Source organism: Sphingobium sp. MP9-4 (assembly GCF_005281675.1).
Classification (GTDB): Bacteria; Pseudomonadota; Alphaproteobacteria; order Sphingomonadales; family Sphingomonadaceae; genus Sphingobium; species Sphingobium yanoikuyae.
In genome coordinates, this window is the sequence record NZ_LUFI01000041.1 from 1 (window position 1) to 53,065 (window position 53,065).

Sequence of the window (53,065 nt, forward strand, 5' to 3'; positions counted from 1 at the left end):
CGCTCGCGCCGGGATGTGACATAGGCGTCGGTCGGGGACAGCATTGGGGCTTGAGGGCGCAGGATTGGCAGTCATGCTGACTGGCGCGGTAGCGCATGAAACCATCCTTATCGACGCCGGGCCGTGGGCTGACATAGTCCCTGCGATGCTGGACGAGGTGCTTGCCGCCGGGACAGACATAGAGATCGTTCCGGTGGTCATAGCGGAACGCGGTGTGCTGGAAGCTGCCGGTCCTGCGGCTTGCATGGTCGAAGACGGGGATATGCGGCTCAATGCCGCGCTCATGGACGAGCCAGGCAAGATTAGCCGCATCGCCATAGCCGGTATCGGCAGCTAACCGTTGGGGCCAGATGCCGGAGCGCTCCAGTGTCCTGTCGATCATCGTTCACTGCGCTGCCACCTCAGCCTGACGGATGGCGGTGCTGACCTCCACATCGACGATCACGGCATTAGCCAGATCGATGAGGTAGTTGGTGCTGTAGGCGAAGAAAGCCTGCCCACCATGGGCACCCGTCCAGCGTGCTGCCGGATCAGCCGGCCACAGATATTTGGGCGTGACGGGCGACGCCGCTCCGAAGGCCACCTCGTCGAGCACCTCCAGATACTCCCGAACAGCATGATTGACGATATCCGGCGAGAGCCCCTCTGCGCCGGGAACGCCGCACTGGCGATTGGCGTCGGCCTTGATCAGACTGGCGTCCACGGCAAAGCCTTCGCCACCGACCAGTCCTTCCTGGATGCAACGCGAGACGGTCATCTCGAACAGCTGCCGTAACAGATCACTGTCCCGGAAGCGGCCGTGCCGGTTCTTCGAGAATGTTGAGTGATCGGGCACGGATCCGTCGAGACCGAGGCGGCAGAACCAGCAAGAGGCCAGATTGAGATGCACTTCCTCGCACGGCCGCCGCTCAGGCCGGATTCCCAGACAATAGCCGATCAGTAGCATCCGGATCATCAGTTCAGGATCAATCGAGGGCCGGCCCGTCTCGCTATAGAATGACCGCAGCTTCTCCCAGATCCCGTCCAGATCAACGAAACGATCCACCGCCCGCAACAAGTGGCTCTGGGGAACATGATCTTCCAGGCTGAAGCTGTAAAACAGCGCCTCCTGCATCACCGTCCAATCACCCATCATCAGCCTGTCTCCTAACAACAAAGCCAGTGAATCAGGGCCGCGCCATCACTGCAAGGCTGGGTTTTCAACAATATCGGTCGTTGGATGTCATCGCAAAACCGCCGGCTATGCGAAGGGGGGCTGTCCTATTTGGCGCAAGCCTGATCTATTCGAACCATGGAAAGTCGTCTCGATTTTGGCTGTACTGCTGACATTGTCGCTTTGGTGTCGCTTCGAGGTCGCCTGACTGCCGCGTCATGGGCGCGTAGCACGCGCAAATGGCCCGAAATGCCCTAACGGCACTGTGAACTTCGGACGAAAATAAACTGTCGCGTCGATTGCTGCGCTGACCGCCGGATGTTTGCGCTGTCCTACAAGCCGTCATCCAGCCTAAACTCAATCTGCTCCTTGATCTGTTGAGCCCCTCTCGCGCCTCATGGCCGCATCAGGCTGTCGGCTTTTTCTCGAAGCCGTTCAGCGCCTCGACCGGCGCGTTTGCCGCCTCGATCCGCGCGACCTTTGCTGCGGGCGGGCCATCCTGTGCCAGCGTGACGAAGTGATCGACCATGTCCGCCTCGCCCTGCACCAGCGCCTCGACACTGCCATCCATCCGGTTGCGAACCCAACCTGTGAGGCCCAGGCTGCGGGCGGTCTCGACCGTCCAGTTGCGATAGAAGACGCCCTGCACCTGGCCGAGGATCATCAGGTGGCGGGCGATGACCAGCATCAGCGGATCCGCTTGATCCAGGTCTGACCGCCTTCGCGCACTTCGGTGGTGAAATTGGGGATGGCGGCGATCAGATCGGACAGGCGCTTGAAGCCATAATTGCGCACATCGAAGCTGGAGCGGTTGCCGACCCGCTGGCCGACCGGCCCCAGCGCGACGAAACCGCGCTCGTCCCGCTTCGCCTCGTCATAGGCATCAATCAGCAGGCGCACGACTTCCGGGTCCACAGCCGCGCCGGTGCCCGCCGGTGCAGGCGTCGCCGCCGTCGGGGGCGAGGCCGGCGTTGCGGCGGGCTTTGCAGCCGCGCTGCTCTTGGCCGGCGTCTTCTTCTTGGGTGCTGCCGCCGGTTTGGCCACCGGCACCTCGACCGGGCGCAGAGCCGCGACGTCGATGAAGCGGGTGCAGGCGCGGCGGAAGCCTTCGGGCGCATTGGCGTTGCCGAAGCCATAGACCGGAATGCCGTCCTGGCGCAGGCGCGTCACCAAGGGGGTGAAGTCGCTGTCACTCGACATCAGGCCGAAGCCGTCGACGCGCCCGCTGGACGGCAGGTCCATCGCGTCGATCGTCATCTTCATGTCGGTGGCATTCTTGCCCTTGGTCAGGTCGAACTGCTGCTGCGGCTCGATCGCCTGCGCGACGGAGAGCGCCGCCCAGGTCTTGAGCGTCGCCTTGTTCCAATTGCCATAGGCACGGCGGATATTGACCGTGCCCAGCTCCGCCAGCACGGTCATCACCGCATCAAAATGGGCCGCCGACGCATTGTCCGCGTCGATCAGCAGGGCGATATTGCCGCGCCCTTCCTGCCGCATGGGCATGATGCGCCTCCCGTCAGGCTGCGGCGAAAACGCCGGTCTGTTCGTCCAAGATATGAAGCTGGCCATCGGAAATGGCGAAGAAGCTGCCGACCAGCTTCAGTTCGCCGCTTTTTTCCTTGGCCCGCACGCAGGGGAAGCTGCGCAAATTGGTAAGGCTGACCTTCACGCCTTCCTGCTCCATGGCGCGCTCAACCTCACGGTCGCGCTGGTCGCCATAGCGGTCCACCACCACGTCGCGGGCATCATCAAGCAGTTGTATCCAGTTATGGATGAAGCCGCCTTCACCCGGAGGCGCATCCTTGAGGTCATGGCTGAGCGCCGCCTTGCAGCCGCCGCACTTGCCATGGCCCATAACGACGATCTCGCCGACCTTGAGCACCTGAACGGCGAATTCCAGCGCAGCCGACACGCCGTGCCAGCCCGGATTGGTTTCGAACGGCGGCACCAGCGCGGCGACATTGCGGACGACGAAGATTTCGCCGGGGCTGGTGTCGAAGATCTGGGCCGGGTCGACTCGGCTGTCGGAACAGGCGATCACCATCACGCGGGGGCTCTGCCCTTCGTTGAGTTCGTCCCATCGTTCGCGCTGCTGGGACCAGCCGGTGTCACGGAAGCGGCGATAGCCTTCGAGCATGTCTGCAAAGTCGGTCATGATGATTGATGTGCCGCACAAAGAGAGGGCTGGCAAGTATGGTCCTGCATCGCTATCTGGGGCCGATGAACGACATTGCCCCGATCCCCGTCCCCGGTCAGCCCGCCACGACCGAGCGTGCCCGCAAGCCTGACTGGATCCGCGTCAAGGCGCCGACCAGCCCCGCTTATCACGAGACGCGCAAGCTGATGCGGGAAAAGGGTTTGAACACGGTCTGCGAGGAAGCGGCCTGCCCGAATATCGGCGAATGCTGGACCAAGAAGCACGCCACGGTGATGATCCTGGGCGATGTCTGCACCCGCGCCTGCGCCTTCTGCAACGTCAAGACCGGCATGCCGCGCAAGGTGGACGTCAACGAGCCGCAGAACCTGGCCGATGCCGCCGCCGAGATGGGGCTGGAACATATCGTCATCACCTCGGTCGATCGCGACGACCTGCCCGATGGCGGCGCCAGCCAGTTCGTCAAGGTGATCGAGGCACTGCGTCGCACGACGCCGGGCACCACGATCGAGATCCTGACTCCCGACTTCCGCAACAAGCATGAGCGCGCGGTCGCGATGATCGTCGAGGCGCGCCCGGACGTCTATAACCATAATCTGGAAACCGTGCCCCGGCTCTACCCGACCATCCGTCCTGGTGCGCGTTACTACGCGTCGCTGCGCCTGCTGGAGAGCGTCAAGAAGCTCGATCCGTCGATCTTCACCAAGTCGGGCATCATGCTGGGTCTGGGCGAGGAACGTCTGGAGGTTCATCAGGTGATGGACGACATGCGCTCGGCGGACATCGACTTCCTGACCATGGGCCAATATCTGCAGCCCACGCCCAAACATGCCAAGGTGATGGAATTCGTCACCCCGGCCGCGTTCAATGCCTATGCGGCGATCGCGCGGGCCAAGGGCTTCCTGCAGGTGGCGTCGAGCCCGCTGACCCGATCGAGCTATCATGCCGGCAAGGACTTCGCTGAGATGCGCGCCGCGCGCGAGGCAAAGCTGGCCAAGGCGGCCGCCGCAAAGGCCTGACCGGCGAATGCCCAAGCATAACGAGACCCGCCAACTGCCCTATAGTCCGGAACAGATGTTCGACCTAGTGTCGAACGTCTCGGCCTATCCGCAATTCCTGCCCTGGGTCAGCGCGATCCGTATCCGCTCTGACAGCGAGAGCGAGATGGTCGCGGACATGATCGTCGGCTTCAAGGGGATCAGCGAGAGCTTCACCTCGCGCGTCCACAAACATCGCCCGGACCATGTCCGCGTCGATTATCTCAACGGCCCGCTCAAGCATCTCCACAATGAATGGCGCTTCCGCGACGACGGGCAGGGCGGCGTGCTGGTGGATTTCGAGGTCGAGTTCGAATTCAAGAACCGGATATTCGAGATGCTCGCCGGTCAGTTTTTCGACAAGGCGCTGCGCAAGATGATCGGCGCGTTCGAAACGCGCGCGGCAGCGCTTTACGGCGCTGGCGAGTCGGGTAGCAGCAGTTCGAGCGCACACAACGCCGCCTGAAGGCGGACGCCGCCGCGGCCATTATCCTCGAAATGATGCATGTCGGCCACGACCTTGTCGGGGCTGCCGCCCCGTTCTGCGCGCGCGAACACGACGGTGCCGACCGGCTTCTGCTCGCTGCCGCCGCCCGGCCCGGCGATGCCGGTGATGGCGACCGCGACATGCGCGTGGCTTTTCTTGAGCGCGCCCTGCGCCATCGCCCAGGCGGTGGCGATGGAGACTGCGCCGAACGTGTCCAGTACATCGTGGGAAACTTTCAGAAGTTCCGCCTTCATGTCATTGGAATAAGTAATGAAACCTGCCTCGAAGACGTCGGAGGAGCCGGCGATTTCGGTAAGCGCTGCAGATACCAGGCCGCCGGTGCAGCTTTCGGCGACTGCGACGGTGCGGCCGGCGCGGCGGTTGGCGATGATGACCTTTTCGGCGAGGTCGACGAGTTGGGCGGGCAGGATGGTGTTGGGCATGGTCGGCTCAGAATAGCGTGGGGAGGGAGAGGGTGGCAACCGCCTGCGCGGCGATGCCCTCGCGCCGGCCGGCGAAACCCAGCCGCTCGGTGGTGGTGGCTTTCACGCTGATCCGGTCGAGCGGAACCGCCAATATCTCGGCGATCCGGGCGCGCATGGCGTCGCGATGCGGCCCGATCTTGGGCGCCTCGCAGATGATGGTGAGGTCGACATGGTCGATCCGGCCGTCCCGTTTCAGGACCAGATCGCGGGCATGGGCGAGAAAGCGATCCGACGAGGCGCCGCGCCATTGTGGATCGGACGGCGGGAAATGGCTGCCGATATCACCATCGGCGAGCGCGCCGAGGATCGCATCGACGATAGCATGGAGGGCGACATCGGCATCGCTGTGGCCGGCGAGGCCCCGGTCATGCGGGACCAGTACGCCGCCGAGCCACAATTCTTCGTTGGGCGCGAGGCGATGGACGTCATAGCCCATGCCGACGCGGGTGGTGCGGGCGTCCACGATGCGTGCTTCGGCGCGAGCGAAGTCTTCGGGATAGGTCAATTTCTCAAGCCTTTCATCGCCCTGCACCAAAATGACGTCATGGCCCCAGGCGCGCAATATCTGGGCATCGTCGGTTGCTTCCCTAGTTTCGTCCCAGTCGCGGTGGGCGGCCAGGATGGTCTCGAAGCGGAAGGCCTGCGGCGTCTGCACGCGATGCAGGTCGGCGCGATCGACGCCGTCGCCCATCTGCGCGCCCTCGCTGCGTACCAGCGTATCGGCGACGGGCAGGGCGGGGATGGCGCCTTCGGCATCTTCCAGCGCGGCCAGCAGCCGGTCGACGACCGATGCGGGCAGGAACGGGCGGGCGGCGTCATGGATCAGCACGACATCTGCGCCGCCGGCCGCTGCGATCGCCTCCAGCCCGGCCCGGACCGAGCCGCGTCGACTATCCGCGCCGGTGACGACATGGGCGATGCGATCGCCGAGCATGGCCTGGGCGCGGTCTTCCTCGCCTGCGCCCAGGACAATGTGGATGGCCGACACGCGGCCATGCGCCGTCAGCGCGTCATGGGCATGGGCCAGCACGGCCTTGCCGCCAATCTGCCGATATTGTTTGGGAATGTCGCCACCGGCCCGGCTTCCCTGCCCGGCGGCGACGATCAGCGCGACGATCCTGCTGTTCGATGTCATGCAGCGGCGCATAGACGCTCTGCCCCATGCTCGCCAACTACTAAAGCGCTACACATGGTCCGGGGCCCGCCTTGTCGTCGCGGCCATTTTCGGCTAAGGGCTGCCTGTTTTTTAGGCAGTGATAGAAGATGACGCGCAGGCTTTCCCCCATTTCCGTTGGACCGGTGACGGTCGACATGCCGGTCATATTGGCGCCGATGACCGGTGTCACCGACATGCCCTTCCGCACTCTGGTTCGCCGTTTCGGGTCGGGCCTCAACGTCACCGAGATGATCGCGAGCGCGGCGATGATTCGCGAAACGCGCCAGTCGCTGCAGAAGGCCGCCTGGCATCCGCTGGAAGAACCGGTGTCGATGCAGCTGGCCGGTTGTTCGCCGACGGAAATGGCCGAAGCCGCCAAGCTGAACGCTGATCGCGGTGCGGCGATCATCGACATCAACATGGGCTGCCCGGTGAAGAAGGTCGTTAACGGCGATGCGGGCAGCGCGCTGATGCGCGACCTGCCGCTGGCGGCGGCGCTCATCAAGGCGACGGTCGAGGCGGTCGATGTGCCAGTGACGGTCAAGATGCGCATGGGCTGGGATCATTCGAGCCTCAACGCGCCCGAGCTGGCGCATATCGCCGAAGATCTGGGCGCGAAGCTGATCACGGTTCATGGTCGCACCCGCTGCCAGATGTACAAGGGCAGCGCCGACTGGGGCTTCGTGCGCTCGGTCAAGGAGGCGGTCAAGCTGCCGGTGATCGTCAATGGCGACATCTGCTCGATCGAGGACGCGGAAACCGCGCTCGACCAGAGCGGCGCCGACGGCGTGATGATCGGCCGTGGCGCCTATGGCAAGCCGTGGCTGCTGGGCCAGGTGATGCACTGGTTCGCCACCGGCGAGCGTCGTGCCGACCCGAGCCTTGCCGAGCAATATGATCTGATTACAGAGCATTATCGGATGATGCTCGACCATTATGACAATATGACTGGCGTCAACATGGCACGCAAGCATATCGGCTGGTACACCAAGGGCCTGACCGGATCGGCGGAGTTCCGCAACACGGTCAATCAGGAGGCCGACGCGCAGCGGGTGCTGGATATGCTGGCCGCCTTCTACGAGCCGCTGATTGCGGCGGATGAACCGGCGGTGGCACTTCAGGCTGCATGACCATGCCATTGCCGTCCCTCCCGCCGCTCCAGATGCAGCAGGATGGACCATCCCTGTCGGAACTGATGACGGCGCTACCGGTCGCGACCTTGGTGGTGCGGCCGGATAACGGCATCGCCGATGCCAATGTGCGAGCGGAAACCCTGCTCAACATGGCGCGGTCGGCAATCATCGGTAGCGATGTTGCACGCACTGTGCGGATCGCCGAGGCTGGCGCGCGGTTCGATATCTGGCACAGCAACAAGCCGATCGCTGCCTATGATATCAAGGTCCATGCCGGGCGCACCGCCGAGATGGAGGTCGATCTGATGATTTCCCCCATCGTCGATCATGAGGGTTGGCGGGTCGTGTCGATCCATGCGCAGGGGCAGGCCCGCAAGATCGGCCATCGCGGCACGGCGGGCGGCGCGCGATCGGCGGTCGGCGCGGCGGCAATTTTGGCGCATGAGATCAAGAACCCGCTGTCGGGCATTCGCGGTGCTGCGCAGTTGTTGGAAACGAGCAATGGCGGCAGCGATGCGGCGCTGACCCAACTCATCTGCAACGAGGTCGACCGGATCGCCGCGCTGATCGACCGGATGCAGGATTTCACGACCGACCGCACGCTGGAATGCGGCCCCGGCAACATCTATCCGCTGATCGATCGCGCATCGCATATTGCGGCGGCTGGTTTTGCCAAGAATGTAAAAATTATAAAGCGTTATGATCCATCCCTACCATTCGCGATCATCAATGACGATGCGCTGGTGCAGGTGATGATCAACCTGCTGAAGAATGCGGCGGAAGCGCTGGAGCATGTCGAGCAGCCCTGCATTCGCGTGGAGACGGCTTTCCGGCATGGCATGTCGGTGCTGGTCGGCGATCGCAAGGGCAGCGCCGTGCTGCCGATCGAGATCGTGGTGATCGACAATGGACCGGGCGTGCCCGAACATATTCTGGACCACCTCTTCAACCCGTTCATCACGGGCAAGCGGGACGGGCAGGGGCTCGGCCTAGCACTGGTCGACAAGTTGGTTAGGGACATGAGCGGTTTCGTGCAATATTCCCGCGATCAGGAAGCCGGGGAGTCGACCTTCCGCATCCTGCTGCCGATGGGCATGGGCTGATGGCCGCGACGGGCACGGTTCTGGTCGTCGATGATGATCCCGCCATCTGCGTGGTGGTAGGGGAAGCTCTGCGGCGCCAGGGGCACAAGGTGAAGATCGCCGGATCGATCCGCGAGCGCACGGCGTTGATGGAGAGTTTTTCGCCCGACATTCTGATCACCGACGTCATGCTGCCGGATGGCGATGGGCTGGATGGCGTGGCAGAGATTATCGAGCGCAAGCCCGACCTGAATGTTATCATTCTTTCTGCACAGAACACCCTGAACACTGCGATCCGGGCGACGGAGAAGGGGGCGTTCGAATATCTTCCAAAGCCGTTCGATCTCAATGAGTTGACGCGCGCTGTTGCGGACGCCTTGGGGCATCGATCGGGCGGGGCGGACGCGAGCGAGCAAGGATTGCCGCATGATGGCCTGCCGCTGGTGGGGCGATCGCCTGCGATGCAGGAAGTCTATCGCACCATTGCCCGCGTTCTTTCCAATGATCTCAGCATATTGGTGCTGGGCGAGTCGGGGACGGGCAAGGAGCTGGTGGCCGAAGCCATCCATAGCCTGGGCCAGCGACGCACCCGGCCCTTCGTCGCGATCAACATGGCGGCCATTCCGCGCGAGCTGATCGAAGCCGAACTGTTCGGCTACGAAAAGGGCGCCTTTACCGGCGCGCAGGCACGGACCGCCGGCAAGTTCGAGCAGGCGCAGGGCGGCACCCTGTTCCTGGATGAAATCGGCGACATGCCGATGGAGGCGCAGACAAGGCTGCTCCGCGTGCTCCAGTCGGGCGAGGTGACCACGGTCGGCGGGTCGAAGCCGGTCCGCGTCGATGTCCGCATCATCGCCGCCACCAACAAGGATCTGCCGCGGCTGATCGAGGAAAACCGGTTCCGTCAGGACCTCTATTATCGGCTCAATGTCGTGCCGGTGTCGCTGCCGCCTTTGCGCGAACGGCGCGAGGACGTGATCTTGCTGGCGCGCCATTTCCTGGATCGGGCAGCGCAGGACGGCTTGCCGCGCAAGGCGCTGGCCGAGGATGCCGCGCAGTTGCTGATGGCCTATCATTGGCCCGGCAATGTGCGCGAGTTGCAGAATATCATGCAGCGGCTTGCCGTGCTGAGCCGCGAGAATGTGATCGCGGCCGACATGCTGCGCCACGCGCTGCCGCTGGATGCCGTGCCGGCCGACCATGCCGCACCCGCAGGGCAGCTTGCGCAGGCCGTGCGGGAATGGACCAAGCGGCAACTGGGCATCGGGCTGGGGCAGGCCAATCCCCAGTTGCATGACAATCTGCTGGCGGTGATCGAGCCGATCCTGCTGCAGGAAACGCTGGCCAGCGTCGATGGCAACCAGATCCGCGCCGCCGGCCTGCTCGGCATCAATCGCAACACGCTGCGCAAGAAGCTGACCGATTATGGCCTCGACCCGCTGCAACTGCGGCTGAGCGACTAGCGAGGGCGAGACGAAGCGCCCAATCGCATCGACCAGCGACATGGTTTTATGTAAAAACTGTGTTTGATCGGGCACGGCATTGTTGTAACGAAGCCACTATGACTGGTGCGGTGACAATCCCCCGACGGGGGCAGGCTTGGGCAAGGCTGATCCGGCCTTACCTGCGCAACGGTCGCCTGGCCGCCGCGATCGAAGCGGTCACGCTCATCCTTTTCCTGGGCACCGCTGGGCTGACCTATCGCCTGCTGTCCGGGCAGGACCAGTCCTACACCCTGTTGACCCCGCCGATCGTGGCGCTGTTGCTGGTCGCCAATCTGGTGCCGGCGATCGCGCTGCTGATGCTGCTGGGGCGTCGTGTGGCCAAGCGTCGGGCCGCAAAATCGGCGATCGGCAGCGATGGTCAGCTCCACGTCCGCCTGGTGGCGATCTTCTCCGTCGTGGCCAGCGTGCCGATGCTGCTGGTGGTGATCTTTGCGTCGCTGCTGTTCCAATATGGCGTGCAATTCTGGTTTTCGGACAGCGCGCGCGGCATGCTCCAGAATGCCAGCGATCTGGCGCGCGGCTATTATGAGCAGAATTTGCGCGAGGTCCGCGACGAGACGCTGACCATGGCGAGCGATCTGCGCGACTATCTGGGCCAATCGAGCGTTTCCAGTCCCCGCTTTGCCGAGGGCTATATCTATCAAGTGGTGACGCGAAAGCTGAACCGGTCGGCGATCATCGAGATCGGCAAGGACGGCGTGGCGCGGACCGCTGCGACGGTCGATCCCGAGAGCCGGCCGGCGTCCGAAATGTTGTCGGCCGATGTGGTCAAGCGCCTGGCGTCCGGCGAGGATGTGGTGGTGGCCGCCAAGCCGAACCAGATCGAAGCGGTGACGCTGCTTTACCCCAATTCCAAAATCTACCTCTATGCCACGCGCAATGCCGGCAGTTCGTCCTTCTCCAATGTGGAGCGGGCGCAGAAGGTGTTGGGTGATTATGATCTGTTCGCGGCGCAATCCCGCGCGTTGCAATTACGGTTCAACCTGCTGTTGTTCGTGGGATCGCTGTTGCTGGTCGGCATCGCCGTCTACATCGCGCTGGCGGTGGCGGACTGGATGGTGCGGCCGGTCAACGAACTGGTGACAGCGGCCCGCAAGATCACGGCGGGCGACCTGTCCGCGCGCGTGACCAGCCCGGCCAGCCGGGATGAAATCGGTACGCTCGCCTCCGCCTTCAACCGCATGACGCAGCGGTTGGAAGCGCAGACCGGCGCGCTGGTCGCGGCCAACAGCCAGCTTGATGAGCGGCGCGCCTTTATCGAGGCGATCCTGTCGGGCGTAAGTGCCGGCGTGCTTTCGGTCGATCGCGGCGGCGTGATCCAGTTGCTGAACAGCTCGGCCGCCGCGATCCTGGTGCGTGAAGGCGATGATCCGGTCGGACGGCCGCTGGCCGAGATTTCGGCTGAACTGGCCGAACTGGTTGCGTCGCAGGAGGATGCCGGGATTGTCCAGGTGCGCGCCCAAGGCGACCTCCGCACGCTGGCGGTCAAGGTGTCGGAAGATGTGTCCGGCCATATCCTGACCTTCGACGACATCACCCAGCAATTGTCGGATCAGCGGCGTGCAGCCTGGTCGGATGTGGCGCGGCGCATCGCGCATGAGATCAAGAACCCGCTGACCCCGATCCAGCTGGCAGCCGAACGCCTGCAGCGCCGCTATGGCGAGGAGGTGACGAGCGACAAGCCGACCTTCGCCCGGCTGACCGGCACGATTGTGCGGCAGGTGGGTGATTTGCGCCGCATCGTCGACGAATTCTCCTCCTTTGCGCGCATGCCCAAGCCGGTGTTCCGGCGCGAGGCGCTGGGCGACATCGCCCGCCACGCGCTGTTCCTGCACGAGGTGGCTCATCCCGATATTCGCTTCGCCTTCGACGCGGATGCCGGGGAGATGGAGATGGTGTGCGATCGCCGCCAGCTTGGCCAGGCGCTGACCAATATCGTCAAAAATGCGGTCGAGGCGATCGAGCCGAAGCCGGCGCCCGAGGATGGCGGGGTGCGCGGCCATGTGCGCATGCGCCTGCATGAGGCTGATGGCGCGCTGGTAATCGAAGTGCGCGACGATGGCATCGGCCTGCCGCCCGAACGTGAACGCATCCTGGAGCCCTATATGACCACGCGGTCGAAGGGGACGGGTTTGGGCTTGGCCATCGTCAAGAAGATTGTCGAAGAACATATGGGCGAAATCCGCTTCGATGACGCGGAAGGCGGGGGCGCGCGGGTGACGCTGCGCTTCCCTGTCGCAGCCCTGGAGAAACTGGAAGAGGGGCAGGTGGTTGCCTTGCCCAAAGGAAAAGTGACGGCCAATGGCGCTTGATATTCTGATAGTCGACGACGAAGAGGACATTCGCGATCTGGTTGCGGGTGTGCTGGAAGATGAGGGTTTTACCACCCGCACCGCCGCCAATAGCGACAGCGCGATCGAAGCGCTGGACAGCCGGCGCCCCTCGCTGGTGCTGCTCGATGTCTGGCTGCAGGGCTCGAAGCTCGACGGGCTGGAACTGCTAGAGGAGATCAAGCGGCGTGACGCGACCGTCCCGGTGCTGATGATCTCCGGTCATGGCAATATCGACACGGCGGTGGCGGCGATCCGCAAGGGCGCGGCCGATTTCATCGAGAAGCCGTTCGAGGCGGACCGGCTGCTCCATCTGGTGGCGCGCGCCACCGAGACCGAGCGGCTGCGGCGCGAGAACCAGACGCTGCGCGCGCGCTTTGGCCAGGATGATGAGCTGACCGGCACGTCGGCATCGATCAACGGCGTGCGGGCGACGATCAAGAAGGTTGCAGGCACCGGCAGCCGGGTGCTGATTTCCGGCCCGGCCGGCGTCGGCAAGGAAGTTGCCGCCCGCATGCTGCACAGCTGGAGCGGGCGGGCCGATGCGCCCTTCATCATCGTCGCCGCGGCGCGGATGGACCCGGACCGGGTCGAGGAAGAGCTGTTCGGCGTCGAGGATCCCAGCGGCTTGGTGCGTCCCGGTTATCTGGAACAGGCGCATGGCGGCACGCTCTATCTGGACGAGATCGCCGACATGCCGGTCACCACCCAGGGCAAGATATTGCGGGTGCTGACCGACCAGAGCTTCACCCGCGTCGGCGGGCAGCGGCAGGTGAAGGTCGACGTGCGCGTCATTTCCTCGACCGCGCGCAACCTGACGGCGGAGATCGAGGAGCGGCGCTTCCGCGAGGATCTCTTCTATCGGCTCAATGTCGTGCCCTTGCAGATCCCGTCGCTGTCCGAGCGGCGCGACGATATTCCGCCGCTGGTCGAGCATTATCTGGCGCGCTTCGCCGCCGATCGCCGGGTCAATCCGCCCGAGATCGCCAGCGATGCCATGGCGGCGCTGCAGGCCAATGAATGGCCGGGCAATGTCCGCCAACTGCGCAACGTGATCGAACGGACGATGATCCTGGCGCCGGGGGACCGGATCGGGCGGATTGAACTGGACATGTTGCCGGCCGAGCTGACGAGCGGCGGCGGCGGGGATGGCATCGGCCAGTCGGCGATCATGGGCGCGCCGCTGCGCGAGGCGCGTGAAAGTTTCGAACGGGAATATCTGCGCATCCAGATCCGCCGCTTTTCCGGCAATATCTCGCGCACCGCGACCTTCATCGGCATGGAGCGGTCTGCGCTGCACCGCAAACTGAAATTGCTGGGCATTACCGACGGAAAGGACGGCTGACGCTAGGGAAATTCCCGATGGCGATGTCAGGCATGGACGCCCCTTCGCAATTGCGGTAGGATTGCCTCGCCCTCGACAAGCGGGGGCAGGCAAGACACCTCCGCCCAGAGGTGCGAGAGCGGGTAACGTCCCGCCAATAAAGGACTGGCAAAAACCATGGCCGACAAAGTGAACAACCTTCAGGATATTTTCCTCAACAGCCTGCGCAAATCGAAGACCCCGGTGACCATGTTCCTGGTCAAGGGCGTTAAGCTGCAGGGCATCATCACCTGGTTCGACAATTTTTCCGTGCTGCTGCGCCGGGATGGTCAGTCGCAGCTGGTCTACAAGCATGCCATTTCGACGGTCATGCCGGCCCAGACGATGGACCTGACCGATCTGCGCAAGGCCAGTGACGGCAATGGCAAGCCGCGCCTGCTGCAGGAAATCTTCCTGAGCGCCGTGCGCAAGTCGGGCAGCCCGGTGACCATGTTCCTGGTCAACGGCGTGATGCTCCAGGGCGAGATCGCCGCCTTCGACCTGTTCTGCATGCTGCTCGAACGCGACGGCATGGTGCAGTTGGTCTACAAGCACGCCATTTCGACCGTGCAACCGCTCCATTCGCTCGACCTGTCGGGCGAGAACGAGCAGGACGACTGATCGTCCACGCCGCATCCGGTCTTCCCGCCGATCCGCGCGGGTAGACCGGAGCGCGGCCAGATGCTCTAAGCTGACATGGCCATATTCAATCGCGACTCCGAGGACGAAGTGGCGCGCGGTGCGCGTGCCGTCGTCGTGCATGCCGAAACCCATGGCGGCGACCGCCGCGACAGCGACGCCCGGCTGGAGGAAGCCCGTGGCCTGGCCCTGGCGATCGGCATCGATGTGCGTGCCGCCCAGAGCTTCCGCGTCCGCGACCGCAAGCCCGCCACGCTATTCGGTAGCGGCCAGGTCGACCAGATCGCCACGCTGGTGAACCAGGAAGAGGCCGAACTGGTCATCGTCGACAATGCGCTGACCCCGGTGCAGCAGAGCAATCTGGAAAAGGGAACCGGCGCCAAGGTGATCGACCGGACCGGGCTGATCCTGGAAATTTTCGGCGAGCGCGCCGCCACCAATGAAGGGCGGCTGCAGGTCGAACTCGCCCATCTCGACTATCAGGCGGGCCGGCTGGTGCGCAGCTGGACCCATCTTGAGCGCCAGCGCGGCGGTTTCGGCTTCCTCGGCGGTCCGGGCGAAACCCAGATCGAGGCGGACCGGCGCATGATCCGCGACCGCATGGCCAAGATCCGGCGCGAACTGGATCAGGTCACCAAGACGCGCGGCCTGCATCGCGCCCGGCGCCAGCGCGCGCCCTGGCCGGTGATCGCGTTGGTCGGCTATACCAATGCCGGCAAGTCGACCCTGTTCAATCGCCTGACCGGCGCCGAGGTGATGGCCGAGGATCTGCTGTTCGCCACGCTCGACCCGACGATGCGGCAGATCGTGCTACCGGGGCTGGACAAGGCGATCCTGTCCGACACGGTCGGCTTCGTCTCCGACCTGCCGACCCAGTTGATCGCGGCCTTTCGTGCGACGCTGGAGGAAGTGCTGTCGGCCGACATCATCGTCCATGTCCGCGACATCGCTCATCCCGATACCGAAGCGCAGCGCGACGACGTGCTGGACGTGCTGAGTGAACTGGGCGTGGCCGGCGAAGGGGCGCTGGAGCGCGGCGATGGCGAGGGCGATCCGCCGCCGATCATCGAGGCGTGGAACAAGCTGGACCTGCTCGACGCGGAGAGCGCCGCGCAGGCGCGCGAGATTGCGGCCCGGCATGATGATGTCGTCATCATCTCGGCCTTGACCGGCGAGGGTGTCGAGGGGCTGCAGCGGGCGATCAGCAGCCGGCTGACGCGCGGTGCGCGGGTTCACAGCCTGCGCCTGCCGATCGCCGATGGGGCCGCCCTCGCCTGGCTGCACGAGCATGGCGAGGTACTGGCAACGCGCCCGAGCGAGGCGGAGATGCAGGTGGATGTCCGCCTGTCCGACTCCGGCCTCGCCCGTTTCCTCAAGCGCGACCGTTAGAGCAAATTCCGATCCGACTGCGTCAGATCGGTTGCTCTAAGTTTTTGGTTTAACGCGTTTTCCGAGTCATCAGGTGATTCCACCTGATTAGAAAACGCTCTAATCGGGCAGTCGCGTCACGAAATCCTGTACGACGCGGGCCGAATTGGCCGAGGCGAGCGCCATGAAGACGCTCATCTGGTTCTGTTCGGCGTCGCCGCCGGCGAGATCCGAGAGGCTGCGGAAGGCGAGGAAGGGCACGCGATTGGCATAGGCGACCTGCGCCACGGCCGCGCTTTCCATGTCCAGCACCTGCGCCTGGAAGGTGGCGAACAGATATTGGCGATAGGCGGCATTGTCCATGAAGGCGGGGCCGCTGATACCGCGCCCGCCGACATGCAGGCTGGGCTGGTGCGGCAGGCATTTGGCAGTGGCGGCATCGGCGCAACGGGCCAGGCTTTCCGAGGATGACAGGGCGCGGGCGATGGCGAGCAAAGCGGGATCGGCCGGGAAGGCGCGGTGCCAGCTCTTGGCTTCGGCCTCATTGCCGACCTCGACATCGCGCGGGAAGATCATGCCATAATTGGGCAGGTCGTTGCCCGGCGTGCGGAAGATCGGCGCAAAGCCGCCCGGCGCCTCGCGCGCGATCGTGCTTTCCATGAACTGGCCCCAGTCGGCCGCGACCACGACATCGCCGATATGCAGCGACGGATCGATGCCGCCGGCAATGCCGGAAAAGAGGATGCGCTTCACCGCGAAGCGATCGACCAGCCACTGGGTGGTCATCGCGGCATTGACCATGCTGACGCCGCTCTCGACCAGCAGCACCGGCTTGCCGGCCATCTGGCCAAGCGTCACCGGTACGCCGTTGACGCGCACCGTGCGGGGCCGCTCGATCCGATCGACGAGCGCGGCATGTTCGGGCGGGAAGGCGGTCATGATCGCCGTGCGTGGTTGCTCGTCCAGTTTCTGGGCGAGGGCAGGGCTGGCGGTCAGCAGGCCGACCAGGGCGAGGAGATATTTCATGCGGCGGCAACCCAGGCAAAGCGGATGACGATCAGGATAGCGAGCAGGAAGAGCAGCCAGTCGGCGCGGCTCATCTTGCCGCGCAGCAGCTTCAGGATGGCATGGGCGACAATGCCGAAGGCGATGCCGTTGGCGATCGAGAAGGTGAGGGGGATGAGCGCGAGGGTGAGGAAGGCGGGGACGGCCTCGAACGGTTCTTCCCAGCTGACTTCCACCAGTGGCGCCATCATCAGGCTGCCGACCAGGATCAGCGCAGGCGCCGTCGCATAGAGCGGCACCAGGCCGGCATAGGGCGCGGCGAAGATGGTGACCAGGAACAGCAGGCCGGTGACGATGGCGGTGAGGCCCGTGCGCCCGCCCGCCGCAACGCCGGCTGCGCTTTCGACATAGGATGTGACGGTGCTGGTGCCCGCCGTCGCACCGACCATTGTCGCGGCCGCGTCGGCGATCAGGATGCGGTTGAGATTGGGCACGCTGCCGTCCGGGCGAGCGAGGCCGGCGCGCTTGGTCACCGCCATCAGCGTTCCGAGATTGTCGAACAGGTCGACGAACAGGAAAACGAAGATAATCTCCAGCACGCCGATGCCATGGCTGCCGGCGAAGACCGCACCAAGATCGAGATGGAAGGCGGTGCTGCCCAGCGCCGAGACATCATAGGGCGTCGGCGTGAAATGCAGCGCGCCAACCAGCCAGCCGAGCAGGGTGGTGGCAACGATGCCGATCAGGATCGCGCCGCGCACCTGGCGGATCGACAGGCCGGCGATCAGCGTCAGGCCGAACAGGGTGAGCAGAACCGGGGCCGAGCGGAGGTCGCCAAGCGCGACCGAGGTGGCGCTGTTGGAGACGACGATGCCGGCATTGCGCAGGCCGATGAAGGCAATGAAAAGGCCGATGCCGCTGGCAACCGCCGCCAGAAGATGCGGCGGGATGGCAGCCAGGATCATCTGGCGGATGCCCGCCAGCGTCAGCGCCAGGAAAGCGACGCCCGAGAGAAAGACGCAGCCGAGCGCGACCGGCCAGGGGATACCAAGGCCCAGCACCACCGAATAGGTGAAATAGGCGTTGAGGCCCATGCCCGGTGCCAGTGCCAGCGGCACGTTCGCGACCATCCCCATCAGAATGCTGGCGAAGGCGGCGGCGAAACAGGTCGCAGCGGCCACGCCGACCAGCGGCATGCCGGCCTCGCCCAGGATCGCCGGGTTGACCAGCACGATATAGGCCATGGTGAGGAAGGTGGTGATGCCGGCGACGATTTCCGTGCGCACATTGCTGCCGCGCGCGGCTATCTGGAACCGGCTGTCCAGCCAGGACGAGAGGGGAGCGGTCATCGCGCGCAACCGGGCAGGGAAAGGGAAGGGGCCATGGCCGGCCCGGACAGCGAAGTTGACACCAGATACCCCCTATGCGCGATGGTCGCGATTGCGCGCCCTATGCCGCTGTGCAAGCGCCGCGTCAAAGGTAACGATGCATCACAAATGTGTCGACCAGACCCAGCGTTGGATGGGCAAAGGCATCGGGCACGCGGCCGACAATGGCAAAGCCCATTGCCTGCCACAGCGCGACTGCGCGGCTGTTGGAGGAAACCACGAAATTATATTGCATCGCGCTGAAACCGAGATCGCGGGCCAGATCGAAGGAGGCCGCACACATTCGCCGGGCAACGCCGCGTCCGGTTGCGTGAGCAGCGGTCACATAGCCGGCATTGGCGACATGACTGCCGCCGCCCGGCTGATTGGCGCGGACGTAGAAGATGCCGAGCAGATTGCCATCCTCCTCGATGACGCGGACGGTGCGGTCCGGCGACAGCCACAAGGCAAGGGCGCCTTCGCGGCTGATGGCGCGATCGACCGCCAGGGTTTCGCCAGCGCGCAGCACGGGTTCCAGGATATCCCAGATCGCGTCATGATCCGCCGGTGTGACCGGCCTGATTATTCCGCCTGTTTCGCCTGCTGCCATAGCGCTTCCTTCTCGTCGAGCGACAGGCCCACGAACGCGTCGCCGGCGATTGCCTCCATCTGACGAAAACGACGATCGAACTTGGCATTTCCGCCACGCAAGGCGACTTCGGGGTCGATCTTGAGATGGCGTGCGAGGTTCACGACGGCAAAGAGCAGGTCGCCGACTTCTTCCTCCCGATGGGCATGGCTGGTCGCGCTGGCAACCTCGTCCAGTTCCTCATGGATCTTCGCTATCGCGCCCTGGGTGTCGGGCCAGTCGAAGCCGGTGCGGGCGGCCCGCTTCTGCAGCTTTTCGGCGCGCAGCAGCGCCGGAAGCGCCTGTGCCACGCCGGCCATGGCGCTCGGGTCGGGGATCTTATCGGCACGTTCGGCCGCCTTGATGCTTTCCCACTGGGCATGGCCATCCTCGCGCCGGGCGCCTTCGCCAAAGACATGGGGGTGTCGCCGGATCATCTTGGCGGCGATGCTGTCGATGACGTCCTGCAGGCGGAAATGGCCGGCCTGTTCGGCGATGCGGCTGTGGAACACGACCTGCAGCAGCAGATCGCCCAGTTCATCGCGCAGGTCGGCCATGTCATTGCGCTCGATCGCATCGGCCACTTCATAGGCTTCCTCGATCGTGTAGGGGGCGATGCTCGCGAAATCCTGCTCTATGTCCCAAGGGCAGCCCGTTTCCGGATCGCGCAGCCGCGCCATGACATCGGCGATCGGCATGATATCGGCGGGACTGGCTTTGGACATGGGAACCTTCGCATTGGCTGCTGATGGGCCTGCGGATAGGCGTTTGCCGGATACAAGGCCACCCCCGATGTCGAACGGAGCGCCGATAGGCGGAGATGGTGCCCATGGCGATGCGCGTTGGAGCCTGTGGGAGGATTATTCCGCTGCGACGGCATCCTCGTCCTTGACCGGATTGTTCGTCCGGACCTGCACGACCCGACCCCGGTCGAGATGAACGATGACGTCGGCAAGTGTGACAAGCGATGCCGTATGGGCTATGGCCAATATAGTGATATGGCCCCGCAAACCGGCAATCGCGGTTTCGATCTTGGTCTGTGCGTCCATGTCGAGCGCGCTGGTCGCCTCGTCCAGGATCAGCAGCCTGGGATGGCGCAGCAGCGCGCGCGCGAGGGCGATGCGCTGCCTTTCCCCGCCGGACAGACGGCTGCCACGATCGCCGACCACGGTATCGAGCCCCTGGGGCAGGGCACCGACGAACTGCCGGGCATTGGCGGCGTCGAGGGCGTTCCACAACTCCTCATCGCTCGCATCCGCCTTGCCGATGCGCAAATTGGTTGCGATGCTGTCATGCAACAGGAAGACATCCTGGGGCATATAGGCGATCTGGGACCGCCATTGCCGATCATCCTGGGGAAGGTTGACACCGTCGACCAGAATTTGGCCCTCGCTGGGATCGAGCAGCCCCATCAGCATGTCCGCTATGGTGCTCTTGCCTGCACCCGAAGGCCCGACCAGGGCAATGATCTTGCCGGCGGGCAATTCCAGATCGAGGTTCGCGATCGTCGGCGTGTCCGCGCCGTGATGGGTGATGGATACGCGATCGAAGCGGACATGCCGGGTCAGGAGCGGTACTTGAACGCGCTCCGGCCCGGCGGTGCGGTTCTGCTCCGCCGTGAAGATGCGCAGCAGCCTGGCGACATTCTCATAGCCTGGCAGGCAGAGGAGCAGTTGCTGGAGCGTGCTTTGCAGGGCGTTGAAGCGCGGCGCGAGGCGCATGAACAACAGCAGCATCGTCATCAGCTGCGGCAGGGGCAGCGCGATGACGGCATAGGCCACATAGACGAACAGGGCTGCGGCCGCACCGCTTGCCAACTGGAACAGAGCGGTACTGTTGGATGTCAGCCGGGCGAACTCGACAGTGCCGACGCGCAGCGTTTCCAGCAACCGATCCAAGCGTTGAAGATAATAGGGTTCGCTGTTGAAAGCCTTGGCGATCTTCATGCCGGTGATGAATTCGAACGCGACATATTGCCGTTCCTGCAGGGAATTCGACATGGATTGCGCATGGCGGGCGATCTTCCGGCGCACCGGGTACAGGCCGAACAGGGTCGCTGCGCCAACGGTCATGGCGAACAAGGTCATCTGCCAGGATATCAGCGTGGACAGCAGGCCATAGAGCGTCAGCCAGATGATATTCTGGCCAAATGACATGAGGCTGAAGACTGCGACCTGGATGCGATCGACATCGTTGCTGAGCGCATGGTTGAGATCCGACCCGCGCATGTTCGCGACCAGCGACCAGCGACCATAGCCGATGGCCGTGAACAGGCGCATGCGGATGTCGTCTACCGCCTGCTGCATCGTGCGGGTCATGAGGAGGAGGCGGCGGCGCGACACCAAGGCCTGAAACACCATGAGGCACAGCATTGCCGTCAGCAACCAGCCGAGCGATATGCTGCCAATCCAGGGCAGTTGAATGCTGCTCTGGGCCGCACCATGGTTGGTGCCGATCAGTTTCAGCAACGGGATCATCGCCAGCAGGGAGCAGCTTTCCAGAATGCTGCCGATCAGGATCAGCAACAGGATGACGGACGCCTGTCGGCCATATCCCCCGAGGGAAAAGCGCGCGAAATCGCTGATCTGACGGAACTGGCTCACCTATGGTCCTCGCAGTCGGCGCGGACGAGTTCGACCGTCTCTTCCAGTCGATTGAGGGCATGCGGGACGTGCAGCGTTGCCACCTGGACGCAACGGGCCAGGGCAGCGCAGCCCTGCATGTGACGGGCCTCGTCGGCGGGCGAGAGCGCTGCCTTCCCGAAACGGGTTATGTAGGAGTAGCGCAGGATCGCCGACAGGGCCTGGGTTCCGGCAAGTCGGGTGAGGCCGGGCTGATCCCCCACGCGGTCGAGAACATAGAGGCGTTCGGGTTGAAGCTGATCATGGCGGAAATCGCCCATCAAGCGATGCTGGCGTTTGGAAAAGCCGGGATAGACCAATGGCAATGGCTGCGCTTCGGCCAGTTGCATGGCGTCTGCGGCCTCTTCCGCGAGCTTGAGCTGGCCATAGGCCGGCAGGATTTCGAGCGTGCCGTCCGGGTTGGCGCGGATCGCCAAGAGGTCGTCCGTCAGCAGACGATGGCCCGCCCGGAGGAAGGCTGCGGCGGTGGTGGATTTGCCCGCCAGTTTGTCGCCAACGAAGATGACGCCATGCCCGTCCAAGTCGATCGCGCTGGCGTGGAGCGTGATGTAGCCGCGCATGTGCAACGCCAGCGCCATGATCGGCCCCAGCAGAGGAAAGGGGAGGTAGGTCACCGGCGTATCGGGATAGGGCTGAATCTCGATGAGGTCGGGGCCGTGGAACTGGAAGGCCGCAACGTCGGGCCATGCCAGGAAATGCGTCCCGTCCGTGCGGAACTGCGTGATCACGCCCTCCTCGCGCGACGGCAAGGGCAGGTCGCGGCTGTAGATGATGCGGATGTCGGGCACGGATCCCGCCGGGGCGGTCGTCAGTTCCGGCAGCGGAACATCCGATTCGATCGTCAGCCCAAAGGCACGATAAAGGGACGAGGCCTTGCTGGCGGGGGCAAGGGCGGGCTGAGGCGTTGGGCCCATCTTCATGTCATCCTCCTGCATGTACGATGTGAAATTTGGCTCTCGGAGCAGCGGGCCGGGATCGTCTTGCAAGCCAGCGGCCCAGGCTTGCGATCCGGTAGGCAGCGAATAAGGGGGCGGCATCATTGGCCATGGACTGGTCGAACTGCGTGATGGCCGTGCGGGCCACATCGATGTCGACAAATGGCGCCAGCATGTCAGCCTGCGCATCCAGCATCGTCAGCAAGGATGCCCGGTGACGCGCCATGCCTGTTCCCAACTGGCCGGCAAAATTGAACTTGTCGCGCCGCAGTCGGACCTGCTCTGGCAACAGGCCTGCCATGGCGTTCCGCAGGGATGCGCGCGGATAGCCATTGTCGAGCTTGGCGTGGGCCGGGAGCGATACGCAAAATTCGACAAGACGGCGATCATAGAATGGGAAGCACAGGCGCACCCCGGCTGCAGCGGCCGAACGATCGAGCACTTCAAACGCATAGGGTTGTTGTGGCGATGTCAGGGTCGACAGGTGGCGCTGCTGCTCGGTCTGATAGGCCGAGCGGCTGGGCATTGTCGCTGCGCGGCGCAAACCTATGTCCGTACGACGGACTAGGTCTGGTGCGACGAGCGCGGTCGTGAAATTCGGTGAGGTGCGGGGCGGATGTGCATGGTGGACGATGCGCCGCCAATTCTGCCGGAATCGCCGTATCGTCGCGATGTGATCGAAATGGGGGGACGCTGCCTGCCAGGTCGAACAGCGGAGAATATGGGCCAAGCCATGTGCTTCGCGCAACAAGGTGGCCCAGCGCCGTTCCATCGCCAGTTCGTTCAGCCGCCCAAACCCGTGGGAAACGACTTCATCGCCGCCATGTCCGTCCAGAAGGCGGGGAAGCCCCAGTTGCCGGGCCCTGTGATAGAGGCGTCGTGAACTGCCCAGATTGTAGGCGAGGCAGGGGCCGTCCTGTTCGGTCAGGATCATGTCCAGTTCCTGCAGCGGATCCTGATGCTCAGTGGGCAGGAAATGAGGGGTAAAACGCCCTGCTTGCAGAATGGCTTCTATGTGCGGGCCATCCGTCCAGTTGGGACTTGTGTCGAACGTCATGGACAGGCTTGGCACGGGCGGTTCCGCCGCCTCCGCCCGCAAGCGCGATGCCATCATGGCGATGGACGAGGAGTCCAGCCCTCCGCTGAGCAGCACGCCGGCTTGTTCGCTGATCCGACACGAGACCGCCTGTTCGAACAAATGCCGAAACTGCTCGGCGGTTTCCTCATCCTTGGGCGGCTGCGATGCCGCCAGATGCCAGTAACGGCTGATGGTGAGTTCGTCGCGAGTGACCTGAATGACGTGCCCTGGCGGCAGACGCCGGATTTCGCGATATAGCGTCGTCTGGGCATCGCCGACTATGCCGGCGACAAAATCTGCTGCACCAACTTCGTCGATGGCGGATGAAATCTCCGAACCGAGCAGCGCGCCAATCGTTGTCGCCGCCATGAACAGCCTGGGCGAAGCATGATAGTAGAACGGGCGGACGCCGAAATGATCACGGGCGCCAAATAATGTCTGTGTCGCTTCGTCCCAGAGCACAAAGGCGAAGTCGCCCAGCAACATGGAGGCGCAGTCTGCGCCATAGCGCTCGTACAGCGCGGCGATCAGGCTGGCTTCAGGGAGAGCGGGGCGGGGGGGGAGGCCGAGCCGTGCCTCGATTTCCGCGCGATTGTCGAGCCGGACATCGGCGGCGACAATGAGGCCCGGACGCCGCTTCTCATGGTCCAACGCCTCCATGCCAGCCCCGGCAAGAATCGTCGGGCCGCTATCGATCGCGCAACGAACCCCGCGTGATACCAGGGCGGCGATGCCTTCGCCGGGCCAATGTCGTGCCGGCCGGCCATCGCGGTGGAACAGGCCGGCAAAAGCATTCATTGCCGGACCAGTCCGTCCAGGTCCGCCAGGACGTTGAAGCCGGCCAAGTCCTGTCGTCTGCCGCCAATAATGGGCCTTGCACGATGGTCGAGCAGCCAGGCATGGGCCTGGAAGCTGCCATCTTCGGAGCGGCGTACACCGATCCGGATCCAGCTTTCATGTCCCATCCAGGCGAGCAACGTCCGTGTGGCCACGGCCTGGGTCAGGCACGTGGCGCCGGGAACAAGTCGTGAGACGATGCTGACAGCGCGGGCGACCTGGCGCACCCAGAGCGGATTGCGCTGGCCAGTGGATTGCGGCAACCATTCGCACAGGCGCGCATAGCTGGTGAGGCTGAGGGCAAGACGGACAGCCAATACCACAGGCAGTGCGACCGGCAGCAGGAGTGCCAGAAGCAGCCCTGCCAGAGTGCGATCAGGACGCCGGCGCATGCTGGACGCTGATCAATGTGAACTGCGACAGGTTGCTTAGCAGGCTCTCCAGATCCTTGCGACACTGTTCCGGTCGGACGTCGAAGCGTTGCTCGATATTATCCTGCAACGCGCCGACACTGGTGGGGGTCGCGATCGTTTCCCAGACATGGACGCCGACGCGATTGAGCGCGAAATAGCGGCTGGAGGTCAGGTCCAGTAGAACTCTCTCATTGTCCAGGTCGCAAAACACGATGTTGGGATCTGCTGCCACGATTGTCGCGGATGGCCAGGCGATCGTCATCTTTCTTCCCCGCTACCAAGAGCCTTGCAGGAGAATGGACGCCCCCTCTGTCCGAGAAGGGCGTCCACCCTGTCAGGAGAACGTGAGCTCGCCGCGCGGCGTACCGTCCGGGAAGGTCGCGTCCAGGCTTTCGCCATAGGACGTGCCCTGCGTCAGCGATTCGAACGAGCCGAGTTCGACGAGCTCGGGCGATTCATAAGACTCCTTTTCCATACTCAACTCCTCATCATCTGCTGAACCATTCAGCGGATATAAATTGATCGTAAGTAAATGTTTAAGTCAAATTCCAATCCATCCGCGGTAACACCTATAGGTATAAACACATATCGCCATGATTTAACTTTGTAGGGCAATGTTTTGCATAAGCTAACATTCAAGGCGTGACTGATGTGTTGTTAGATCCCTCCCGCAAGGCACGGAAAATCGTGGATATCGTGAGGTGCCATGTGGCCCTGTCCGTTCCGCAGATGATCGTTAGCCCCCCTTCTCCGGCGATCGACGCGGACGATTGGGCGGACATCATAATGGTTGGGAAATCCTGTAAACTTCTGCTGCACCTTGGTGCCGGGCTCCGCGCCGCTGGGCAGGATATTCCGGACGCCTTCTCGCGCGAGGAAGATAGGTTCAGGAAGTTGACGCTCGCGATGAACGGCGTGAACATCGCTACAATAACCAATATATCTAAAGCTCTAATCCATGATGATCTGCGATTTATAGTTTTCAAAGGCCCGCTTGCTCAGAGAAGAATTTATGGCGGATACTTTCATCGTCCCTCATCGGACGTCGATATCCTGATCGATCGCGGTGATCTGCGTCGCTGCACAGCGCTTCTCCAGGAGGCAGGTTATTTCCTGCCCGCGGAATGTGATCGTATCTGGTGGCGTGCCTTTCTCGGAGAGCAGCATTTCTTCTCGCGTTCGCCGAACCAGGCAACGGTCGACGTTCATCACCGGCTCCAGCAGCCGGGTTGTCCGCACCCCATGGACGTGGGCGCGTTTCTGCGTGAGCCGGCGGATCAGGAACTGGGGCAGGTAAAGGTTCCCTGCATATCGCCAATCCACGAGATCCTGCTGGCAAGCCTGAGCTTCGTGAAGTCTTTGACCCAGCATTGCCACGCAGCGGCCTATCTTCTGGACTTCTGTGCCGCAATTGCCGGGCTCGATCATGCGGCCTTGGCGATTTTGCATCAACGGGCAACGGAGCAGAATATCGAGCATAGTCTGCGCATCACCTTGGCCTGTGCCGAAAGCATGTTCGGCTTGGAAGTACCGGAATTTGCGGAGCCACTGCCGATCTCGGACCTATTTGGCGCGGATTTATCCCTGGCCGTCTTCACGCCCGATGATCCGTCCATTGCCTGGCCGCGCTTGCGGCATTTGCTGTGGCGGCTATGCGATGACCGGCGAGCCGGCCAGAAACTGGGAACATATATGTGGGTCGGTGGCAGCTTCCTGGCGTCCAAGGCAGCGCGCAAGATACCGGGATGGCCGAAGGAAGATCCCACCGTTATCCATGTTGCGCCTGTTGCCGCATCGGGCTGATCGCTCTGCGTGAAAAAGCATCACACCGTTGCGAACAGATAGTCGGCGTCACTGGCCGCGCGGATTAGGGGAGTGGGTTGGGTCAGCAACCAGCACTCCCCCGCCCGCCAGGTCAGGCCATCGATGTCCCCGCGCCCCCGCAACGGAATGAACCAGGCGAGGCCGCTGTTGGTCACGTGCAGCGCGTCTCCGCCCTGCATATGTGCCAGTCGCAAACCGAAAGGCCCATCATCTAGCAGGACGCCGCTGCAGCCAAGTGGACGATGCAGGGCAACAGCAGGGCGCTGCTCGGTTTGCAGATCTCCGGCGGTCGCCTTCGTCTCAAGGCCGCGAGTGCGGTCATGTCCATCGCGATTGTAGGTCAGGTCGATATTCTGCTGCACTTCGACAAGAGATATGCCGGCGCCAATGGCATATATGGTGCCAGCCGGCACGAAATAGAAATCGCCGGCGCGAGCCGGCCGCCAATCGATGAACTGCGCCCATGCTTCAATTGCCGCCGCATGGTGCTGCAGCGGCTGTTTCAGCGGAACGATCGTGCCGATGCCGATCATCGATGCAGGCTCCGCCTCGAGGATATACCAGCATTCTTCCTGCCCGGTGGATTCGCGGTGGGCGTGAATATGGGTCGACGATCTAACGCTGGTATAGATGTACCTAACCTGTAGCGGGGGCTTGGTTCCAGACGGAGATCCAAACCACAATTCGCCGATGCGCTTGCCCAATTTGTCGACAGGGTGGTTAGGGACGACGTCCTTTCCCCAGATCTTTTCCACGAAATTTGGCTGAAGCTTAATACTTGGCATTGGGTATGCCTTGCGTTGCACCTTTTCGCAGGGCGATCGATTGCCTCCGAGGTCTCATGCTCGTCTCCCGCAAGGAATGAGTTCATGAGAGTGATTGATTGGCAGCGGATTGAAATCCGTTCGAACACCTAATCGACTGGCAGGATTGCGCAAGACAAGCTTGTCCATTCTTCCAGTTGGCCGCGCCTGTTTGACTGGTCAGGAAGAAGGGCTTTCTGCCGCTAACGGCAACGGTCGTGTCGCGGCATGGCCGTTCATGGCATCGGTCAGCTTGCGACGGACCCAATTGCCTACGGGGCGTTCAAACATCTCGTTAGACAGGCCGGCGACGGCCAAGGACAAGATTGTCGCGATCAGGATCTGCATGGGCATGCTGATGCCCCATGCAGGCCCGGCGAGGCGAACCAATTGAAGGATGGGCATGTGGAGCAGATAGAGCGAGAAGCTATATGCACCCAGTCGGCGCATCAACGGATTGCCCCATAGCATGTCGTTGAACGGATGACGGATTGCTGTGCCCAGAATGACCAAGGCGCAGGCAACGATCTTCAAAGGGTCTGCATAGTAGATGATGTGTTTCGGATCGTTGGTCACGGGCGGGAATACCCATGCGCTGACTGAAGCAGGGGGTGCGATGAGGACCCAGATAAAGGCCGCGGTGAACAGCAGCAGCGGCGGGAATAATCGCGTCATGCGGTCTTCCGGGATCTGTCGGACCAGTACTGCGCAGAGAATTCCGGTCATGAAGATGTGTATCTTAGCCAGGGCAAAGATGCCCGGCAGCCAAGGGCTCGCTGCGTAGCAGCCTGCCACGATCAGCCCGATCAGCACATATAGCCAGCCGCGTAGCGGTTGCTTCGCATAGGTGGCGGCCCAGATCGCCGGGAAGAGAAAGTAGAATTGGAACTCCGGCCCGATCGACCAGAAGACCGATACGGTACTGGTGAATGTTCCCTGCCGGACCAGTTCGATCAGTCCGATTGGATAGATGAAATCGGCGTAGACGAAGCGATAGATCAGGAAAGATAGCAGCGAGACACAGGCGTAGAGCGGCACGATGCGGGCTATGCGCGCCGCAGCGTAGGATGCCAACGCATCTCGGTCGGGCGTTCTGGGGAGGTAGAGATGGCCCATGAGAAAGCCGCTGAGCGTGAAGAACAGCAGGACGCCATAATCGCCGGCGCGCGGATGCAGGAGTTCCGGGTAGCCGAACGTGCGGAAGTGGCAGAATACGACGAGCAGGGCAGCAAAGCCTCTGATGCCGTCGAGCGCCGGTATATGACGGCCAGGACTCATGCGGCGTTTCCTTCCATGCGCGTCAGGCGTCCGCGGGCATAACAGAAGCCGTAGACGACCCACATCAGAGCGGCTGTCTTGATTGACAGCAGTGAATTGCTGATGGGCAGGCAAAGTGCGAGGAAGAGCATAATGCCATGCTTTGCCATCCGGTTGCCGGGATCGCGGCCGAAGCTGCTGCAGGCGAGTGCCAACCAGAGCCCCATCGCGATCACCACGGATTGGGCCTGGACGAAATCGGCCCAGCCGGCGTCATCGAACCGGACCCGATCCGCGCGGATGCCCAACAATTGGTCAAGGTCCATCGATCGCAGCGCATCGAGCCCGACGCTGAGCCGTCCGGGAAGATTGTCTTGATGCTCCGCCAAAATTCCCAGCGCTTCGCCCCCGACCAATGCGACAAGCAGCAACGGCAGATAGGCGACGCTCCATAGATCGGGAACATAGGCGCTGATCGGCAAATAGAGGCAGAAGAGCAGGATCACGCTGAGCGCAAGCCTGCCATCGCACGTGATCAGCAGCACCGCCGTCGAAACCAGCATGAATAGCCGCGCGCCGTTCGACAGAGACCGCCACATGGCTGCCGTGAAGATGGTGCCGACGATCGCCCAGTTGCCGAGCGATACCGGCTCCAGAAACAGCGATGATCCGCGATGTAGGCCAAGGCCGTCGAGCAGCATGCGGCCGCCGGGACGTTCCGAACTGAGAAACAGGTCGCCGCCAGCCCAGAAGGCATCTGCGTCATAGCCACGGGTCTGCACATAATAGTCGATCACGCGAAAGGTCGAACCAAAGCCGCCAGGGCTCGCCAGTTCCCACAGGCCGACCAACATGATCAGTAATTGCAACGACAACATTGTTTGACGCAGCAACGCGCCTTCAATGCGGGTTCCAAGCAGAATGAAGGCCGGGATCAACAATATATCGCCCAGGATCTTGGGTTCGAAATATCCCTTGATCGCGCTCGTCAGCAGCGCAGAAAGGACCATGATCCAGGTCAGCGCCAGCCACCGGAAACTATATTGGACCGGTTGTGTGATCCCAACGAGCAGGGCGGTCAGAACTATGCCCGCCTGCGCGGCGGACACGATTCCGGCTGTCATCGGGAACAGATGCGCGTTGACCCAGGCCAAGGCCGGATTGAAGAGTACCGTGGCGACAAGCAGTCCGGCGGCGACATAGTTGATGAGCCTGTCATGGATCAGGCTGCGTCGATGCACCGCGTCGCGCCGCGCGCGAGCCGGCGGAGAAAGGGCAATCTCAGCCAAGAGAAGCCTCGACGAGCTTGGCGGCCACGTCGCTCCAATCCTTGCTCGCCACCGGGCTGCGGCCAGCGTTCAGCGCCCGATCAAAAGCCTCGACCATTTCCTGCGGATGATCAGGCCGGTAGCCAAAGCGCAGGGCATGGTCGCCAACGGCGAAATCGGGGCAAACGGCGGGCAGGCCGATTGCCTTATATTGCAGGAGTTTGAGGCTGGAATCGGCGAGATAGGCGGCGGCAGCCGCGCGCTGATAGGCCGCGATCCCGACATCGGCATGCTGGAGATAGGGGAGCGTTTGCGCAAAAGGCATCTCGTCATGCTGGATCACATTGGTCGGAAAGACGCTTTTGGGCGATCCGATGGTGTGGAAGGTGAATTCCGGGCGTGCCAGCGCGAGGGTGCGGATCGCCCCGGCATCGAACAGCATCGATCCGACTGTGACTGCGTTGCGCTTGGTCGCGTAGGGACTGTCTGTTGCCTGATTGAGCAAAGCAGTATCGACGCCATGCGGAATGAATAATTTGGGGCAGCTGAAGGCCTCGAAATGCGGGAGCATGGAGCGAGCGACGACCACGATCAGGTCGATATCGGCCTCCGATTGCCAAAGCATGTCTTCAATGCATTCAGGCACGCCGGCGGTGGATAGAAGATCCGTGGCCCGATAGACGATCCGCGCCGAAGGTGCGACGGCGCGGATGCGCTTCAGCAATACCGGCGCAATGCCGGATTCGACGATGATGATGTCCGCCGCGCCTGCCGCTTCGTCCAGCGCGGTGCAGCGGTTTCTGGCCCATTTGCTGTAAAGCCAAGATTCCACCTTGCCTGAGACCGGCAACTTCACCGGATGCCATGCGCTGCGCCACAGATAGGCTTGCAGCCCATCCACCTGTTCCCAGGCATTGGCGCGATCAAACAGATCGGCCCGGCTGTCGCCACGCAGGCGCGACAGCCAGCTGTAGCCGATCGACATGAAGGTCACCTGATGGCCCTGTTGCGCCATATGGCGCGCCACGAAATGCACGCTCGCGCGGCGCCGGGTCCGATAGTCATGGCGCGAGATGATGAGGACGCGGTGTCCTTCGGCGTGAACCGGCTGTGGCTTTGCGGCGGATTGTCCGGTCATGAACGGGCCTCCGTGCTGGCAAGGATCTCGTCATAATAGTCTTCCAGGGCGGCTACGCGGTTGCGGAGGTCGAACTTGGCGGCCACATGGGACCGGCCGGCTCGGCCAAAATCGCCGCACAGGTCCGGCGCGCCGAGAAGCGTTTGCAAATGGTCGGCAAAGTCGTGGCTGTTGCGCGATCGTGCGAGCAACCCGGTCATGCCGGGTTTGATCGCTTCGCGCATCGGGCCATCGTCAAACGCGATCACCGCCATGCCCATCGCCTGCGCTTCCATCAGCACGATAGGAAGCCCCTCGGAATCGCCGTTTGCCGCGCGCACGCTCGGCATCGCGAAGATGCGGTGACGGGCCATGGCCGCGAAGACCTCCGCGCGAGATCGTGCGCCCAGGAAATGCGGCTGGATGCCAAGCCGGTGGGCCTGGGCGACCAGGGCGGGCATCAGGGGGCCGTCGCCGATAATGGTGAGCGGTTCGCTTCGGACGCGTTCTGGCAGTTTCGCCCAGGCGTCGAGCAGGAAATTGACCCCCTTCTTTTCGACCAGACGGCCGACGAAGAGGGCGCCCCGGCGGCCATGGGCGGCGGGTGGCGGCGGCAGGCTGGACGTGTCGATACCCAGCGGAATGACGCGCAGCTTGTGGTCGGGATAACCTGCGTCGAGCAGGCACTGCTTGATCCACTGGGATACGCAGATGATCCCATGGGCGTAACGCAGAAGGAAGGGCTTGAGCATCAGATACCAAAGTCCCTCGGTCCGGCGCGCATGTTCGCGCGCGGTCACCGTTGCATCATAGCCATGGGCGGTGACGACCAGTGGGATGTTCCGTCGCGCGGCAAGGGACAGGATGTTCGCCCCATCCTGCAGGAAATGCGCGTGGATCAATCGCGTCGAGGGAGCCGACAGGACATCGCCGACATGGCGATATCGGCCGGTAAGCCGATTATAGACTTTTTCATATTTGCCCGCCTGGGCGCGATGCAACAGATGGGGAGTGTGACCGTTAATAGAGTATCCGTTCAATATGTTCTCAGTTATTATGATCGGATTATATCTATTAAGACCCTGTATGTGATCTGATATGAAGGTTTCAGAAAGAGGAAGGAAGCCTCTTCTGTATATTGCAACGTTGGGTGTGCCAGATAATTCCACTAGGTGAAATTCCTCAATTCGTTGCGGTTTCATCGATTGGTATATCGAAGCTTATTATCGCTTTCGAGTAAGGCATAACACCTATGCAAAGTCCCGTGACGGCTCCTGCTTCTCCCCTTGTCAGTGTCGTGATTGCGGCGTTCAACGCCGAGGACAGCCTGGATCGCGCGGTGCAATCTGCGCTTGCGCAGAAACTCCCGGTGGAGGTGATCATCGTCGATGACGCGTCCGGCGACCAAACCGTGGCAATCGCCGAGCGTTTGATGGACCAGGACCCACGGGTGCGACTGGTGCTAAGCGAGGCCAATGGTGGCCCTTCGGTCGCGCGGAATCTGGGGATTGGGGCCGCGCGGGGCGAATGGATCGCGATACTGGACGCCGATGATGCGTTCGCACCGGGCAGGCTGGTTCATCTGACCGCGCTCGGCGATCGGCATGACGCGGACTTGGTCGCGGACAATCTGTTTTTCTATGATTGGCACGCCGGAACAGTCGTCGGCACGGCATTGTCGCGGACAGCGCAGCCGATCCGGCATATCCGACCGGCCGAATTCGTCCGCAACGCGATCACCGGACGCTCGCCGTTCGATTTCGGCCAGCTCAAGCCGATATTTCGTCGCCGTTTCCTGACGACCCGTTGCCTGCGCTACCCGCCCCAGTTGCGGCACGGCGAAGATTTCGCCTTCATCATCGATTGCCTGCTGGCGGACGGTCGCTTCATTCTAAGTGCAGAGCCGCATTATCTGTTCACTCAGCGGCAGGGCTCCATTTCGGATCAGGGATCGGGGCAATCCCGGACATTATTGAACCTGGATGCAATGCGCGCCCATAGTCTTGCCATGCTGGATCTGCCCCGCGTTCGCGATGATCGTGTTCTGTCACGGTTGTTAGCCCGTCGCGCCAGCGCCATTAGGCAGCAGCATAGCTGGAACCGCGTCTATCCGCATCTTCGCGCACGCAAGCCGATGGCATTGCTGGAGGCGATGATGACGGACTGGAGCAACTGGCCCATGCTGGGACGCCATCTGATCCGTCGCTGGCATCATCGCGCGCAGATGGCGCGGATCGCTCAGCCCGATCGCACCAGCTTGTCGAACTCGACGCTGAGCTGATCGACACGGCTTGCAAAGATCCGATCGTCGCTCAGAAATCCCGTCTCGCTCTTCAATTGTTCAAGTGCGGAGGCGATGCGGCTGTGTTGCCGTCGGTTCCATGTGGCGATACGCCGCGCGACCGTGGGTGGTTGTGGCAGACGCCGCGGCAGGGCGAGCAGATGATGTTTCAGTTTGGGCCGCACGGACATCCACCAGCCGCGCTGTTCGCGACGGGTCATCTGCCTTTGATGCGCAAGCGCGCCTTCTGCATCAGGATGCGCAAGTCGATAATGTTCACCGACCAGACGCCGGACTCCGTCGCGATAGGCAGTGTCCAACGTCGCGGTAGGCAATATTCGCGGCTCATAGGGCAAGTTGAGGGAAAGTGACCAGTCGAGCCATTTGAAGCTGTTGATCCTTCCCGAACTGGAGACCGGAATCCAGGGAACGCGCAGCGTATCGGCGATGATCGCTGCGTGCATCGAATCGGCGATCACCAGACGTGACCGGCGGATTTCGTCGATGACCTGATGCGCGCATTGCCGTGGGTCCACCAGCTTTACGTCGGCGGTAGCGCAGGCCGCAGCCCAGTCGCCTTCATCCATCGCCTCGTAGTGGGGAATGAAGATGGGCCGGCCGTGCTCAGCTTCGGGTAGGGGCTTGAGCCGATCCAGCGTGGAAAGCAGCAGCGCGCCATCGGCAATCGCCCGATCCGGGCGGTTGAGGACGCGCGCCGTGAGCGGGCCGCGTAACGCCACCACATCCCAGCGATCGGTCGAGAAATCCTCGGGCACAGGCCTATAGCCCAAGCCGCTCGAGAAAATTCTGATCCGCGATGCGGGCGGCATCTGATTGCCGATGATCGTGCCGATGCCGCAGAACAGCGTATCGGCTTCGTCGGACCAACGGCCGGGAGCAAGCTCCTCCCAAAGCCAGCCGTTGAGGTCGTCGCCAAAATTCCCTTCCTTGGCGCGATAATAGAAGAGTTTCATGTTATGGCCTCGTCCAGGCGGGGGCTGTGCCAGCGCATCTTTCGAATGATGATGTCGCGCCATAATGGCAGCAGCGAGACGTTCATGAGCCGATAGGCATCCAGGATGATGCGACGCTGCTCACCATTTTTCAGGCCCTGATAGACACGGGGGTGAAGCAGGATCGCCGCCATCTCTCGGCGCAAGATCATGATGCGCTGGTCGGTCAGGCGCGCGGCAGCGGCGCTGATGCCCGGCGTGATCTTCATCAATCGATTGGCGAGTACCATCGACATGAGGCGGCGCAGATTTTTGGCACCAAGGCGCTCATGCGCATCGCGATAAAGATTGATACCTTCTCCCCGCTGGGCCTTGGCCAGCTTGGAGAAGCAGATCCCCTCAACGCTGTGCGCCAGCCGCACCCACATCAGCCAGTCTTCGCCGGCATAGCGAAGCCGTTCCTCGAACCGGAGATCGCTCATCGCCCTGCGGCGCAGGATCACGGCGGATGTCTGGCATAGATATTCCTGCACCATGAATTGCCCCGCGCGGTCGGGCTGCAGGCGATAGATTTGCCCGCCCAGAGGCAGGGGTTCGAACGCATCCTCATTGGCGCCCTGCGCAAAAAGTGTCAGCGAAGCGAACAGGCTGGACGGCGGCATGGCGCTGTCGCAGAAATAGAAATCATTCCCAAGTTCGAGCGCGCCGACGCCCTGTTGCAGATGGTCTGGCGCCCAACTGTCATCGGAGTCCAGGAAGGCGACATAGTCGATGTCGGGTCCGATCTGATCAAGTCCGTGATTGCGCGCAGCAGCGGGGCCGGCGTTCGATTGCTGCACGGTCCGGAGCTTCAGCCAGGGTGGCAATTCCATGTCTGCCAGTTCGTCCAGCGCAGGAATGGGCGAACTATCGTCGATTATCAGGAGTTCCACCTCGGTGGGCGCGGTGAACGTTTGCGCAACGATCGAGCGGATGGCCTGCTGCAGGATACCCCGCTCACGCTGGAAGTAAGGGATAATGACCGCGATCCGACGCAGCGCTTTTGGGTTCGGCGGCACGAGATCAGGCGGCATCGGCGTTGCGGACAGTGTGGGAGTGGGGCGATGGCGGCGGGATCGGCCCGTCCGAGTAGCCACCCCTGGCGTCACGGATGGCATTCATGAGGAAGGTGACATTGCCGCGCAAATAGCGGTCTGCCAGTCGGGTCGGTTCGTTCATGAGCCGGAATATCCATTCCATGCGCATGCGGCGCAGCCAGCCAGGCGCGCGCGGGACATGGCCGGCGGTGAAATCGAGCAGGGCGCCCGCGCACAATATGGGGCGGCCGATATGGGATGCCCATTTGGCCGCCCACAATTCCTGGCGGGGGTTCCCCATGGCTGCGATTACCAGATCCGCGCCGCTTTCCCGAATATGGCGGCTCAGATGCTCCTCCTCTTGCGGGTCGAAGAAGCCATGGAGGGTGCCGACTATGCGAATATGGGGATGACGCTCTTCCAGAATGGCGGCTGCACGTTCCGCGATGCCGGGGGCTGCGCCTACCAGAAATAGCCGGAGGCGGTCCGGGTAGCTCTTCAGCAACTGGGGAATGAAGTCCGTGCCGTTCAGATTGTGCGGGAAGGAGTCCCCGTAGCGGAGGCGGCTTGCGATATCGACGCCGACGCCGTCATTAAGGACCAGCGCGTCATTCAGCGCGGCTGCGACCCCTTCGACCCGTCGTGCCTGGTTGATCAGATGGGCATTGCCGAATGCTACCACGCGCGGCGCCTGGTCCCTGATGAGGCCCGAAACTGCTTTCAGCGCGTCGCTCTCCGAAAGAACGGCAAGGCGAAGCGGCCCAATCTGGCGGGTCTGACGTCCCAGAATATGTTCGTAGATGGCCGAGATCCTGGCGCTCACACCCGGCCAGCCATAAGCCAGCAGACCTGCGGCAGTGGTCGGGGAGGGCGAGCGTTGCTGCGCCTTGCGAATGTCCTGCAGGGTGCGGGCAGCGGACAACGGATCGGTGAAATCGATCAGGCTGCCGGTATCGAGCTTGACGCAGGAGCGACGATGCGCCGGAATGTCGCTGACGACCGGATATAGTCCGGCGGACACCCCCTCGATCAGGGAAATACCGAAACCTTCATAGGCGCTGGGCGATGCGAAGATGGTACTCCGGGCAATCAGTGCCTGCAGTGCCTCGTCGCTGGGGCTATCATGAAATTCCACCAGATCGCCCAAGCCGAGTTGTTCGACGATCTGTTGCAGATCGGCGAAGGTGACACCCATCGGCTTTCCCGCGATGATCAGCCGGGCCTTGCGGTCCAGCCGGTGCAGATGCGCAAACCAGCGGATCAACAGGTCGATCCGCTTGTTCGGCGCGATCCGGCCGAAATAGATGAAGCGATGCTCGGCGGAAGGCGATTGCGCAAGACCGGCGAACTTGACCGTGTCCACGCCGTTTTCGACCAAGGTAAGTGCGCGACGATTGACCTTGGCGAACGTCTCATAGTCCGCTTCGCTGCAGGCAATGATCGCCCGATATCCAGCCAGTGAAAGGCGGGTCATGCTGTGAAAGTAGAATTGCTTCAATCGACGGGCATAGCCGGTATGAAAGAAGCCGCCATGCGTGGACAGGACCAGCGGTTTGCGGTGCAGCAGCCGGGTCAGTGCCAGATAGTCGGCGAAGAAATCGACGGCGTGGACATGGACGATGTCGCAATCGTCCAGATGGTGCAGCACGGATGGTGCGAGCGGATAGCGACGTCCACCCCGATAGGGTATCCGGACCACCTCTACATCGTCGATGATTTCGCATCGCGGCAAGGGTGCGTCGTCGCCGTCGAAGATGCGGTCCAGGGTGATCATCCTGACCTGGTGCCCGGCGCGAGCCTGTTCGCGGCACAGATTTCTGGTGAAGCTTTCCAGCCCGCCGAGTCCGGGATGATATTGTCGGGAAATATGGGCGATTTTCATATCAGACCCCCTTGGTGCCGACGATCGCTGACCGCTAGATCAGCATGATGGTGCCGATCAGCACCGTGTTCAGCATGGTCATCTTGTTGATCACGGCCTTGAGCTCGCTGGTGGATGTCTGATCGCGCTGGACCGCAACGATCGCGCAATCGGCGCTGCCTGCCGCATGAGCGAGATCGTCGATATGGCTGGCGTCGACCAGGCACAGATCGAAGTGAGCCGTCAGCGACGACAGGCGTTGCGACAGTGGCGCAAGCGGACTGCCGTCGATGGCGCAGCCATCCTGCTGGGGCGCGGCCATGACGAACAACGACCGGATACTGCTCGGCTGGACCAGCTGAAATGGCTCATCCATGTCGTCCGGCGAGCCGGTCCGCGCATTCATGCCAAGCAAGCGATGTTGGACGAAGCCAGAATGCTCCATGTCGACGACCAAGGTGCGCAGACCGCTCAGGGCTGCCGATACGGCGATATTTGCCGTCAATATGGCCGCCTGCTCGCTCGCCTCGATTGCGATGATCGCGATAGAGCCGGGCGCGCGACCGTCGGGATGGCGCATTGCAGACAGGGTCGACTGGATGTCCCGCGCTTGTTCCGCCAGCATTGCGCTGGGAGCGTGGATCACCGCGATCGCGGGATCGACATTGGCGTGGACAGTCGCCGTTTCCTCGCGCGTATCGCCATCGTAAGTCGGCGGCGGGCCGGGATAGACATCCTCTACCGGTTCAGTCGAGCGAAGCCTCATGACCAATTGCCTCCTTCGATACGGAGTTGCCTGCCGTTGACGCGCAGGTCTGCCTGACCAAGCAACGGCACGCCGGTAAGATAGGTGACGGTGTTACGGCTGCGGATGCGCGGGCTGAGCCATTCGGCTAGGATGACCGAGCCGATTGCGAGCATGAGAGCCACCATCGTCATCATCAGGAACCGCACGCCGATATTGGGCGCGTTGGGGATCATCGGCGGTTCTGCAATGTCGAGCCGCACGATGTTGAGCGACGGAGCCGTGCTGGTGGCATGCAACTGCGAGAATTGTTCGGTCTGCGCCTCATATTCCTTGCGCGCCGATTCCACATTGCTTTCCAGCACGGCGAGCTTGCCGCGATCGGCCGCGAGCGACAGCATACGCCCGCGATGCTGGTCGAGCAGGGCCTGCATCGTGCCCTGATTGGCCGATGCCGCCGAACTGGCCGCCGCCAGCGTGCCTGACATCTTGCCGGTTTCCTGGGCCAGACTGTCCTGCATCTGGCGCAACTGCTGCTGGGCGGCACGCATCGTCGCATGATTGGGGCCGAGTTCGGCAGCCATCTGGCTGATTTCCGCCGATTTGGCTGCGATCTGCGCCCTTAGCCCCTGGATCAGCCCGCTCGATTGAATGTCGGGCATATTGGCGCCGCCCGCCGCGCGCGACCGGGCCTCCGCAGCAACGGCTTCGGCCGACGACAGTTTCGACGACAATTCGCTGAGGCGCGTGCTTTCCGCATCGATGGCGCCGGTGGCGACAATGCCATGGGCGCGCTGGAAATCGGCAAGCCGTGCCTGCGCCTCTTCCATTCGCTGTTCGGACGCGGCGATCTGTTTCTTGTACCAGGAAGCAAAGCGCTGGGCGAATTCGTTGCTGATACCCAGGCGCGCATCATTGAAGGCCTGGGCGAAACTGTTGGCCATCAACGCCGAACGCTGTGGATCGAGGCTGCGGTAGGAGACGTCGATCGTATTGCCGGTCGCGCTGGGCGAAACCTGCAAACCCGACTGGACGCTGCGGCTGATCCAGCCTTCGAAACTCTGGTTGCCGTTCGTCTGCTCCTGCCAACGTGCACGCATCGCCGGATTTTTGAAAAGGCCAAGCCGCTCGGCCACCTTGCGGGCGATCACCTCGCTCTGCAGGATTCTGGACTCCGTCGCGAGCATGGATTCGCCGGTCGCCTCGTTCGATTTGCCGCCGGTCGGGTCCGGTGCCCGGTTGTCGAACAACAAGGTGGCGGTCGCGCGATATTCGCGTGGCGTGATCGCAATCCACAGGACCGTCAGCGCCATGATGCAGCAGAAGATGGCGGCTGCCATCCTCCAGCGCTGCAGGATGGCTCGCGTTATGTCGAACATGTACATCCTATCGGTCCCTTACGATGCAGCGCTTTGGCGCTGCCCTTCTACAAGGCTGACGACACGCCGGGTCAGGTGGTCGCCGTGGCGGCTGGCAGACAACATGCCGAGCAGGAATTGGGGGGCGAGGCTGTCCCGGAACATGAGGGCGGTGCTGCCCGGCCGGGCGTGCATGGCGCGGCGCAGGATTTCCAGGACCGGACCGTCGCGGTCGATATGCGACGCCTGCTGTTCCGGTGCGAGTCCGGGAGGAACGATCGCGGCGCGGACGAGCTGCTCGATCACCGGCCAATGGCCAGCGCCCAGATCGATGGCCTCGTGGAACAGCGCAGCATCTGTCGGATTGGTGATCGTCCAGTCGTCGACCGCGCGCATCATCCCCGCGAGCGTTGCCGGCATTTCGACCACTGTCTTGCGCTGCCTGAGGGTTTCCAGGCAGGCCAGCGCGCAGAACAGGCGGACATGATAGGGGGAGCCGCATGCGACATGGGCAATTGTCTCGCGCGCGGCATCGCTGAAGTTGAGGCCGGCCTGGGCGGCGCCGCGATCGATCAGGTCGAACACGGCGGCCGTGTCGATCCGCACGATGGGAACGGCTGTCATGTGCCGTCGCAGCGATTCATGGCCTTCGATGAGTTGGCTCAATCCGGACGCGATGCCGACCGCCAGAATATGAACCGGCAGGGCCGCGTCGGAGAGCAGCTTCATGGTGCGCGACAATTCGCCAAGAACAGCCGGATCGATGATACGGTCGAACTCGTCGAGGATGAAGATGAATTTTCGCTGCCCATGTTCGGCGAGTGCTTCCACGACATCGCGCGGTCCAACGACGATCGGCGCATCTGTTGCGGGTGAGCGCGGCAGGTTTCCGCGGGCGGCATCGAGGAACGGCGAGATCAGGCTGGTGAAATCCTGCCCAGGCTCGCATGCCATGTAGAAGACCAGATAGCCGCGATTGTCGGCAACATTGGCGAAGACGCGCGCTAGCGAGGTCTTGCCTGTCCCACGGCCGCCAAAGATCATCGCATGATTGCCGCGGTCCAGCACCCCCTCCACCAGCAGATCCATCTCCTGCTGCCGGCCATGAAGATGGCGGGCGGCCGTGACGGGCTGGGTCGCATTGAACCCCTTGCGTATCGCTGATCGGACAGCGTCAGCGGACATGGCTGCATTTGTAGACGGCGTGACGGATGCAGCACCGGCCGATTGCGCATTTTGAGGCACGCCGCCCGTAGCTCGAGAACGCCGGCCAGGCGTTTCTCGGCGACGCTCGGGCTCGGGCGTTCGTCGGAGCCAACGGGCAATTCTGGTGAAGATATTCACGCAATGCCTCCTGTCAGGATACCGGATCGCATCTCAGAAGGTCCGCTCGTTGACGGTGTAGACGTCACCAGGCTTGACCAGCATATCGAGGCTGGCCTTCTTGATGATCTCCGTGCCACGGTGCAGCGTGATCTTCTTTTCCGATCCGCCCAAAGTCGGCCCGCCGGCCTGGGCCAGCATCTGGCGCAGGGTCATGCCGGTTTCGAAGGCGACGCGGCCGGGCTTGTTCACCTGGCCGTAGATGAATACCTCCTCTGCCTTCGGCACGAAGATGGAATCGCCTGCGCGCAGGAACTGACCGGTCCCGCTTTGCGGGTCGAGATCGCTGAGCGCAATCCGGCGATCCGCTTCTCCCGTTCGTTGCAGGATCGCATAGTCCGCCGCGTCCGCGCGGGCGCCGCCGGTGCGCGCCAGCATCATCGCGATCGTCTGAGGCCGATCCAGGGGGTAGAGCCCAGGGTTCTGGAGGTTGCCGAACATCGTGACCGATCGACTGACGAAGCTCACGACTTCGACATTGACGATCGGATCGACGAAATATCCGCCGGTCTGCAATTGCCGGCGGATATTGTTTGCAAGGGCGTTGGTCGTGGATCCCTCCGCAACCACGTCGCCGATGCTCGGCAGGGTGATGCGCCCATCTTCCTTGATCCGCGTTTTGACCTCGATCGGATAGGCGCCGAATATCGAGACGCGTATCTCGTCATTGGCACCCAGGACATAGGCGGCGACCGCTTCCTTGTTGTCGACGCCGGCCAATACGGGATTGGCGAGCGCGGCCAGAAGAAGGGAACTGCACAGGTTTCGCATCGCACGGGGTAAGAACATGGCCATGCTCCTCACAATGTAAGGCCAAGGGACAGCATCATTGATGTCGATTTATATCGGTAGCGCTCGACTGCGCTTTCACGCCATTCGTGGCGAACGTCCACGCCGGCCGTCAGGCGGCTGCGCAGTGCAAATCGATATCCGGCGTTGAGCGCGATCGTTTCGTCGGTACCGCGCATCATGTCGGTGTCGATCAACAACTCGCCCTTGAACTGGCGCCTGGCATAGCTCGCGCCAGCCTGGATCGAAGATCGTGAACTGAGGGTCGCATTTCCGCGGAGCGAAAAATTGGTCAGGACGATATAGGTCGCGCCGGTGTTGCTCTGGTTGCTGGTGCTTCGGCTGCCGTCGAATACCAGGGAGGTGCGCGGCGATGGCCGATAGACGGCACCGGCATGATAGCCCAGACCCGAATAGTCATCGACCCGTTCATCACGCGCCTTGGTATGAATATAGCCAATTCCGGCACTCCAACTGAGACGCGGAGCGACAGCGCGTTTGAACTCGATCCCAACCCGATAATTGTCGGCACCGCGGCTCATGCGCAGTTCGGACGTCTCGTCTGACCAGTGGGGGCGACGAAACGCTTCGACGTTGAACATCAGCCGGATGTCGCCAAGGCTCGCCTTGCTATAGGCGATACCGATACCGGCGCTGCGGGTGCGGATGTCGAACGGCCGGCGTGAATCGACGCTATTGTTCGTTTGCAGATAGCCGAGCTTGATGACGGGATAGTAACCATAGGGCTTGTCGCACTCGGCCGTGACCGCATAGTCCTGGGTGCGTTCGCTGTTGCCGACGATAATGCCTTGATCGGCCAGATCGGCCTGTGCGAAATTCAATCGGGCGCTTGGACGCAGATAACAGAGTGCGCTGACCTTTACATCGCCCTTGGCGGTGAGCGTAACGCGCTCCCGATCGAGATTGCTGTAGCGCTGATGGAAGTCATAGCCCAACGATCCCATGACCGTGACCTGGTGGACACCGAGATTTTTCCTGAAGGTGACATCGAGCGCCGGGGTGATGCGAATATCGTCCTTGTCGCCGGAGACGAGATCATCGCTCTGGCGCAGGACATTGTCGTCGTAAAGCATCCGTACCGTGGGTGCCACGGTCAGGCCGTCAGGCGGCACTTCGACCTGCGCAAAGGCTGGGCAGCCCAAGATGATCGAGCAGGCAAGGGGAAGGCGCGCATAATGCAGGCGGGTCATCTTGCGGCTCCCGCCTGGTTGTATTTTGCAACAATGGCTGCCTGTGGCCGGGCTTTGCCTTGTACGGGTTGCAGGCTCATGGGATAGTTTGCGCCCCACCATGGGCCGCCGGCCCAATAGGCCCAACCCATCCAGACATCGGCATTGGCATCGAGATGCTTGAGCAGGGCGTCTAGGCTGTCGAGGCAGGCGGCATTTGCTGGGGCGCCGAACTCGCCAAGGAAGCCCTTGTGGCGGTTGTCCCGAAGCCATTTTGTCGCCGCTTCCATGCGGCGTTGGATGACCGGCGGTGCTTCGCATTGCGCCTTCATCCCGGAACTGTCCGAGTCCAGATATTGGTGCATCTCGATCGCATAATTGCCGGCTGGATCGCGGAAGTTCTGGAAGGCGGCAGCGTTGGAGGCGCGGCCGCCAGCGATCCAGCTATGCGCGCCGGTCCAGTTGGAGCCCGGCACGAACAGCATGTTGCGCGCACCCGCCTTTCGGATGGCGACGACGCTTTCGTCCACCATCGATCGCCAGCGTGCTGGAGCCATGCCGTTCGGTTCATTCATCAGACCGAAGGCCACCTGCCGGTTCCCGCGATAATGCTCGGCCAGCCGGCGCCACAGATCGGCAAGTTTCGCGCTGCCATCTTGCGATTGATCCAGTCGCTGCCCCCCGTTTGCGCCATAATTATGGATGTCGAGGATGATGATCCGGAACGGGGCGAGGATCGCCACGACCTTGTCGAGGCGGGCCTGTTCGGCAGTCGAAAGGGGCTGGAGCGGGACGGGTTGGATCCGCTCCCACAATATCGGAACCCGGACGATCTTCATGCCCATCGCGACGAAGGGCGCCGCGGTGCGGGTATCGGGGTAGATATAATCCTTCCCGAAAATACCCGGCTTCCTGCCCGAGTTGAACTCTCCGCCCGCGAGGTTGATTCCCGACAACGGTGGCTCCGCGCAGGCCATCCAAGGGCATGCCGTCGAGAGGAGGGCAGCACATCGGATCGCAAGGACCGTCCGTCTCGGGCGCTGAGGGGCGCTCATGGTCAGCGCTGCCCGCCTGTGCTAGCAGAGCGCCGCAAAGGGATAGATTGTAGGGCATGGCACCGATCGGGAACAGGCAGGCGAGCGTGGATGTCGCTATCGCGCCCGCGTCGCGACATGCGGCGCGGGCCGTCGCCGGACGTGAACGACATGCCGCGTTGCTGACTCATTTCGGCAGCGTCGGATTGTTGTTGATGCGGGGCGTTGTGACCGACGTTGGGCAGTCGGGCGATGCGGAAACGCGCGTGATCCATTATCGCCGGCAGGTTGATGGAAAATATTGCGTCGAACTGCCCGCGCGCATCGATGTCGATATCGGAGATATGATCATGATCCGTGCGCTGACGCTGCCCGACGGGGCGGTGCGGCCGATCATGGCGCGGGCGACGAGCCGACGGGAATGGATAATGCTCGATGATGTCAACGCGATTGTCGACGACTATACCCATGCCACACGCCGTTTCGTTCGTTGGGGCACAGGGGCCGGATCGGCTCTGGCAATGCTGGCGGTTTGCGGCATCGCGGCTCCTCTCGCGCTGACCACAGCGGTATTTTCCTTTGCCGGTGCCTGGAGCTTGCATCGCCGCGATCGCCGAGATCGGACTAGGATCGGCCGCTGGCTTGCCCGTTAGGTCGGCAAGAGTTCCAATGGACATGGTCATGCGAGCATCCCCTGCTGCCGATACCAGGTGATGGTGCGACGAAAGCCTTCCTCCAGATTGATCAGCGGCTGATAGCCGAGGACCGTCTGCGCCCGCCTGATGCTGAACGCGCGGTTGTGCTTGAAGATGGTCAGCCGGCGACGAGGTAATGGGGGTTGCAATCCCAGCGGCGCATAAAGTGCTTCGCACAGGCGCGCGGCCATCAGCGCGAGGCTGTAGGGGATGGTCGTCTTGGGCGGTGGTACGTCCAAGGCGGTAGCGACGGCCCTTACATAGTCGCGCAGCGGCAGAAAGGCGCGATCACCCAGGATGAAGGTACCCGATGGCGCATCGGGATGAACCATCGTCAATATGTAGCCGGCGACCAGGTCATCAATGTAGACAGGATGGAAATTGGGTGTTTGCCGACCCGCAAACAGAAAACGGCGGCGCTGGACCAGGCGGAACAGCTTTAGCATCCGGGTGTCGCCTGGCCCATAGGTGGAGCAGGGGCGAACGATGACGACGCTCATGCCCGGCCGGCCCATTTCGTCACGGCAGAGATCTTCGGCTCGCAACTTGCTTTCCTGATAGGGATCGCGGGGGTCGAATGGCGCATTTTCGTCTGCGGGGGCGTCGGCCACATTCCCGTGGACGCCAATCGACGAGCAATAGATGAAGCGCTCGACGCCGGCCCGTCGGCTCGCTTCAAGCAGGGCCCGAGTAGCATCCCGATTGACCTGCATGAACGCCTTGCGCGGTCCTTCGGTACGGAACATCGCGGCAATGTGAAAACAATAGCGTGCGTCCCGAAGCAGTGCGTCGAAACGATCAGAGTCTGTCAGCGAGCCTTCGATCCACTCTATGCCGCTCTCGCGCTCCGCTTCGGTAAGGGGCCTGCGGCACATCGAGCGGACGCGGTAGCCCATTTGCAGGAGTTGACGTGCGAGCGCCCCGCCAACGAAGCCAGTCGCGCCGGTCACTGCTATGATGGGCTGATAACCGATTTCGTTCATGTAAATAGCTTCCGGTCGACGGCGAAAGGCGATGCATTCATCATCGCTATTTTGCGTCCAGGCGCGTTGATCGGCGAAAGCAATTGCGTCTCCATTGAAGAAACGATCATTTGATATCCCGATCTCAATAATATTGCGTGGATCCTGATTGCGGAAATTCTTACGCAACTGCGGTATTAGTCAACATCAGGGGTAACACCTATCAATTAGGTGCAAATACATAATGGAACATGATTTTGTTATGTGTGAACTTGGTGTTTGTTCGGGTGAGTGACGCGAGCACTCGATGCACGTGCCATCTTGTCCGAGGCGGACGCGTTTTCATGAGCGGATCTGCATGGTGCGTTTGGTTCTTGGCGCCCATTCGATCGTGGAGGCGCGCCGCTATTCAGGCTTTCGGCTCATGCTTGTCGCGTGAGCGCCAGTCGGAGAACGGGTTTGGCATTGCAATTTCTGTCTGCACAGCTGGATCATCTTTACGCGCGGCTGACAGTGATGCGACTCCGCGCGCAAGGCTGCCAACCGGGGCGGGGCCTGCGCGTGCGGGGTGGCGTGCCTTATCTCCGGAACCCCGGATCCTTGGTCATTGGCAACAATGTCCGCCTGCGGAATGAACCGACCCGGATTCGCCTGGCTACGGTTCCGCAGGGGGCTATCATTCTTGGCGACGAGGTTTCGTTGAACACGGGAGTTCATATCTTCAGCGCTGCGCGGATCGATGTCGGCGGCGGGTCGCGTATCGGTGACAATGTTGCGATGTTCGACACGAGCTTCCATCCCGTTCATGAAGGGCGCTCCGTAAGGCCCCGTCCGATCACCATCGGTCGCAACGTCTGGATTGGCCGCAACGCCATCATCTTGCCCGGCGTGTCGATCGGCGATCATTCCGTGGTGGCGGCCGGATCAGTGGTCTTTGATGATATTCCCGCCCGACAGGTGTGGCGGGGCAACCCCGCGGCATTCGTGAAGCATGTCCGGGCGACCGACGATTTTCGACGTAGCTAGGGGGAGGGCGATATGTCAGGTCCGGGGTTGGGGCGCGCAGTCCGTTCAGGCATGGCCTGGTCCATCCTGGAAAGTTGGGGTGTGCAACTGTTGCAGTTCCTGACCTTCCTCGTGATTGCGCGCTATGTCGATGCGACGATGCTGGGCATCGTCGCCATGGCCCTGCTGGTAGGGCAATGGTTCCAGATGATCATATTGTCGGGGATCAGTGCATCGCTTGTGAGCAAGGGCGGCGCTGCCGATGCCGACTTGGATGATACGGCCTTCTGGATTTCTGCTGCGGCCGGCGCGCTGCTGCTGATCGCGACCTTCTTGCTAGCCGACTTGGTTGAGCGGACCGCCGCCCATCAGGGCTTGGGCATGGTTTTGCGATGGCTGAGCGTCGCGAATTTCCTGGGTGCGCTGAACGTCGTGCCACAGGCTTGGCTGACGCGGGCCTTGCTGATGCGGCCATTGGCCACGCGCTCGACAATCTCGACCCTGGTGGGCGGCCTTGTCGGAATAGCACTGGCCGTGGCCGGTTATGGCGTGATGGCGCTGGTGGCACAAAATCTGGCCGTAGCGGTCATCGGAACGATAATCCTGTGGGCCGCCTGCCCGATGCGACCCCGACTGCGTTTTTCACGGGAAAAGGCAAGGGACGTGCTTTTCTATGGCCGTCATGTCGGCGTGACGGGCGCTGCGAATTTCTTCAACGCCAATGCTGACATCATGGTCATCGGCCTGGCGCTCGGCGGCGCAGCGACAGGCATTTATACCGTCGGCAAGCGGGCTTTGCTGGCCGCCAATCTGATGCTGGCGCGTGCGCTGTCCCGTGTGGCACTTCCGGTCTTCTCGCAACTCAAGGGGGATCCGCCCCGCCTTGCAAAGGCTTTCCTCAGAATAGTGTCGGCGACATCGTCCATAACGACCCCGGCCTTTGTCGGCCTGGCGATCGTATCGGACGAGTTTATTTTCCTGTTGTTCGGTCCGCGTTGGGCGGCGGCAGCCGATGTGATGCGCTATCTCAGCCTGTTCGGCGCGCTCCAGGCGATCGGCATTTACAATCAGTCGCTGATGCTCGCCATGGGAAAGCCGCAATGGCAGACTTGGCTGGCGGGCATTTATGCGCTGGTCAATATTGTCACCTTCTTCTTTGCCGTTGAATATGGGATGGCTGCGGTCGCTGCCGCGTTCACGGCGCGCGCCTATATCCTCTATCCCCTGTCCGTCTGGCCAGTTGTGGTTCTGCTGCCGCTGGGATGGCGGGATTATTGGAAGGCGCTGCGGCCCAGTGTCGTCGCATCGCTGGTCATGGCTGTTTTTCTATGGGGGTTCCGGTTCGCATTGGCCGGCCAAGCTCCGATTCCGATGCTGTTGTCGACGGTCATCGCTGGGGCAGCGGTCTATATGGTCGTCCTCGGACTGGTCGGACGGACCATTGTCATCGACATGTTCCATTTCGCACGGGCAGGGGGCAAACGCGTGTCCTCCACCAGTTAAATTTCCGAAGTGGACATTTTTGGAAATCCTCCGGCAATGACATTTTGCAGCTGCGGAACGAAATTTCTCAAAATGTGTAAAACTACCTACTATACTTCCCCTAATGCCGATGTTAAAAATTGCGCATTGCAGCAGAGAATTATGTAAACCTCCAACTGGATCAATAATCGGTCAGGGGTGAGCATGGGGCAGACGTCCGATTGAAGACGTGAGCCGGTTTCTGCCATCCCTTTCAGGGTGACGGTCGCAGCATATGAAATAATTCTGGGCGTTAAGCGCGGGGTTTGAGTTATGTTCGCAGCCGTCAGACGATTTAACATCATGCCGATCTCCAAGGCGGGCCAAGTCCGCGCCAGCTTTTCGCTGGTCAGATTGCGTTGTCTCAGGCGCCACGTCTCGTGGAGTGGGGTCAGTCGCTATCTGGTCGGGTTGGCCATGGTCGCGATCGCGCTCGCCGCTTTTCAGGCCGATGAATATCCGTCCTTCTCCAGCGAATTTTATGTGATATTCACATTCGTTGCATTGTTTACGACGATGCTGTTCGGCGCCGGACCGGGCTTTCTGGCTGGTATCGCCGCCTTGGCGGTCACTTATCTGCTTGAAGGCTTTCATGGCGGGCTGCTTGCGGCGGGCGCCTTCCTCATGGCGCTGGTTGCCGCCAACGTCGTTGCGCTTCGCGCGACATTCTGGCGCGCTAGGGCGGAATATCAGGCTGCCCATGTCGGCCGGCTGATGACGCAGATGAAGCTGCTGACCGACGGCGCGGCGCATTATGCCCTCTACATGACCGATGTTTCGGGGTTCATCCTGCATTGGAATCGAGGCGCCGAGCGCTTTACCGGCTGGTTGACTGGCGAGGTGATGCATCGCCATGTCGCGCTGCTCTACCCAGGGCGCGCGGAGATCAAGGCGCGCATGGCGCAGGCCTTCGCCTTCGCCCGCCAGCATGGCAGCTGGGAATTCGATCATGAATGCTGCCGCAGCGATGGCACCATCTATCTGCAAAATTGCGTTGTCACGGCATTGTACGACAATGACGGAGCGTTGCAGGGCTTTGCCAACCTGATCCGCGACGTCACGCTGGAGCGCGCGCATGAGCTTGCGCTGCAGGAGCGGGAGCATGAGTTGCGGTTGATATTGGAGACCGCGCCGGACGCCGTCTTCGTATTCGATGCCGACGGCTGCATCGAATATATCAACGAAGCGGCCTCCCGCATGTTCGGCTATGATCTGGTGGATCTCAAAGGCCAGAATTTCGAGAGCCTGCTGCTGGTCTGTCCTTCTGAAGACGAAGTGCCTGACGAATATCCATTCCGGATCGTCGATGTTTCGGAAAAGATCGAGCGGCAGTTGATCGGCCGGCATCATAATGGCTCGAATTTTCCAACCGAGATGACCTTCGTGCGGATGGAAGCGAACGGCGGCACAAGGTTTACGGCCTTTGTGCGCGACCTTTCCGAACAGGAGGCGACGAAGGCTCGGCTGGAAACCCTGCAGGCGGAAATGCTGGATGGCACCCGCTATAGCGCAATGGGGGCGATGGCCTCGATGCTGTCGCACGAGTTGACCCAGCCATTGACAGCGCTTGCAGCCTATATGGAGGGGGGCAGCATCCTGCTCAACAATCTCAACGGCGGGAGTCGGGCGAAGCTGGACGAAATTTTCCATCTCGCGTCGAGCGAAGCGGTGCGGGCGGGGGCGATCATGCGCCATTTGCGCGACTTCACCAGCAGTGGTGAAGCGCAACTGGAGGTGCGGGATATCGGCGAAATGGTGCGCAGCAGCATTGCGCTCGTCCGTCCTGCGGCTGCCCGTGCGCAAGTCCGTGTCGTGCTTCGGGTTGCGCCAGACGCGGGACCGGTATTCGCCGATCCGGTCCAGATCCAGCAGGTGATCGGCAATCTTTGTCGCAATGCCATAGATGCGATGCGCAACATGGATGAGCGGATCCTGACGATCCACGCGTCCCGCGTCGATGAGCTTACCACCCAAATCATGATTACCGACACTGGCTCGGGCATCGCCGCGGAAATCCGCGAGCGGCTGTTCGACGCCTTTGTCACGACCAAGGAAGAGGGAACTGGGGTCGGATTGTCCATTTGTCGAACAATTGTGGAGGCCCATGGCGGGCGGATCTGGGTTGAGCCCGCGCCTGCCGGCAGCTGCTTTTGTTTCACATTGAAGCGTAAGAAGGGGATTCTTTGTGGAGGAAATGAAGACGATTCACATCGTGGACGACGAATATTCCGTCAGAGCGGCAACGGCATTCTTGTTGGAGCTTGAAGGATATTCGGTCCGCACTTGGCAGAGGGGCGCTCATTTTCTTGCCGCCGCGCCGACCGAGCCGCCGGGCTGTGTCATCCTGGACCTGCGCATGCCCGACATGGATGGACTGGAGGTGCAGCGCCGTCTCAATGAAGCGGATCTCAATTTTCCGGTCATCATGCTGACGGGGCATGGCGACATTGCCGTGACGGTCGCGGCAATGAAGATGGGCGCCGTGGATTTCCTGGTGAAGCCGTTCGAGCGACAGAGCCTGTTGCAGGCGGTCGAGAACGCCTGGTCGGTGCTATATGATAATGGTGCGCGCCGACAAAGGGTCGCGCAGGCGCAATCGCTGGTGGAAAAGTTGACGCCGCGCGAGCGCGATGTTCTGGCAGGCCTGACAATGGGGCTACCGAACAAGCACATCGCCCTGCAATTGGGCATCAGCCCGCGCACGATCGAAATTCATCGCGCAAACCTGATGGCAAAGCTCAAAACGCGCAATCTTTCGGATGCCCTGAGAGTTGCATTTGCGGCGGGAATAGGCCGGAGGCTGGATGGATGAGCGTCAATATTTCTGCCGCCGTGGTGCTTTTTGTCGCCATAGCGAGGGGATTGTCGCGATGAGCGCCAATAGTGCGATCGGGAGCCAGAAAATTGCGAAAAGGCGATCTGGCCATGCTGGCTTGATTTCGACGAGCGATGCATTTTGACGTTGCCAGAGGTGATAAAGGCCGATCGCCCAAATGAGCAATATGATTGCCGCACCGGCGCAGAGCGCAATGTTCATATTTCCATGAACCTCCCATTTTCGGATTAAAGGACGATGCTCTGTTTTTTTTAGCAAAAACAATATACGAATAATATAAGTGAAATTACGCTGTTAACAAAATTGCCGATTCATCTAAAATCATTCCGATATAAATTTGATTTTTGATATTTTATTAGTTAATATTTATTAGGTGTTGTCACGGATTGATGTTTTTGAGGCGCCCGTGCTCTTGTCGGTTGAATTGATTTCGCTCCTCTGCGTGCTGCGCAACTGGGAGCGCCCGGCCATTGCTGTGCCAATGGTCGACAATCGACGAGAAAAGGACAGGCCATGGCAAATCCGGATTTGGCGGCGCGTTTCCACAGCGCGAGCGGAACGGGGGCGTTAATCGCCAGGCGCAATGCACGCCTGTGGCTGTGCCTGCTGTTGCTATCAGCTGATTGCTTGGCGCTGCTGATTGGCTTTGGCGTAGGCGCGCGCCTCTCGCCGGCATCCTCGTCGGACATGATCGGATCATTATCCGCAGGCATTCTCGTCTTTGCGATCATCGCCTTTCACAGCCAGGCTTACAGCATGTCCTGTCTGACCAGCGCGACGATCAGCTGTCGCGCTGCGACATTGGCATTTGGTGCCACCATGCTGCTGTTCTTCCTTGTAATTTTCGCATCGAAGGCGGTGGGAACCTTCCCGCGCTCAGGCATATTGTTCGGCGTCTTTGGCAGCCTGGGGCTGCTGGTCGTGCAGCGCTCACTGATGGCCTATGCGGTCCGGCGTTGCTTCGGAAATCAGTTGTTCGCGGAGATATTGATCCTTGATGGTATCGCGCGCCCCAATGATTGCGGTGCGGCGGCCGTGATCGATGCGCGCCAGATCGGGCTGCGCCCCGAAGAGGATGATCCGCACAAGCTGCACCAATTGGGCGTGCTGCTGCGTGATTATGACAGGGCGATCATCCTTTGTCCGGCTGCCCGACGAGCGAGTTGGGCCGAGATATTGAAGGGCAGCAATGTTCAGGGCGAAGTCGTCGTGCCAGAGGTCGGGGAGACTGCACCGCTTGCGGTAGGGACCTGGTTGGACACGTCGACCCTAGTGGTCTCGCGCGGCCCGCTCAACCTTGCTGACCGCGCGCGCAAGCGTTTGCTCGACATTGCCTTGACCGTGCCCCTGGCCATTGCGCTGCTGCCGTTGCTGCTTCTGGTGGCGATCGCCATCAAGATCGACAGCACCGGGCCGGTCTTCTTTCGCCAACAACGGATCGGTCGCGGCAACCGCTTGTTCCGGATTTACAAGTTCCGCAGCATGCGGACCGATTGCGGCGACGCATTGGGTAGCCGTTCCACCGGTCGAAGTGATGACCGTGTGACCCGCATCGGGCGCTTCATTCGCAGTACGAGCATCGACGAACTGCCCCAGCTATTCAATGTTCTGCTCGGCGAAATGAGCCTCGTCGGGCCGCGGCCGCACGCCTTGGGCTCGACCGCTGATAACGCCTATTTCTGGCAGGTCGATCGGCAATATTGGCATCGCCACGCGCTCAAGCCCGGCATCACGGGACTGGCCCAAATCAGGGGTTTCCGTGGCGCGACGGAAACACGCGGCGACATCTTGCGGCGGATCGAGGCGGATCTGGAATATCTGCACGGCTGGAGCCTGGCGCGGGATATCGGCATCCTGCTGCGGACCTTCAACGTGCTCGTTCATCACAAGGCGTTCTGAAACGGGGGGGGGGCATGATCGATCATGATCGGCCGCAAATCACCTCAGGATGAGCCGGCCATGGCGACGAAGCTGGAATGAGGCAGGCGTCGCCACCCGCCTATATCATGATGGGCGCGGCCTCCAATTCTCCAATCTGGATGATGTCGCCTGGTGCCAACCCGGAATTGTCGAACATCGGAAGGATCACATCGGCGTGGCTTGGCCGTGGTTCATGTGGGCAGGCAAGAAGGGGATGTTGCGGAGTAATTTTTGTTTTTGGTTCATTTTTTGCGAGAAAGGTGTTGACGGGTTCGCCTGACGGGCCTAGATGCCACTCCACCGACGCGGTGATGACCAACGGTTCTCGCCACGAACGGTCGCCAACATAGCAGGACAGTACGTCCCCCGATAGAGATAGCGGGGAACGA

The 53,065-nt window shown here is 62.0% G+C and carries 48 protein-coding genes and 2 pseudogenes; 17 read left to right on the plus strand and 33 right to left on the minus strand.

Annotation, left to right across the window (positions count from 1 at the left end):
- From A0U87_RS14040 to A0U87_RS14055, 4 genes and pseudogenes are all read right to left on the minus strand, one after another.
- Positions 1-1,135: pseudogene (locus A0U87_RS14040) on the minus strand (IS1182 family transposase); the annotation flags it as partial.
- 424 nt (positions 1,136-1,559) lie between these two features.
- Positions 1,560-1,841 carry an acylphosphatase gene (locus tag A0U87_RS14045; protein WP_048936500.1) on the minus strand — a complete coding sequence of 94 codons (282 nt, stop codon included), beginning with the start codon at positions 1,839-1,841 and terminating at the stop codon, positions 1,560-1,562.
- Positions 1,841-2,656 carry an NYN domain-containing protein gene (locus A0U87_RS14050; protein WP_137405644.1) on the minus strand — a complete coding sequence of 272 codons (816 nt, stop codon included), beginning with the start codon at positions 2,654-2,656 and terminating at the stop codon, positions 1,841-1,843. The genes A0U87_RS14045 and A0U87_RS14050 overlap by 1 nt, the downstream gene beginning before the upstream one ends.
- Before the next feature lie 13 nt (positions 2,657-2,669).
- The gene (locus A0U87_RS14055) at positions 2,670-3,308 is read right to left on the minus strand and encodes a carbonic anhydrase (protein WP_048936498.1); all 639 of its coding nucleotides are present in this window, start codon (positions 3,306-3,308) and stop codon (positions 2,670-2,672) included.
- 38 nt (positions 3,309-3,346) lie between these two features.
- Between A0U87_RS14055 and lipA the strand changes: the two genes are divergently transcribed.
- A complete protein-coding gene (gene lipA / locus A0U87_RS14060; protein ID WP_048936497.1) occupies positions 3,347-4,327 on the plus strand; it encodes a lipoyl synthase in 981 nt (326 codons plus the stop codon).
- A 7-nt stretch (positions 4,328-4,334) separates the two neighbouring features.
- Positions 4,335-4,811 (plus strand): type II toxin-antitoxin system RatA family toxin, encoded by a 477-nt coding sequence (locus tag A0U87_RS14065; RefSeq protein ID WP_026109377.1) that lies wholly within the window; start codon positions 4,335-4,337, stop codon positions 4,809-4,811.
- Here the strand turns inward: A0U87_RS14065 and A0U87_RS14070 are convergent.
- A complete protein-coding gene (locus A0U87_RS14070; protein WP_004212578.1) occupies positions 4,757-5,275 on the minus strand; it encodes a CinA family protein in 519 nt (172 codons plus the stop codon). The genes A0U87_RS14065 and A0U87_RS14070 overlap by 55 nt on opposite strands.
- Before the next feature lie 7 nt (positions 5,276-5,282).
- Positions 5,283-6,464: a bifunctional 2-C-methyl-D-erythritol 4-phosphate cytidylyltransferase/2-C-methyl-D-erythritol 2,4-cyclodiphosphate synthase gene (locus A0U87_RS14075; RefSeq protein ID WP_048936496.1), complete on the minus strand. Its 1,182-nt coding sequence runs from the start codon at positions 6,462-6,464 to the stop codon at positions 5,283-5,285.
- Positions 6,465-6,580: 116 nt separating this feature from the next.
- Here A0U87_RS14075 and dusB point away from each other — a divergent pair, with 116 nt between their 5' ends.
- The 7 genes from dusB to hflX all read left to right on the plus strand — a co-directional run bounded on the left by dusB (position 6,581) and on the right by hflX (position 15,914).
- Positions 6,581-7,603: a tRNA dihydrouridine synthase DusB gene (gene dusB, locus A0U87_RS14080; RefSeq protein ID WP_048936495.1), complete on the plus strand. Its 1,023-nt coding sequence runs from the start codon at positions 6,581-6,583 to the stop codon at positions 7,601-7,603.
- The gene (locus tag A0U87_RS14085; RefSeq protein WP_037491486.1) at positions 7,600-8,709 is read left to right on the plus strand and encodes an ATP-binding protein; all 1,110 of its coding nucleotides are present in this window, start codon (positions 7,600-7,602) and stop codon (positions 8,707-8,709) included. Before dusB ends, A0U87_RS14085 begins: the two co-directional genes overlap by 4 nt.
- Positions 8,709-10,151, plus strand: coding sequence for a nitrogen regulation protein NR(I) (gene ntrC, locus A0U87_RS14090; protein WP_048936494.1), 1,443 nt, complete (start codon positions 8,709-8,711; stop codon positions 10,149-10,151). Before A0U87_RS14085 ends, ntrC begins: the two co-directional genes overlap by 1 nt.
- Positions 10,152-10,249: 98 nt before the next feature.
- On the plus strand, positions 10,250-12,505 hold the full coding sequence (locus A0U87_RS14095; protein ID WP_010339368.1) for a HAMP domain-containing histidine kinase: 2,256 nt from the start codon (positions 10,250-10,252) through the stop codon (positions 12,503-12,505).
- Complete coding sequence (locus A0U87_RS14100) at positions 12,495-13,868, plus strand: sigma-54 dependent transcriptional regulator (protein WP_048936493.1); 1,374 nt, start codon at positions 12,495-12,497, stop codon at positions 13,866-13,868. The genes A0U87_RS14095 and A0U87_RS14100 overlap by 11 nt, the downstream gene beginning before the upstream one ends.
- 156 nt (positions 13,869-14,024) lie before the next feature.
- Positions 14,025-14,507, plus strand: coding sequence for an RNA chaperone Hfq (gene hfq / locus A0U87_RS14105; RefSeq protein ID WP_004212587.1), 483 nt, complete (start codon positions 14,025-14,027; stop codon positions 14,505-14,507).
- 75 nt (positions 14,508-14,582) lie between these two features.
- On the plus strand, positions 14,583-15,914 hold the full coding sequence (gene hflX, locus A0U87_RS14110; RefSeq protein ID WP_037519752.1) for a GTPase HflX: 1,332 nt from the start codon (positions 14,583-14,585) through the stop codon (positions 15,912-15,914).
- 99 nt (positions 15,915-16,013) lie between these two features.
- On the opposite strand, the gene A0U87_RS14115 is transcribed toward hflX, so the two are convergent.
- From A0U87_RS14115 to A0U87_RS14160, 10 genes are all read right to left on the minus strand, one after another.
- Positions 16,014-16,919 carry a 5'-methylthioadenosine/S-adenosylhomocysteine nucleosidase gene (locus A0U87_RS14115; protein WP_048936491.1) on the minus strand — a complete coding sequence of 302 codons (906 nt, stop codon included), beginning with the start codon at positions 16,917-16,919 and terminating at the stop codon, positions 16,014-16,016.
- Entirely contained in the window at positions 16,916-18,247 is a 1,332-nt protein-coding gene (locus A0U87_RS14120) for an NCS2 family permease (protein ID WP_048936490.1), read from the minus strand. The genes A0U87_RS14115 and A0U87_RS14120 overlap by 4 nt, the downstream gene beginning before the upstream one ends.
- Positions 18,248-18,371: 124 nt before the next feature.
- Positions 18,372-18,875: a GNAT family N-acetyltransferase gene (locus A0U87_RS14125; RefSeq protein ID WP_048936489.1), complete on the minus strand. Its 504-nt coding sequence runs from the start codon at positions 18,873-18,875 to the stop codon at positions 18,372-18,374.
- Positions 18,848-19,618 (minus strand): nucleoside triphosphate pyrophosphohydrolase, encoded by a 771-nt coding sequence (mazG, locus tag A0U87_RS14130; RefSeq protein WP_048936488.1) that lies wholly within the window; start codon positions 19,616-19,618, stop codon positions 18,848-18,850. The genes A0U87_RS14125 and mazG overlap by 28 nt, the downstream gene beginning before the upstream one ends.
- A 135-nt stretch (positions 19,619-19,753) precedes the next feature.
- On the minus strand, positions 19,754-21,496 hold the full coding sequence (locus A0U87_RS14135; RefSeq protein WP_048936487.1) for an ABC transporter ATP-binding protein: 1,743 nt from the start codon (positions 21,494-21,496) through the stop codon (positions 19,754-19,756).
- Positions 21,493-22,455 carry a hypothetical protein gene (locus A0U87_RS14140; protein WP_107917686.1) on the minus strand — a complete coding sequence of 321 codons (963 nt, stop codon included), beginning with the start codon at positions 22,453-22,455 and terminating at the stop codon, positions 21,493-21,495. Before A0U87_RS14140 ends, A0U87_RS14135 begins: the two co-directional genes overlap by 4 nt.
- Before the next feature lies 1 nt (position 22,456).
- Positions 22,457-24,208 (minus strand): asparagine synthase-related protein, encoded by a 1,752-nt coding sequence (locus A0U87_RS14145; protein ID WP_240700562.1) that lies wholly within the window; start codon positions 24,206-24,208, stop codon positions 22,457-22,459.
- A gap of 134 nt (positions 24,209-24,342) precedes the next feature.
- Positions 24,343-24,777, minus strand: coding sequence for a lasso peptide biosynthesis B2 protein (locus tag A0U87_RS14150; RefSeq protein ID WP_004212597.1), 435 nt, complete (start codon positions 24,775-24,777; stop codon positions 24,343-24,345).
- Complete coding sequence (locus A0U87_RS14155) at positions 24,761-25,060, minus strand: PqqD family protein (protein ID WP_004212598.1); 300 nt, start codon at positions 25,058-25,060, stop codon at positions 24,761-24,763. The genes A0U87_RS14150 and A0U87_RS14155 overlap by 17 nt, the downstream gene beginning before the upstream one ends.
- Before the next feature lie 72 nt (positions 25,061-25,132).
- Complete coding sequence (locus A0U87_RS14160; RefSeq protein ID WP_004212599.1) at positions 25,133-25,273, minus strand: lasso RiPP family leader peptide-containing protein; 141 nt, start codon at positions 25,271-25,273, stop codon at positions 25,133-25,135.
- Positions 25,274-25,440: 167 nt separating this feature from the next.
- Between A0U87_RS14160 and A0U87_RS14165 the strand changes: the two genes are divergently transcribed.
- On the plus strand, positions 25,441-26,601 hold the full coding sequence (locus A0U87_RS14165) for a nucleotidyltransferase family protein (RefSeq protein ID WP_234415557.1): 1,161 nt from the start codon (positions 25,441-25,443) through the stop codon (positions 26,599-26,601).
- A gap of 20 nt (positions 26,602-26,621) precedes the next feature.
- On the opposite strand, the gene A0U87_RS14170 is transcribed toward A0U87_RS14165, so the two are convergent.
- The 5 genes from A0U87_RS14170 to A0U87_RS14190 form a co-directional block, all read right to left on the minus strand.
- On the minus strand, positions 26,622-27,407 hold the full coding sequence (locus tag A0U87_RS14170) for a class I mannose-6-phosphate isomerase (RefSeq protein WP_234415558.1): 786 nt from the start codon (positions 27,405-27,407) through the stop codon (positions 26,622-26,624).
- A gap of 198 nt (positions 27,408-27,605) precedes the next feature.
- Positions 27,606-28,703, minus strand: a complete 1,098-nt coding sequence (locus tag A0U87_RS14175; protein ID WP_048936484.1) for an acyltransferase — start codon at positions 28,701-28,703, stop codon at positions 27,606-27,608.
- Positions 28,700-29,620 carry a polysaccharide biosynthesis protein GumE gene (locus A0U87_RS14180; RefSeq protein ID WP_234415559.1) on the minus strand — a complete coding sequence of 307 codons (921 nt, stop codon included), beginning with the start codon at positions 29,618-29,620 and terminating at the stop codon, positions 28,700-28,702. Before A0U87_RS14180 ends, A0U87_RS14175 begins: the two co-directional genes overlap by 4 nt.
- Before the next feature lie 343 nt (positions 29,621-29,963).
- Entirely contained in the window at positions 29,964-31,088 is a 1,125-nt protein-coding gene (locus A0U87_RS14185; RefSeq protein ID WP_048936482.1) for a polysaccharide biosynthesis protein GumK, read from the minus strand.
- On the minus strand, positions 31,085-32,107 hold the full coding sequence (locus A0U87_RS14190; protein ID WP_234415560.1) for a glycosyltransferase: 1,023 nt from the start codon (positions 32,105-32,107) through the stop codon (positions 31,085-31,087). Before A0U87_RS14190 ends, A0U87_RS14185 begins: the two co-directional genes overlap by 4 nt.
- Before the next feature lie 212 nt (positions 32,108-32,319).
- Here A0U87_RS14190 and A0U87_RS14195 point away from each other — a divergent pair, with 212 nt between their 5' ends.
- Positions 32,320-33,348: a glycosyltransferase family 2 protein gene (locus A0U87_RS14195; protein WP_048936480.1), complete on the plus strand. Its 1,029-nt coding sequence runs from the start codon at positions 32,320-32,322 to the stop codon at positions 33,346-33,348.
- Here A0U87_RS14195 and A0U87_RS14200 read toward each other — a convergent pair.
- From A0U87_RS14200 to A0U87_RS14240, 9 genes are all read right to left on the minus strand, one after another.
- A complete protein-coding gene (locus A0U87_RS14200; RefSeq protein WP_048936479.1) occupies positions 33,306-34,322 on the minus strand; it encodes a polysaccharide pyruvyl transferase family protein in 1,017 nt (338 codons plus the stop codon). The genes A0U87_RS14195 and A0U87_RS14200 overlap by 43 nt on opposite strands.
- Positions 34,319-35,374: a glycosyltransferase family 2 protein gene (locus A0U87_RS14205; protein WP_048936478.1), complete on the minus strand. Its 1,056-nt coding sequence runs from the start codon at positions 35,372-35,374 to the stop codon at positions 34,319-34,321. The genes A0U87_RS14200 and A0U87_RS14205 overlap by 4 nt, the downstream gene beginning before the upstream one ends.
- Positions 35,364-37,259, minus strand: a complete 1,896-nt coding sequence (locus tag A0U87_RS14210) for a WecB/TagA/CpsF family glycosyltransferase (protein ID WP_048936477.1) — start codon at positions 37,257-37,259, stop codon at positions 35,364-35,366. Before A0U87_RS14210 ends, A0U87_RS14205 begins: the two co-directional genes overlap by 11 nt.
- Positions 37,260-37,293: 34 nt before the next feature.
- Positions 37,294-38,004, minus strand: a complete 711-nt coding sequence (locus A0U87_RS14215; RefSeq protein ID WP_048936476.1) for a hypothetical protein — start codon at positions 38,002-38,004, stop codon at positions 37,294-37,296.
- Positions 38,001-39,362 carry an exopolysaccharide biosynthesis protein gene (locus tag A0U87_RS14220; RefSeq protein ID WP_048936674.1) on the minus strand — a complete coding sequence of 454 codons (1,362 nt, stop codon included), beginning with the start codon at positions 39,360-39,362 and terminating at the stop codon, positions 38,001-38,003. Before A0U87_RS14220 ends, A0U87_RS14215 begins: the two co-directional genes overlap by 4 nt.
- An 18-nt stretch (positions 39,363-39,380) precedes the next feature.
- Complete coding sequence (locus A0U87_RS14225; RefSeq protein WP_048936475.1) at positions 39,381-40,526, minus strand: ATP-binding protein; 1,146 nt, start codon at positions 40,524-40,526, stop codon at positions 39,381-39,383.
- 192 nt (positions 40,527-40,718) lie between these two features.
- Positions 40,719-41,513 carry a polysaccharide biosynthesis/export family protein gene (locus A0U87_RS14230; protein WP_100206924.1) on the minus strand — a complete coding sequence of 265 codons (795 nt, stop codon included), beginning with the start codon at positions 41,511-41,513 and terminating at the stop codon, positions 40,719-40,721.
- Between the two features lie 11 nt (positions 41,514-41,524).
- Positions 41,525-42,826 carry an outer membrane beta-barrel protein gene (locus A0U87_RS14235; protein WP_240700563.1) on the minus strand — a complete coding sequence of 434 codons (1,302 nt, stop codon included), beginning with the start codon at positions 42,824-42,826 and terminating at the stop codon, positions 41,525-41,527.
- Positions 42,721-43,659, minus strand: a complete 939-nt coding sequence (locus A0U87_RS14240) for a glycoside hydrolase family 5 protein (protein WP_240700564.1) — start codon at positions 43,657-43,659, stop codon at positions 42,721-42,723. The genes A0U87_RS14235 and A0U87_RS14240 overlap by 106 nt, the downstream gene beginning before the upstream one ends.
- A 155-nt stretch (positions 43,660-43,814) precedes the next feature.
- Here A0U87_RS14240 and A0U87_RS14245 point away from each other — a divergent pair, with 155 nt between their 5' ends.
- Positions 43,815-44,390, plus strand: coding sequence for a hypothetical protein (locus A0U87_RS14245; protein WP_122928048.1), 576 nt, complete (start codon positions 43,815-43,817; stop codon positions 44,388-44,390).
- A 26-nt stretch (positions 44,391-44,416) separates the two neighbouring features.
- On the opposite strand, the gene A0U87_RS14250 is transcribed toward A0U87_RS14245, so the two are convergent.
- Positions 44,417-45,583 carry an NAD-dependent epimerase/dehydratase family protein gene (locus A0U87_RS14250; RefSeq protein ID WP_048936471.1) on the minus strand — a complete coding sequence of 389 codons (1,167 nt, stop codon included), beginning with the start codon at positions 45,581-45,583 and terminating at the stop codon, positions 44,417-44,419.
- A 270-nt stretch (positions 45,584-45,853) separates the two neighbouring features.
- On the opposite strand from A0U87_RS14250, the gene A0U87_RS14255 reads away from it, so the two are divergent.
- From A0U87_RS14255 to A0U87_RS14270, 4 genes are all read left to right on the plus strand, one after another.
- Positions 45,854-46,420: an acyltransferase gene (locus tag A0U87_RS14255; protein ID WP_004207140.1), complete on the plus strand. Its 567-nt coding sequence runs from the start codon at positions 45,854-45,856 to the stop codon at positions 46,418-46,420.
- Between the two features lie 51 nt (positions 46,421-46,471).
- Positions 46,472-47,902, plus strand: coding sequence for a lipopolysaccharide biosynthesis protein (locus A0U87_RS14260; RefSeq protein ID WP_017503325.1), 1,431 nt, complete (start codon positions 46,472-46,474; stop codon positions 47,900-47,902).
- Positions 47,903-48,685: 783 nt separating this feature from the next.
- A complete protein-coding gene (locus A0U87_RS14265) occupies positions 48,686-50,185 on the plus strand; it encodes a PAS domain S-box protein (RefSeq protein WP_240700565.1) in 1,500 nt (499 codons plus the stop codon).
- Positions 50,106-50,732, plus strand: a complete 627-nt coding sequence (locus A0U87_RS14270) for a response regulator (RefSeq protein WP_026109652.1) — start codon at positions 50,106-50,108, stop codon at positions 50,730-50,732. The genes A0U87_RS14265 and A0U87_RS14270 overlap by 80 nt, the downstream gene beginning before the upstream one ends.
- Before the next feature lie 3 nt (positions 50,733-50,735).
- Here A0U87_RS14270 and A0U87_RS14275 read toward each other — a convergent pair whose 3' ends face one another.
- On the minus strand, positions 50,736-50,957 hold the full coding sequence (locus A0U87_RS14275; protein ID WP_137405646.1) for a hypothetical protein: 222 nt from the start codon (positions 50,955-50,957) through the stop codon (positions 50,736-50,738).
- 312 nt (positions 50,958-51,269) lie between these two features.
- Here A0U87_RS14275 and A0U87_RS26755 point away from each other — a divergent pair, with 312 nt between their 5' ends.
- On the plus strand, positions 51,270-52,655 hold the full coding sequence (locus A0U87_RS26755; protein WP_053094322.1) for a sugar transferase: 1,386 nt from the start codon (positions 51,270-51,272) through the stop codon (positions 52,653-52,655).
- Between the two features lie 100 nt (positions 52,656-52,755).
- Here A0U87_RS26755 and A0U87_RS14285 read toward each other — a convergent pair.
- A pseudogene (locus tag A0U87_RS14285) lies at positions 52,756-53,065 on the minus strand (hypothetical protein); the annotation flags it as partial.

Coding starts and splice junctions, on each gene's coding strand:
- A0U87_RS14045 (WP_048936500.1), bottom strand. CDS start 1,841: ATGCTGGTCATCGCCCGCCACCTGATGATCCTCGGCCAGGTGCAGGGC.
- A0U87_RS14050 (WP_137405644.1), bottom strand. CDS start 2,656: ATGCCCATGCGGCAGGAAGGGCGCGGCAATATCGCCCTGCTGATCGAC.
- A0U87_RS14055 (WP_048936498.1), bottom strand. CDS start 3,308: ATGACCGACTTTGCAGACATGCTCGAAGGCTATCGCCGCTTCCGTGAC.
- lipA (WP_048936497.1), top strand. CDS start 3,347: ATGGTCCTGCATCGCTATCTGGGGCCGATGAACGACATTGCCCCGATC.
- A0U87_RS14065 (WP_026109377.1), top strand. CDS start 4,335: ATGCCCAAGCATAACGAGACCCGCCAACTGCCCTATAGTCCGGAACAG.
- A0U87_RS14070 (WP_004212578.1), bottom strand. CDS start 5,275: ATGCCCAACACCATCCTGCCCGCCCAACTCGTCGACCTCGCCGAAAAG.
- A0U87_RS14075 (WP_048936496.1), bottom strand. CDS start 6,464: ATGCGCCGCTGCATGACATCGAACAGCAGGATCGTCGCGCTGATCGTC.
- dusB (WP_048936495.1), top strand. CDS start 6,581: ATGACGCGCAGGCTTTCCCCCATTTCCGTTGGACCGGTGACGGTCGAC.
- A0U87_RS14085 (WP_037491486.1), top strand. CDS start 7,600: ATGACCATGCCATTGCCGTCCCTCCCGCCGCTCCAGATGCAGCAGGAT.
- ntrC (WP_048936494.1), top strand. CDS start 8,709: ATGGCCGCGACGGGCACGGTTCTGGTCGTCGATGATGATCCCGCCATC.
- A0U87_RS14095 (WP_010339368.1), top strand. CDS start 10,250: ATGACTGGTGCGGTGACAATCCCCCGACGGGGGCAGGCTTGGGCAAGG.
- A0U87_RS14100 (WP_048936493.1), top strand. CDS start 12,495: ATGGCGCTTGATATTCTGATAGTCGACGACGAAGAGGACATTCGCGAT.
- hfq (WP_004212587.1), top strand. CDS start 14,025: ATGGCCGACAAAGTGAACAACCTTCAGGATATTTTCCTCAACAGCCTG.
- hflX (WP_037519752.1), top strand. CDS start 14,583: ATGGCCATATTCAATCGCGACTCCGAGGACGAAGTGGCGCGCGGTGCG.
- A0U87_RS14115 (WP_048936491.1), bottom strand. CDS start 16,919: ATGAAATATCTCCTCGCCCTGGTCGGCCTGCTGACCGCCAGCCCTGCC.
- A0U87_RS14120 (WP_048936490.1), bottom strand. CDS start 18,247: ATGACCGCTCCCCTCTCGTCCTGGCTGGACAGCCGGTTCCAGATAGCC.
- A0U87_RS14125 (WP_048936489.1), bottom strand. CDS start 18,875: ATGGCAGCAGGCGAAACAGGCGGAATAATCAGGCCGGTCACACCGGCG.
- mazG (WP_048936488.1), bottom strand. CDS start 19,618: ATGTCCAAAGCCAGTCCCGCCGATATCATGCCGATCGCCGATGTCATG.
- A0U87_RS14140 (WP_107917686.1), bottom strand. CDS start 22,455: ATGAAGATGGGCCCAACGCCTCAGCCCGCCCTTGCCCCCGCCAGCAAG.
- A0U87_RS14145 (WP_240700562.1), bottom strand. CDS start 24,208: ATGGAGGCGTTGGACCATGAGAAGCGGCGTCCGGGCCTCATTGTCGCC.
- A0U87_RS14150 (WP_004212597.1), bottom strand. CDS start 24,777: ATGCGCCGGCGTCCTGATCGCACTCTGGCAGGGCTGCTTCTGGCACTC.
- A0U87_RS14155 (WP_004212598.1), bottom strand. CDS start 25,060: ATGACGATCGCCTGGCCATCCGCGACAATCGTGGCAGCAGATCCCAAC.
- A0U87_RS14160 (WP_004212599.1), bottom strand. CDS start 25,273: ATGGAAAAGGAGTCTTATGAATCGCCCGAGCTCGTCGAACTCGGCTCG.
- A0U87_RS14170 (WP_234415558.1), bottom strand. CDS start 27,407: ATGCCAAGTATTAAGCTTCAGCCAAATTTCGTGGAAAAGATCTGGGGA.
- A0U87_RS14175 (WP_048936484.1), bottom strand. CDS start 28,703: ATGAGTCCTGGCCGTCATATACCGGCGCTCGACGGCATCAGAGGCTTT.
- A0U87_RS14185 (WP_048936482.1), bottom strand. CDS start 31,088: ATGACCGGACAATCCGCCGCAAAGCCACAGCCGGTTCACGCCGAAGGA.
- A0U87_RS14195 (WP_048936480.1), top strand. CDS start 32,320: ATGCAAAGTCCCGTGACGGCTCCTGCTTCTCCCCTTGTCAGTGTCGTG.
- A0U87_RS14200 (WP_048936479.1), bottom strand. CDS start 34,322: ATGAAACTCTTCTATTATCGCGCCAAGGAAGGGAATTTTGGCGACGAC.
- A0U87_RS14205 (WP_048936478.1), bottom strand. CDS start 35,374: ATGCCGCCTGATCTCGTGCCGCCGAACCCAAAAGCGCTGCGTCGGATC.
- A0U87_RS14210 (WP_048936477.1), bottom strand. CDS start 37,259: ATGAAAATCGCCCATATTTCCCGACAATATCATCCCGGACTCGGCGGG.
- A0U87_RS14215 (WP_048936476.1), bottom strand. CDS start 38,004: ATGAGGCTTCGCTCGACTGAACCGGTAGAGGATGTCTATCCCGGCCCG.
- A0U87_RS14220 (WP_048936674.1), bottom strand. CDS start 39,362: ATGTTCGACATAACGCGAGCCATCCTGCAGCGCTGGAGGATGGCAGCC.
- A0U87_RS14225 (WP_048936475.1), bottom strand. CDS start 40,526: ATGTCCGCTGACGCTGTCCGATCAGCGATACGCAAGGGGTTCAATGCG.
- A0U87_RS14230 (WP_100206924.1), bottom strand. CDS start 41,513: ATGTTCTTACCCCGTGCGATGCGAAACCTGTGCAGTTCCCTTCTTCTG.
- A0U87_RS14235 (WP_240700563.1), bottom strand. CDS start 42,826: ATGGTGGGGCGCAAACTATCCCATGAGCCTGCAACCCGTACAAGGCAA.
- A0U87_RS14245 (WP_122928048.1), top strand. CDS start 43,815: ATGGCACCGATCGGGAACAGGCAGGCGAGCGTGGATGTCGCTATCGCG.
- A0U87_RS14260 (WP_017503325.1), top strand. CDS start 46,472: ATGGCCTGGTCCATCCTGGAAAGTTGGGGTGTGCAACTGTTGCAGTTC.
- A0U87_RS14265 (WP_240700565.1), top strand. CDS start 48,686: ATGACCGATGTTTCGGGGTTCATCCTGCATTGGAATCGAGGCGCCGAG.
- A0U87_RS14275 (WP_137405646.1), bottom strand. CDS start 50,957: ATGAACATTGCGCTCTGCGCCGGTGCGGCAATCATATTGCTCATTTGG.
- A0U87_RS26755 (WP_053094322.1), top strand. CDS start 51,270: ATGGCAAATCCGGATTTGGCGGCGCGTTTCCACAGCGCGAGCGGAACG.